The 57,671-nt window shown below is 41.7% G+C and carries 46 protein-coding genes and 1 pseudogene (1 of these 47 running past the window's edge); 28 read left to right on the top strand and 19 right to left on the bottom strand.

The window, feature by feature from the left end; translation table 11 throughout:
• Nucleotides 1–102: 102 nt before the first annotated feature.
• Together N1I87_RS01735 and N1I87_RS01740 are read left to right on the top strand one after the other, a co-directional pair.
• Entirely contained in the window at nt 103–240 is a 138-nt protein-coding gene (locus N1I87_RS01735) for a hypothetical protein (RefSeq protein WP_004439564.1), read from the top strand.
• A 209-nt stretch (nt 241–449) separates the two neighbouring features.
• Entirely contained in the window at nt 450–1,652 is a 1,203-nt protein-coding gene (locus N1I87_RS01740) for a transposase (RefSeq protein ID WP_327825349.1), read from the top strand.
• Nucleotides 1,653–2,005: 353 nt separating this feature from the next.
• Here N1I87_RS01740 and N1I87_RS01745 read toward each other — a convergent pair whose 3' ends face one another.
• Nucleotides 2,006–3,049: an IS30 family transposase gene (locus N1I87_RS01745; RefSeq protein WP_048622401.1), complete on the bottom strand. Its 1,044-nt coding sequence runs from the start codon at nt 3,047–3,049 to the stop codon at nt 2,006–2,008.
• 478 nt (nt 3,050–3,527) lie between these two features.
• Between N1I87_RS01745 and serC the strand changes: the two genes are divergently transcribed.
• Both serC and N1I87_RS01755 read left to right on the top strand, forming a co-directional pair.
• Nucleotides 3,528–4,637, top strand: a complete 1,110-nt coding sequence (gene serC / locus N1I87_RS01750) for a 3-phosphoserine/phosphohydroxythreonine transaminase (protein WP_004439567.1) — start codon at nt 3,528–3,530, stop codon at nt 4,635–4,637.
• Entirely contained in the window at nt 4,624–5,799 is a 1,176-nt protein-coding gene (locus N1I87_RS01755) for a phosphoglycerate dehydrogenase (protein ID WP_270584706.1), read from the top strand. The genes serC and N1I87_RS01755 overlap by 14 nt, the downstream gene beginning before the upstream one ends.
• Nucleotides 5,800–6,024: 225 nt before the next feature.
• On the opposite strand, the gene N1I87_RS01760 is transcribed toward N1I87_RS01755, so the two are convergent.
• The 4 genes and pseudogenes from N1I87_RS01760 to N1I87_RS01780 form a co-directional block, all read right to left on the bottom strand.
• Entirely contained in the window at nt 6,025–6,330 is a 306-nt protein-coding gene (locus N1I87_RS01760) for a PqqD family peptide modification chaperone (protein WP_234395479.1), read from the bottom strand.
• 26 nt (nt 6,331–6,356) lie between these two features.
• A pseudogene (locus N1I87_RS01765) lies at nt 6,357–8,242 on the bottom strand (OPT family oligopeptide transporter).
• A 225-nt stretch (nt 8,243–8,467) separates the two neighbouring features.
• Nucleotides 8,468–9,673, bottom strand: coding sequence for an efflux RND transporter periplasmic adaptor subunit (locus N1I87_RS01775; protein WP_341100394.1), 1,206 nt, complete (start codon nt 9,671–9,673; stop codon nt 8,468–8,470).
• Nucleotides 9,674–9,690: 17 nt separating this feature from the next.
• Complete coding sequence (locus N1I87_RS01780; RefSeq protein ID WP_341100396.1) at nt 9,691–10,350, bottom strand: hypothetical protein; 660 nt, start codon at nt 10,348–10,350, stop codon at nt 9,691–9,693.
• Between the two features lie 252 nt (nt 10,351–10,602).
• Between N1I87_RS01780 and N1I87_RS01785 the strand changes: the two genes are divergently transcribed.
• The 3 genes from N1I87_RS01785 (at nt 10,603) to N1I87_RS01795 (ending at nt 14,569) form a co-directional block, all read left to right on the top strand.
• Nucleotides 10,603–11,166 carry a 3D domain-containing protein gene (locus tag N1I87_RS01785; protein ID WP_341100398.1) on the top strand — a complete coding sequence of 188 codons (564 nt, stop codon included), beginning with the start codon at nt 10,603–10,605 and terminating at the stop codon, nt 11,164–11,166.
• 1,019 nt (nt 11,167–12,185) lie between these two features.
• A complete protein-coding gene (locus N1I87_RS01790) occupies nt 12,186–13,367 on the top strand; it encodes an IS701 family transposase (RefSeq protein WP_040037972.1) in 1,182 nt (393 codons plus the stop codon).
• A gap of 272 nt (nt 13,368–13,639) precedes the next feature.
• On the top strand, nt 13,640–14,569 hold the full coding sequence (locus tag N1I87_RS01795; protein WP_445285705.1) for a LysM peptidoglycan-binding domain-containing protein: 930 nt from the start codon (nt 13,640–13,642) through the stop codon (nt 14,567–14,569).
• Nucleotides 14,570–14,982: 413 nt separating this feature from the next.
• On the opposite strand, the gene N1I87_RS01800 is transcribed toward N1I87_RS01795, so the two are convergent.
• Nucleotides 14,983–16,137, bottom strand: coding sequence for an MFS transporter (locus N1I87_RS01800; protein ID WP_341100401.1), 1,155 nt, complete (start codon nt 16,135–16,137; stop codon nt 14,983–14,985).
• 123 nt (nt 16,138–16,260) lie between these two features.
• Nucleotides 16,261–16,671, bottom strand: a complete 411-nt coding sequence (locus N1I87_RS01805; protein WP_004439606.1) for a helix-turn-helix domain-containing protein — start codon at nt 16,669–16,671, stop codon at nt 16,261–16,263.
• A gap of 221 nt (nt 16,672–16,892) precedes the next feature.
• On the opposite strand from N1I87_RS01805, the gene N1I87_RS01810 reads away from it, so the two are divergent.
• Nucleotides 16,893–17,390, top strand: coding sequence for a hypothetical protein (locus tag N1I87_RS01810; protein WP_341028062.1), 498 nt, complete (start codon nt 16,893–16,895; stop codon nt 17,388–17,390).
• A gap of 330 nt (nt 17,391–17,720) precedes the next feature.
• Complete coding sequence (locus tag N1I87_RS01815; protein ID WP_341100403.1) at nt 17,721–19,745, top strand: penicillin-binding transpeptidase domain-containing protein; 2,025 nt, start codon at nt 17,721–17,723, stop codon at nt 19,743–19,745.
• 67 nt (nt 19,746–19,812) lie between these two features.
• On the opposite strand, the gene N1I87_RS01820 is transcribed toward N1I87_RS01815, so the two are convergent.
• Nucleotides 19,813–20,994: an IS701 family transposase gene (locus N1I87_RS01820; protein ID WP_003353085.1), complete on the bottom strand. Its 1,182-nt coding sequence runs from the start codon at nt 20,992–20,994 to the stop codon at nt 19,813–19,815.
• Between the two features lie 567 nt (nt 20,995–21,561).
• Here N1I87_RS01820 and N1I87_RS01825 point away from each other — a divergent pair.
• From N1I87_RS01825 to N1I87_RS01835, 3 genes are all read left to right on the top strand, one after another.
• The gene (locus N1I87_RS01825; protein WP_063210481.1) at nt 21,562–22,764 is read left to right on the top strand and encodes a transposase; all 1,203 of its coding nucleotides are present in this window, start codon (nt 21,562–21,564) and stop codon (nt 22,762–22,764) included.
• A gap of 144 nt (nt 22,765–22,908) precedes the next feature.
• Complete coding sequence (locus N1I87_RS01830; protein WP_270584763.1) at nt 22,909–24,468, top strand: IS1182 family transposase; 1,560 nt, start codon at nt 22,909–22,911, stop codon at nt 24,466–24,468.
• Nucleotides 24,469–25,078: 610 nt separating this feature from the next.
• Nucleotides 25,079–26,104 carry a C40 family peptidase gene (locus tag N1I87_RS01835; RefSeq protein WP_341100404.1) on the top strand — a complete coding sequence of 342 codons (1,026 nt, stop codon included), beginning with the start codon at nt 25,079–25,081 and terminating at the stop codon, nt 26,102–26,104.
• A gap of 298 nt (nt 26,105–26,402) precedes the next feature.
• Here the strand turns inward: N1I87_RS01835 and tagU are convergent, their stop codons facing one another.
• Entirely contained in the window at nt 26,403–27,341 is a 939-nt protein-coding gene (tagU, locus tag N1I87_RS01840) for a polyisoprenyl-teichoic acid--peptidoglycan teichoic acid transferase TagU (RefSeq protein ID WP_048622545.1), read from the bottom strand.
• Between the two features lie 923 nt (nt 27,342–28,264).
• Between tagU and ltrA the strand changes: the two genes are divergently transcribed.
• On the top strand, nt 28,265–29,530 hold the full coding sequence (gene ltrA, locus N1I87_RS01845) for a group II intron reverse transcriptase/maturase (protein WP_341100406.1): 1,266 nt from the start codon (nt 28,265–28,267) through the stop codon (nt 29,528–29,530).
• A 964-nt stretch (nt 29,531–30,494) separates the two neighbouring features.
• Here ltrA and N1I87_RS01850 read toward each other — a convergent pair.
• Both N1I87_RS01850 and secA2 read right to left on the bottom strand, forming a co-directional pair.
• The gene (locus N1I87_RS01850; protein WP_341100407.1) at nt 30,495–31,397 is read right to left on the bottom strand and encodes an accessory Sec system S-layer assembly protein; all 903 of its coding nucleotides are present in this window, start codon (nt 31,395–31,397) and stop codon (nt 30,495–30,497) included.
• 6 nt (nt 31,398–31,403) lie between these two features.
• Nucleotides 31,404–33,755: an accessory Sec system translocase SecA2 gene (gene secA2, locus N1I87_RS01855; RefSeq protein ID WP_327804168.1), complete on the bottom strand. Its 2,352-nt coding sequence runs from the start codon at nt 33,753–33,755 to the stop codon at nt 31,404–31,406.
• Nucleotides 33,756–34,081: 326 nt separating this feature from the next.
• On the opposite strand from secA2, the gene N1I87_RS01860 reads away from it, so the two are divergent.
• Entirely contained in the window at nt 34,082–35,125 is a 1,044-nt protein-coding gene (locus N1I87_RS01860; RefSeq protein ID WP_004439633.1) for a glycosyltransferase family 4 protein, read from the top strand.
• 454 nt (nt 35,126–35,579) lie between these two features.
• On the opposite strand, the gene N1I87_RS01865 is transcribed toward N1I87_RS01860, so the two are convergent.
• The 3 genes from N1I87_RS01865 to N1I87_RS01875 form a co-directional block, all read right to left on the bottom strand.
• Nucleotides 35,580–36,557, bottom strand: coding sequence for an LCP family protein (locus N1I87_RS01865; RefSeq protein WP_341100408.1), 978 nt, complete (start codon nt 36,555–36,557; stop codon nt 35,580–35,582).
• A gap of 273 nt (nt 36,558–36,830) precedes the next feature.
• Nucleotides 36,831–38,207: an ISLre2 family transposase gene (locus N1I87_RS01870; RefSeq protein ID WP_341100409.1), complete on the bottom strand. Its 1,377-nt coding sequence runs from the start codon at nt 38,205–38,207 to the stop codon at nt 36,831–36,833.
• 484 nt (nt 38,208–38,691) lie between these two features.
• Nucleotides 38,692–39,330 (bottom strand): YigZ family protein, encoded by a 639-nt coding sequence (locus N1I87_RS01875; protein ID WP_341100411.1) that lies wholly within the window; start codon nt 39,328–39,330, stop codon nt 38,692–38,694.
• 302 nt (nt 39,331–39,632) lie between these two features.
• On the opposite strand from N1I87_RS01875, the gene N1I87_RS01880 reads away from it, so the two are divergent.
• On the top strand, nt 39,633–40,799 hold the full coding sequence (locus N1I87_RS01880) for a sensor histidine kinase (RefSeq protein WP_340396755.1): 1,167 nt from the start codon (nt 39,633–39,635) through the stop codon (nt 40,797–40,799).
• A 139-nt stretch (nt 40,800–40,938) separates the two neighbouring features.
• Complete coding sequence (locus N1I87_RS01885) at nt 40,939–41,616, top strand: response regulator (protein ID WP_004439660.1); 678 nt, start codon at nt 40,939–40,941, stop codon at nt 41,614–41,616.
• A gap of 41 nt (nt 41,617–41,657) precedes the next feature.
• Here the strand turns inward: N1I87_RS01885 and treR are convergent, their stop codons facing one another.
• The 3 genes from treR to treP all read right to left on the bottom strand — a co-directional run bounded on the left by treR (nt 41,658) and on the right by treP (nt 46,367).
• Nucleotides 41,658–42,380: a trehalose operon repressor gene (gene treR, locus N1I87_RS01890; protein WP_341100413.1), complete on the bottom strand. Its 723-nt coding sequence runs from the start codon at nt 42,378–42,380 to the stop codon at nt 41,658–41,660.
• A gap of 451 nt (nt 42,381–42,831) precedes the next feature.
• Nucleotides 42,832–44,499, bottom strand: coding sequence for an alpha,alpha-phosphotrehalase (treC, locus tag N1I87_RS01895; RefSeq protein ID WP_341103251.1), 1,668 nt, complete (start codon nt 44,497–44,499; stop codon nt 42,832–42,834).
• Between the two features lie 449 nt (nt 44,500–44,948).
• Nucleotides 44,949–46,367 carry a PTS system trehalose-specific EIIBC component gene (treP, locus tag N1I87_RS01900; protein ID WP_327798031.1) on the bottom strand — a complete coding sequence of 473 codons (1,419 nt, stop codon included), beginning with the start codon at nt 46,365–46,367 and terminating at the stop codon, nt 44,949–44,951.
• A gap of 391 nt (nt 46,368–46,758) precedes the next feature.
• Between treP and N1I87_RS01905 the strand changes: the two genes are divergently transcribed.
• From N1I87_RS01905 to csrA, 11 genes are all read left to right on the top strand, one after another.
• On the top strand, nt 46,759–47,607 hold the full coding sequence (locus N1I87_RS01905; protein WP_341100414.1) for a DegV family protein: 849 nt from the start codon (nt 46,759–46,761) through the stop codon (nt 47,605–47,607).
• 104 nt (nt 47,608–47,711) lie between these two features.
• On the top strand, nt 47,712–49,091 hold the full coding sequence (locus tag N1I87_RS01910; RefSeq protein ID WP_341100415.1) for a DEAD/DEAH box helicase: 1,380 nt from the start codon (nt 47,712–47,714) through the stop codon (nt 49,089–49,091).
• Complete coding sequence (locus tag N1I87_RS01915) at nt 49,088–49,789, top strand: ComF family protein (RefSeq protein ID WP_048622555.1); 702 nt, start codon at nt 49,088–49,090, stop codon at nt 49,787–49,789. Before N1I87_RS01910 ends, N1I87_RS01915 begins: the two co-directional genes overlap by 4 nt.
• A gap of 105 nt (nt 49,790–49,894) precedes the next feature.
• Nucleotides 49,895–50,302, top strand: a complete 408-nt coding sequence (locus N1I87_RS01920) for a TIGR03826 family flagellar region protein (protein ID WP_327798027.1) — start codon at nt 49,895–49,897, stop codon at nt 50,300–50,302.
• Nucleotides 50,303–50,475: 173 nt separating this feature from the next.
• The gene (gene flgM / locus N1I87_RS01925) at nt 50,476–50,739 is read left to right on the top strand and encodes a flagellar biosynthesis anti-sigma factor FlgM (RefSeq protein ID WP_048622557.1); all 264 of its coding nucleotides are present in this window, start codon (nt 50,476–50,478) and stop codon (nt 50,737–50,739) included.
• A gap of 15 nt (nt 50,740–50,754) precedes the next feature.
• Complete coding sequence (locus N1I87_RS01930; RefSeq protein ID WP_341100416.1) at nt 50,755–51,231, top strand: flagellar protein FlgN; 477 nt, start codon at nt 50,755–50,757, stop codon at nt 51,229–51,231.
• Nucleotides 51,232–51,266: 35 nt separating this feature from the next.
• A complete protein-coding gene (gene flgK / locus N1I87_RS01935) occupies nt 51,267–52,973 on the top strand; it encodes a flagellar hook-associated protein FlgK (protein ID WP_341103256.1) in 1,707 nt (568 codons plus the stop codon).
• Nucleotides 52,974–52,988: 15 nt separating this feature from the next.
• Entirely contained in the window at nt 52,989–53,864 is an 876-nt protein-coding gene (gene flgL, locus N1I87_RS01940) for a flagellar hook-associated protein FlgL (protein WP_341100418.1), read from the top strand.
• Nucleotides 53,865–54,067: 203 nt separating this feature from the next.
• Complete coding sequence (locus tag N1I87_RS01945; protein ID WP_341100419.1) at nt 54,068–54,658, top strand: DUF6470 family protein; 591 nt, start codon at nt 54,068–54,070, stop codon at nt 54,656–54,658.
• Between the two features lie 17 nt (nt 54,659–54,675).
• Complete coding sequence (gene fliW / locus N1I87_RS01950) at nt 54,676–55,110, top strand: flagellar assembly protein FliW (RefSeq protein WP_327823889.1); 435 nt, start codon at nt 54,676–54,678, stop codon at nt 55,108–55,110.
• 6 nt (nt 55,111–55,116) lie between these two features.
• Entirely contained in the window at nt 55,117–55,344 is a 228-nt protein-coding gene (gene csrA / locus N1I87_RS01955; protein ID WP_004439695.1) for a carbon storage regulator CsrA, read from the top strand.
• A gap of 724 nt (nt 55,345–56,068) precedes the next feature.
• Here csrA and N1I87_RS01960 read toward each other — a convergent pair.
• A complete protein-coding gene (locus N1I87_RS01960) occupies nt 56,069–56,371 on the bottom strand; it encodes a hypothetical protein (protein WP_341100421.1) in 303 nt (100 codons plus the stop codon).
• Between the two features lie 173 nt (nt 56,372–56,544).
• On the opposite strand from N1I87_RS01960, the gene N1I87_RS01965 reads away from it, so the two are divergent.
• The gene (locus N1I87_RS01965) at nt 56,545–57,420 is read left to right on the top strand and encodes an ADP-ribosylglycohydrolase family protein (RefSeq protein ID WP_341100422.1); all 876 of its coding nucleotides are present in this window, start codon (nt 56,545–56,547) and stop codon (nt 57,418–57,420) included.
• A gap of 166 nt (nt 57,421–57,586) precedes the next feature.
• Here N1I87_RS01965 and N1I87_RS01970 read toward each other — a convergent pair whose 3' ends face one another.
• On the bottom strand, nt 57,587–57,671 hold the 3' end of the coding sequence (locus tag N1I87_RS01970; protein WP_341100423.1) for a hypothetical protein. Its footprint extends 206 nt past the window's final position; 85 of the gene's 291 nt are visible here — the last part of the coding sequence; its start codon lies off the right edge, out of view; its stop codon occupies nt 57,587–57,589.

Below are 57,671 nucleotides of genomic sequence, written 5' to 3' on the forward strand. Positions count from 1 at the left end.
AGTTAAGGTTCATAATGCAGAGAAAATTCTTGTAAATCAGTCAAAAACAAACTATGATAGACACGTATTGACAAACATTTTAAGTTGAAAGGATGGAGGGATATGACAAAAGAACAGCAAATGTTTTTATCGATTTTAAAAGCAGCTTATGAAGAAGGATATAAAAAAGATAGCAATTTGGAAAATATTTTAAACTTGATCAAAACACAGATGGTGAAATTAGAATCGAACAACTCTTAAATGAAACAGGGTATTTACATAGAAAAATAGAGTGCAAAAAAAAGACCGGTTTGGAAGAAAAGGAACCGGTCTCTTTTTAATCTGAGCATTTTGCACATTTTTCAACCCAAGAGCCATAAGGTTTTCTAAAGCATAAAAAAGGACTTCACCCCTTATTTGTAGAATTTTGAAGTGACCAAACCACAAAAATCCACAAGGAGGAAGTCACTTTGTATATTCTACAAGAAAGTCTATTTTCCTTTGAAGAATTGCAAATTTTAGAGTCAAAAGAGAAATTACCGATCTTTTTTAGTGCTCTAGATTTGCGTCCTTATGCTAAACAATTGAAAAGTTCTTCACCCCAAGGGGCTGAAGGACATTCCAAAGAAGGGATATTAAGGGCTCTTATCGCTGCCCCATTAGAAGGTATTGATACTTTTACTTCTCTTCACAATCGATTGAAAAATGACCTGCGTTTTCGTTACCAATGTGGTTTAGATATTAGCAGGCCTGCACCATCCATCTCTACTCTTAGCCGAGTATTTTCTTCACTAACCAAAACTGGACTTGTGAAAAGAATCTTTCAAGATCTCGTCCAGTTAGCTCAAGAGGAAGGAGTAATTGATGGAAAACATCAGGCTATCGACAGTGCCGCCATTGATGCTTACGAAAAGAAGCAGCCTAAGAAGCGAAGTGAACAAACAGGCAACGCCAATTGGGGGGCAAAGTTTGATTCCTTCGGTAATAAAATGACTTGGTTTGGCTATAAGATGCATCTTTCCGTTGACACCAAAAGTGAATTACCAATGGCGATTGAAGTAACCCCTGCTCATATCAACGATGGGGATGTCGCACCACAATTAATTGAACAAGTAAAGAGTTGTACAAACTCTAAAATTGATTTCCTGATAATGGATGGTGGGTACGACCAGCTTAAAAACTACGAATCCGCCAAGAACATTGGGGCTCAAGCTATTATTCCACTCAATTTGCGTAATGAAAAGGAGCCTCCCGAAGGAATTGCCTCCAATGGAACCCCACGCTGTTCGATGGGGTACGAAATGACTTATTGGGGAGCCAATAAGGATCAGCTCAAATTCAGATGTCCACACGCAACCGGAAAAGTGGATTGCCCATTAGGAATGGCAGCCTGTTCATCCTCCAACTATGGAATGGTAGTAAAAATTAACGTGAATAAGGATCTTCGCCGGTACTCTAATCCACACCGCGATTCCAAACGTTGGAAAGAACTTTACAATGAGCGAACCAGTGTAGAACGGTGCAATTCAAGAATGAAAAGTGATCTTACAGCGAACTCCCTGCATGTGTGGGGAATCGATAAAGTAAAAACTCATATTTACTTGAACGCCATCGTATTACTGGTTTCAGCTCTCGCAATGGCAAAAGAGAGTAAAAAGCAACAAACCGCTTAAAAAATTTTTAAAGCGAAAAATTCTGCAAGTACGCCCAAAAAAGGACAAACAGAATATTTGTAAACCAAAGATACAAAATACCCCAATTTATTTGGGTTTCTTTTAAAACTCTTTTTAATAAAAATCTAATTTTCTTAAATTGCAATATTAAATGCAACAAGTATTGAAAGACCAGATAACCCATGATTAAGTAGAATCGGGACACTCTGCGCGACTTGACGTGGAGTGGTGGGCATGGTAGCCTGGTTGGCCCAGCCAGTACCGTATACCTGGCTTCATGGCTGGTAGCCATGCCCGCAGAGGCTCTTTGTCAAGTTGCTAAAAACCAACCCTTTGGGTTAGCTGGCTTAAGGTTAAGAAGCTAAGCCAGCTAACTCTATTTGGAAACACTCCTCAGGTGTACGATAATTGAGGATCTTCCTTGGAAGATGGTTACACCAATTTTCAACATAGGTAATGGTTTCGTCTGCCACAGAGGAAATGGGTCTCCCCTTTGGTATGAAGCGCCTAATAAGGCCATTATGACGCTCGTTGGTTCCTCGTTCACAGGATGTGTAAGGGTGTGTAAAATAAACCTCTGTTAGATCTTTTTCAACACTAAGGCCGAGGTCAGCAAATTCAGAACCGTTATCAGCCGTAATGGTTTTAAACACTTTAGAGAACCGATTACCATAAGACACTTTCAACTGAGATATGACTTCTGAAACGGATAGACTATCCTTGGCTGTCACTCTCAAAATTATTTCTTTACGGGTTTTGCGCTCAGTAAGAGTCAATAAGGCCTGATCTTTAGTCTTCTTGCCTATAACCGTATCAATTTCCCAGTGACCAAACTCTTGGCGTTCATTGACTTCAATTGGTCGCTCATCGATACTGCGTCCTAAGATCTTCTTATTCTTCCGGTTACGTTTTTTCTTGGTGTTCAGGGTAATTTTCATAGGTAGGTCAATGTTTTTAACGCCTATAAGTCCTAGATCAATATAGTTATAAAGGGTCTTGGTGCAAACCATTTTGTCTTTGAATTTCCCATCACGTTTGGCTCTCCCACATACCGCATCAGGAGACCATTTCTTATCAAGGATCTGAGTTTCGGCATACTTAATAAACTCGATGGCATCGTCTAGTTTTAGCTTGCGGCCACAGGCTTTCCTGTTTCTCTCATAGAGAAGTTGACCTGTGTCTGGAAAATAGACATGAACAATTTTCCCGTTGCTTTTTCTTTGTGGCACTGTACCTCTTCTTAACTCACGGGAGATGGTGCTTTTGTGACAACCAACATAATCTGCAATCTCCTGTTGAGTCTTACCAGCAGCGTGTAAGGCCGCAATTTTCCCACGGTCATAAGCCGTTAAGTGTTTGAAATGCCGAGCTCCTATGGTAGAATTAGTAATTGCCATAGATAAATCCTCCGTATCGATATTGTTTTAGTCGACTTAATCATACGTGGTTTATCTATGGTTTTTCATTTTTTATGCTTGTTGCATTTGATTATACAACTAGCCAAAATCTAATTTTGCAAAATGCTCAATCTAAAAAAGTTGGAAAAGATTCCATTCTTTTCAGTTGCGGGAAGAAAGCAGCCGAGCGATCTATTGGCAAGGCAGCAGATGGAACACGATATTTGTCCGTTTTGGATTGCAAAAGTAAGCAGATGGCTTCCGAATCTGGGCATGATGAAAGCCGCCTTTTCGGAAGAAATGGGAGGGAGAAAGTTTCCTATAAAAAAGACATCCGTTTCTGCTGTGAAAGCACAACTAAATGAGTTTTCTTGCAAGTGGATCTTGATAGTTGGAGTGTTTTGGCGTATAATTTTTAAATATTATTATAGTATAAATTTTCAGAATTGAAATCACAAGTAAAACGAGGAGAAGTGGAATGGAGAGAGTCTTTAATTTTTCTGCAGGTCCGTCGATGTTGCCGTTGCCCGTTTTGGAAAAAGTCCAAAAAGAATTGCTCAATTATCGTGGAACTGGGATGTCTGTAATGGAACTCAGTCATCGATCCAGTGCATTTGAAGAAATTATTCAGGAAGCAGAAGTTTTGCTGCGTGAATTAATGAGCATTCCTGACAATTACAAAGTGTTATTTTTGCAAGGGGGCGCTTCTTTGCAGTTTGCGATGATCCCCATGAATTTGCTTGTGAAAAATAAAAAAGCGGATTTTGTACATACAGGTTCATGGTCGAAAAAAGCCATGGCGGAAGCAAAAAAATTCGGCGAAGTTCGTGTTGTCGCCTCTTCAGAAGATAAGAAATTCAGTTATATTCCATCCTTGGATCCGGCTATGTTTTCCGAGGATGCAGATTATGTCCATATTACGACGAATAACACCATTGAAGGAACTTGTTATTTCTCAGTTCCGGATACGGGAAGCATCCCTCTCGTTGCGGATATGTCTTCCAATATTCTTGCACAGGAATATGATGTGTCCAAATTTGGTCTGATCTATGCGGGAGCACAAAAAAACATTGGCCCTGCCGGTTTGACCGTCGTCATAATACGGGAAGATCTCATTGGAAACGCACCTGAGAATTGCCCCGTCATGTTAAACTATCAGACCCACAGTGATAAAGGTTCGTTGTATAATACGCCGCCGACGTTCAGTATTTATGTAGCAAAACTTGTTTTTGAATGGTTGAAAGAACTGGGCGGGGTATCCGTGATGGAAAAAATCAATCGAGAAAAAGCCCAGCTGCTTTACGAATTCTTGGATCAATCTGAGCTATTCCATTCCCCTGTGGAAAAAGAAAGTCGCTCATTAATGAATATTCCTTTTACACTGCCTTCTGAAGAATTGAACACTCAATTTATTAAAGAGGCAAAAGCGCAAGGATTGGAAACATTAAAAGGCCACCGTACCGTCGGAGGAATGCGTGCAAGCATATATAATGCAATGCCGATTGAGGGAGTAAAAAAGCTGGTGGAATTTATGAAAAGCTTTGAGGCAAAAACAGCTAGGAGGAATAGAAGCAATGTACACAATTAAAACTTACAACAGCATTGCCGAAAGTGGTTTAAATATTTTGCGCCAAGAAAATTTTACGATTAACAATGATGATGACCAACCGGACGGCATTATATTGCGTAGCTATAATTTGCATAATGTTGATATTCCGAGGAGTGTAAAAGCCATCGCGCGTGCAGGTGCGGGGGTGAACAACATTCCGGTGCAAGCATGTTCAGAACGAGGAATTGTGGTTTTCAATACGCCTGGAGCCAATGCAAATGCTGTGAAAGAATTGGTATTGGCTGTTTTGCTTGCTTCCTCAAGGAACTTATTTGATGGCGTGGAATGGGCGAAAACGCTTCGGGGGCAAGGTGATCAAGTTCCTTCCTTGGTGGAAGCAGGTAAAAAAGAGTTTGTCGGAACAGAGATTAAAGGGAAAAAATTAGGGATTATTGGCTTGGGTGCCATAGGGGCGCTGGTGGCTAACGATGCCCTCGAACTGGATATGGAAGTCATTGGATTTGATCCATTTATTTCCGTCGATACGGCTTGGAACTTGTCCAGAAACGTCCAAAGGGCTATGAACATTGAACAAATTTTTTCCGCATGTGACTATATTACCGTTCATGTGCCGCTTACGGATCAAACGAGAGAAATGTTCAATCGAGAAGCATTTAGCCAAATGAAGCCAGGGGTACGGATTTTGAATTTTTCTCGTGGAGAACTAGTAAACGAACATGATTTGAATGAGGCGATTGAAAAAGGGATTGTGGCTAAGTATATAACGGATTTTCCAAATGACCGCATATTAGGCATGAAGAACGTCATTGCAGTCCCGCATCTCGGAGCTTCCACGAAAGAATCGGAAGAAAATTGCGCCATCATGGCCGCCAAACAGTTAAAAGATTATTTAGAAACAGGGAATATTAAAAATTCTGTTAATTTCGCCAATGTAGAGCTCCCTTATGTAGGCAGAAAACGGATTACGGTGATCCATCAAAATATTCCAAATATGGTGGGACAGATGACTTCTATTTTAGCAGAAAGCCATCTCAACATTGCCGATATGCTGAATCGAAGCAAAGGCGAGTGGGCTTATACGTTGATTGATATTGACAATAAAGTGAATGGCGATGTTCTGCCAAGTGTAGAAGCAAGAATAAAAGAAATCAAGGGAGTTGTGGCTGTTCGGTCCATTTGATCTGCCAGTTTAAAAGATTTTAGAAAATAGAAAATAACCTAAAGGCGACGTCACGATCGATGGATAGGGAGTTTCAGGCTCAAACTGTTATTCTAGTATTCTTTCTTTTAATCTTTCGAGGTTTATTAGCAAAAAAAGTTCACGGAACATATGGATTCCGTGAACTTTTTTGTATTTACTGATCAAAATAAAGGAGAATGCCTTCGCACTCACATAATATGGATACTATTTTTCTTTCCATTTGAGCCAGTCATATGATTCCAAGATGGACAGGAACGTGACTAAGCGTTCCAGAACGGGGGAGGCTTTGTCCCCCAGCTTTGTTTCTACGACATTCGCAAGCTCTAAAACTGTGCTTTTCCCGTCTATATGTCGGATGACAAAGAACCCTAAGTCATCCAATTGGATTTTTCTTTCTGACGGCTGCTTTAAAAATCGGACGGAAAATCGTTCGATCAGATTAGTACGTGGAACGATTAAACGCTGATTTTCATGGTCGATCTTTAGATTGTCTTTCAGTACCGGCACCATTTCCAAGAGATTTTTCTTCCGCCGGATCATTTTTTAGCCAGCCCTTTTTTGCTGGTAGAAGCCATGTATAACATCACGCATATGATGATAAATAAAAGAAGAGGCAGCCATTGGTTTTCGGTTGCTACATTTTCAGGAACCGGCACCTTCAGCCAAATTAAAATAGCGATGATCACGCCGACGAGAGATTCTCCCGCAATCAGACCGGATGCAAAAAGAACTCCTTTTTCGCTGCTTTTTTCTTTTTCTTCTTTCGATTTTGAAAGTACTTCTACAAGCCAGCGGACGATTCCTCCTGCCATAATCGGAACGCTTGTGTGAACAGGCAAATAAATACCGACGGCGACAACAAGGGAATTCAATCCTAAAAATTCAATCACGATTGAAATAGAAGCACCGATTAATATCAGTTCCCAAGGCAAGTTTCCACCCATAATTCCTTCTACTAATATTTTCATCAACATAGCTTTCGGAGCAGGCAGAGCAGCTGATCCCATCGTATAGGCTTTATGCAGCATCACAAGGATGAAGCCCATTACAAGACCGGAAGCCAAGACACCGATCATCATGGCAACTTGTTGTTTCCACGGTGTTCCTCCGACAAGATAACCGGTTTTTAAATCTTGGGAAATATCACCTGCTACGGCAAGTGCCGTACAAACAATGGCAGCGACAGTAAGGGCTGCAACCATTCCTTCTTTTCCGTGATAACCTGTCAGTTTAAAAATAAGCGTGACGATGAGCAGTGTGGCGATCGTCATTCCAGAAACCGGAGAAGAAGAACTTCCAACGATTCCGACTATTCTGGAAGCGACAGTTACAAATAAGAAGCCAAAAACGGCGATAGCGAGCGCTCCGAGAATTCCTACCTTCACAAACGGGTCAAGAGCAATGATAACGATGAGAACGAGTGCACCTAAAATTACGTATTTCATCCGCATGTCCCGATCGGTTCTGTCTAAGGACACTTGGCCATTCGATCCATTGGAAAGATTTTTAAATGTGGCAGCCGCGGTTTGATATAATGTCGGGATTGATTTGGCCAATGTAATAATCCCGCCGGCTGCAACCGCACCTGCACCAATATAGCGGATGTAGTTGTCCCAAATTCCCCACGCATTCAAATGTTTAATCGGTTCTGTCGATGGGAAAATGGCATGGGTGCCATCTGCACCGAAAAATCCGATGAGAGGAATGATGACAATCCAAGCAAGCAATCCTCCCGCCAACATTTGACCGGATATACGAGGACCAATAATATAGCCAACACCGAGCAGAGCTGGATAAACATCCGCTCCCACTACCGCATTTTTAAATTTATATATGCCGGTTTCAATTTCTGTTTTAAACAGCTTAAAGCCGTCTCCCAAAGCTTTCATCAAACCGCCGATCAAAAGACCGGACGCAACCATGATGGCATTCGATCCGCCTTTTTCACCTGTGATTAACACTTCGGCACAGGCCGTTCCTTCAGGATAAGGCAATGTTTCGTGTTCTTTGACAATTAACATACGGCGCAGTGGAACCATCATAAAAACGCCTAAAAAGCCTCCGGTCAGAACAATGAAAATCAGCATGGACTGACTGATGGGGATATCCCATAAAAGAGTGCCGGAATGGTGAAAACGGCGCCCGCCCCAAGCGCTTCACCGGCAGTTGTCATGGTTTGCACGATATTATTCTCTAAAATAGAATCTTTTCTGAAAATTCCGCGCAAAATTCCCATAGAAATGACAGCTGCAGGGATGGAAGCTGATACTGTCAATCCAACTTTTAAACCTAGATAAGCGTTCGCGGCTCCGAATAAAATGGATAAAACAATTCCTAATATAATCGCTGTGACAGTAAGCTCAGGCAGCGACTTTGACGCCGGAACGTAGGGGACGAATTTTTTTCCGTTTTTTTCAGACATAGACAAAACCCCCTGAATATTAAATTTTGTTAAAAAATTAAAACGGATTTTAACCTAAAACGGATATAATTATACTCTTTTTTCTTCTTTCAATCAAGACAAGCGTCTCGACATGATCATTTCCATTCATAACAGAAAAGGCGGCCGTCAACATGTTATATAGAAAAAATAATTTCTTTCATTCTATATAACATGTTTGAACTTGGCCAACCTTTCATCAACATTTTAGGAAAGTACACCTAACATAAAATACAGGAGCATATCTTTTTTGCGTACGTTCTGAATCGCTTTTTTATCAGCATCAGTGAATTTAAGCGGTGTAATAAAAGGAGAGTTGACTTTCTGAATATCCTTTGGATGTGGAAGGACCGCTTCTCCTTGTTTTACACCTCGAATGATTTCTTGTTTTTGTCCGACATGAATCCCCTTCGTTATTTCACGTTTTTCTACGATTCCTTTTCGGTTGAGAACGAGTACGTAGTTTTTCTTATGATCTTGAAAAACGCTGGATGATGGCACCATTAACGTACTTAAAGATTCTTTCGTTATGATGGTAATGTTTGCTTTTGAACCGGGTAGAAGAGGTTCGTTTGAATCTTTTACATTGAACAATTGGGCTTTAAAAGGATAATAGCTATTTTTATGTACAGAAGGTTCATCTTCCGGATAAGAATCTACTTTTATGATTTTTCCTGTATATTGTTTTTTCTTTGTATCAACAGAAACTTTGACTTTTAATCCTTCTGTTACCTTTTTGCGCTGCTTTTCGTTCAATACCCCTTGAACGGCCGGTTTCAAAGAGCGGATCGTTACGATTGGGTTGTTTAATCGATCGTCGATTTTTTCTACATAGCCTGCATAAGGACTTTTTACAGTAAGTTGTTGTTTTCTTTGATCAAGTTCACGGAGAAGAGTATCATACTTTTTCACTTCTTCTTGTAATTTGCCGATTTCCGCTTGCTGTTCTAATATTTGACTTTTGACTGTCACCTCAGCAGCGCTTGGCGTTTGATCAGAGCTTTTTAGAGAAGATTGTATGTTTTGTAATTTTTGCACTTCCTCCGTGACCAGATCTATTTCTCTTTGTGCCTGCTCTTTTTCTGCCAGCCATTTTGCTCGTTCTTCTTCTATTTCAGCCGGCGAATATTGAAAGAGTTCCGTCCCGGGAGAAACTTTATCCCCTTTTTCTACTAAAAACTTGCTGAATTGCCCCATGGAAGGATCGAAATAGACCGGATATTCCTCTTGTGGTGTAATAACGCCCGATGTATGGAATGTTTCAGCCAGATTGCCGATTTTGACCCTCGCCCATTTGTCTATCCACTGCGTTTTCTCGATTTTGCTATCTTTTTTAAAAATCAAGTAAAGATTGCCTGCTATTAAACAAGCACACAAAACGGCGATGATCATATTTCTCGTTGTTTTTCGCACGATTCTGCCCTCCTATCTTAAATAAGTTTTTCGATATGTATGGAAGTGAAGAAAGCGGTAAAGGCCCAAAAGACAATAGATAATCCTGCGATCACAGCCGCAATATAAAGCGGTTTATGATCCGTCATTCTTTTTAAGAATCGATATTGCAGGATTAATGTCCAAATTTGGAAAAGAGAGATACTTCCAAAAAAGCGAATAAGGATCGAATGATCGGTCAAATAGCGAATCGCCGTTCCTAATGCGAAAGGAGAATAGTACCATTTCAATCCGTATAGAAACTCAAATGGCAAAAGAATAACCCTTTCTCCTATCAGAATGGTTAGAACAAAAAGCTGCAAGACAAGTGCTTTGCGGAAGTCTACTTCCATTAAGCCCCAAAATAACAATGACGGAACGACTAACACTAACAAAACAAAGAGGATGCCCCAAAATACGCTTCCTAAAACAAAAAAGACTTTTCTTGCAGCCAATTCATTTGCGGTCCAATCCGCTAATCGATGCGAAAGGTCTTCACTTCCAATGCCAAGGCAGCTGCTTACAGCCGATAGAATGACGCTAATCACCAGCAAGATGATGATTCGACTGCTTAACCCTCGGATGGTTTCAGCTTGTTCCAGCTCATAAAGCACATTCCGAGTCTTAAAAACTCCCTTCCAAAGCTTTACTTGATACATAGTTGCAACATCCTCCATAACAGGTTATAAATAACAGCAATTATTTATTATATAGAAACGGCAAGACACATACCAGACGAATATACCATAATCTCTGTGTGTGACTGCCTCCTCTTTCTACTATTATAACCAATTATTCTATCATGTTAAGAAAATGAAACATTTACGTAATAAAAAGATAATGAACTGTAAAATCACTAGTAGTTTAGTCATGATAGAATGATACTCGTTAATAGAAAAGGAGGTTATGGTGTGAAGAAAGCAATTGCCGCTCTCTTTACTGCAGTAGTATGTTTCAGCTTTGCTCATTCCTCGAATGCGGCAAGCACGACATATACTGTCAAAAAGGGAGATACATTATGGAAGATTGCCAATACTTATAAAACGACTGTCGACAATATAAAAAAATGGAACCATCTAACATCTAACAACATTACTGCAGGAACGAAATTAATCATTCAATCTAGTTCGACCGCAACAGCCAAGAATACGTCTACAACATCCGCCGTAAACTCTACTGCGGGAAAGAAAGTGATCGTCGTTAAGGCCACTGCTTATACAACATCTTGCAAAGGATGTTCCGGCGTTACAGCGTTGGGAATCAACTTGAAAAAAAATCCGAATGCGAAAGTGATTGCAGTGGATCCTAAAGTTATTCCGCTCGGTTCAAAAGTATATGTGGAAGGATACGGCCAAGCAATCGCAGCTGATAAAGGATCTGCTATTAAAGGAAATAGAATCGACGTGTTTGTTCCATCCCTTCAAAGTGCACGTAATTGGGGCGTAAGGACAACGAAGGTGACGATCTTACAATAAATTTTCTCCGTTTATCTTGATCGTGTTAGCTCATTTCGTGTGAAATCTTGGCTTCTCACGAAATGAGCTAAATTGTTGGGCGAACGCCTGCCCACGGGAGTGAACGCAGCAGAGAAAACCTATTAAAAATCGAATTTCAAACGTCTGGAAGCAACAAAATTCCAGACGTTTTTATGTGCGCCCGGCATGTACATGAACTATAGGGCGTAAGTCCCGAACCCCGAAGACAGAAGTAGAGGTTAGCCAAGAGCAAGGGTGTCCGTGGTGACGCGGAATCTGAAGGAAGCTGGAGGCAAAACACCGGTCCGAGGAACACGAACCTCATATAAGGCTAGGTATGATTGAGTGAGTTTGCATAACAAAACAAAGCTCTTTCTGTCGAAGGTCATATCGAGTAAATGAGGCGGATAGATGGTGTGAAAGTGCATGTACTTACCCGGGGAGGTCTGGCGGATATGTGAAGTACTCTTCATAACCTACTTAGTGATAAGTAGCTGAACCGTCAGAAGTCAGCAGAGGTCATAGTATTAGTTGGTCTAGAACAACTAAGAAGGACCGAACAATTAAGAGAGAATAGCCCTTGGTATTCAGTGAGTCATGATGAACACAGAAAACGTAGTACCTCACTTGAGGGAGGAAGCGGTGAATCCCGTGGGAGACCTCTTGGAGGGTGGAGTGACCACTGGCATAAAGAGAACAGCTATTCACGGAAGTTATAAAGACTTGCGTCAATGATCTTAATTGAACCGCCGTATACGGAACCGTACGTACGGTGGTGTGAGAGGACGGGAGTTAATCGCTCCCTCCTACTCGATTTTTTTATCAAGTAGAAAAGGCATTTCATCTACTAATCTGTTTGGAATGACCATGTATTACCAATTACTTCTTTTTCCATCTAACTATAGATGAGCAAATTCGCTAACATAAATTTACAACCAAACAAAAAAAGAGACATGAACCCGATTCCTTGATTAGAATAGATGTGTCACCAAAACTATTCACAAGGAGGTTCATGTCTCATGAATAGATTAGCACATCATCAAGGAATCCACAAGTTTTTCACGATGTTGGGGTTGGCACTTTATTTTTCAAAACCTGTCATGAAGCATCTCGTTCATATCGTGGATGCGCTGACCACCAAAGGATTTGCGGGAACATTGACCGATCTTCATCATTGGAGCTTTCATCCGAACCACCGCACGACACTCAGCCATTTTTTCACGAAAAGCCCTTGGGATGAAGAGACGCTGCTTCGCAAACTTCAACAGTGGATGCTTCGTCGTGTCGAACGCATCGCCAAACAGGAGAATCAACCCCTTTTTGTTTCGATCGATGATACGATTTGCCAAAAAACCAAGCCTTCGTCACAGGCAACGCACGCCATTCAAGGGTGTGATTGGCACTATTCTCACACAGAGAAAAAGTCGATCTGGGGACATTCTCTCGTTTGGCTCATGGTTCATACGATGACCCAGGCTTTTCCCTTTGCGTTCCGCCTCTACGACAAGGCGGCTGGGAAAAGCAAGGGGGAACTCGCGATCGAGATGCTTTCTTCTTTGGATGTACACCGTCCTGTTTATGTGCTGATGGACTCTTGGTATCCATCGCAAACGCTCGTGGAAGCTTGTCTGAAAAAGGGATTCCACGTAATCGCAATGCTCAAGGCCAATCGGCTTCTTTATCCAAAAGGCATTGCGGTTCAGGTGAGGGAGTTTGCCCGCTACATCGAACCGAAAGACACTCACCTCGTCACGGTGGGAGAAGAGCGTTATCGGGTTTATCGCTACGAAGGCTCTCTCAAAGGTCTCGATGATGCCGTGGTGCTGCTCGCTTGGAAAGCCGATCAGCCGATGACATCGGAACATCTTCACTGCGTCTTGAGCACCGACCGGGATCTAAGCGATGAAGAGATCTTGCGCTACTATGCCCAGCGTTGGTCGATCGAATGTTTTTTCCGTCAAGCGAAAGACCAGCTGAAACTCGATGGATACCGCGTTCGCGGACGTCGGGCGGTGAAACGCTACTGGATCTTGGTGCAGCTTGCTTACGTGTACAGCATGTTCGAGTCGAACAGCGATTTTTCTGATGGGCTCGATCTTCTGCGCAAGAGAAAAGGACATAGCCTCGTGGAGTTCATTTACCGTGCAGCGAAACAAAATATTCCCATTGATACCGTGAAAAAACAGCTCCACGTGGCATAAGGGGTACCCTGTTTGTCTCTTTTACATGGTAATTATTGTAATTAAAATTGCTCAACTACAGCATCTAAGTTATATCAATCCATAATCATTACATGAATGTTACAAAGAAAGGGGAAAAAGGGGAAGTGAAATGATCGCGTAACATAATGGCAAGGAAACGTAATCGGTTTTTAAAATCACAGTGCTGTTTTTCATGTTAAAATGAACCTCGTCAGTGAATAAAGGAGGTTAATTACGTGAAAAAATCTGTAATTGCTCTAGCAGCCGCAACGATGTTATCAGGTGCTTTTGTTGCCGATGCATCTGCTGCTTCGTACAAGGTGGAGCGAGGAGACACATTATGGAAGATTGCACGTGAACATCATACTACTGTAGATAAGTTAAAGGAAATGAATCACCTTTCCTCTGATTTAATCTTCCCAAATCAAGTCCTAACTACTTCGGATATACCTGAGTATTATACAGTTCAAAAAGGAGATACATTAAGCAAAATCGCCAAAGCTTACGGTATGTCTGTCCAAACTTTAAAATCAATCAATCAATTAAACTCTGATCTTATTTTCCCGGGAGATCGCATTGTACTAAACGGTTCAAAAGCAGTTCAGCAGACTGTTGAGAATAAATCGGTACAACAACCTGTTCAAAGTCAGGCTGCACAGCAACCTGTTCAAAATCAACAAGCTAATCAAACCGGTCAAACTGAAACAAAAGCGACAACAGCAGCTGTTCAACAGCAAAATACAACGGCACAACCAAGCCAGTCTGTACAGCAATCTGAACAGCCGGCACAAAATGCTCAACAACCGGTACAAAAATCTCAACAACCGGTACAAAAATCTCAACAACCAGCTCAGCAAGTTCAATCTCAGCCGGCACAGCAGTCTAATACACAACCAGACAATGCTGCTCAAGGAGAAACTTTTACGATGACGGCCACAGCTTATACAGCTAATTGCGGTGGTTGCTCCGGTGTAACAGCAACGGGAATGAACTTAAAAGCCAATCCGAATGCGAAAGTAATTGCGGTTGATCCGAGCGTCATTCCATTAGGAACAAAAGTATATGTTGAAGGATATGGTGAAGCGATTGCCGGGGACACTGGTGGAAGCATTAACGGAAACAGAATCGACGTTTTCGTTCCAAATGAGCAACAAGCTCGTAATTGGGGAGTTAGAACGGTAACAGTAAAAGTACTTAAATAATAAGGAACTTAAATTGGGGGGAGGAACCATGCCCTCCTTCGAAATCATTTGAGATGACACCCTTGATAGATGAATTGATTTTCCTGTTGGCATATGTGTTCTATTGTAGTAAAAGAGTAGATTTTGAAGCAGAATGAAAAAGACCAGTCACGCTGTTTGTATATGGATAAATGAATGAGAATACTCGTCCTTTTTGGATTCTCAATGGATAGCCACAAGGTTTAGGTTGGCTAACTATTGAGAGTGGCGAAAGGACGAGTTTTTTTATGGAATCCTTTTGATCGAAACAGAACCTGTAAAAGCAGCCTTTTAGATGAAAAACGAAACTTCAAATAGGCTGCTTTCAAAATTCCATTGGAAACGTAAAATCGAGCCGGGGGGCTTAATACTTTATTGATTTCACAATTAATGTTTTATTCTTTCACGGGATGCATTTCGAATTTTCGGTTCATCATCAGTGCGATAAAGAGAGAAGGTATGACCGCTGCTGCCATTCCGGCAAACGCCAACCCAGCCGACTTGGAGTAGAGATAGCTTCCCAGAAAAGTGAAGACGCTGATGCTTAGCCCCATAGCTAGAGAGGCATAGATGCCTTGAGCCGCCGGAATGAGTCGATTGTCTAATTCCTCATTAAGAAAGCGTATAAATGCGTAATGGGCAAGTGCAAATGTAAGAGAATGCAGAAACTGGGTGAAAATAAACATCCATACTGTTGGTACAAGATAGACGAGCCCCCAGCGTACGATCGAAGCCGCCGCGGAAATGGCAAACATGCGAGAAGTGGAGACTTTTTGAAAAATGCGATCCGCCGTCATAAAGAACAATGTTTCAGCAAGGACGGCCAAGTTTAAAATCATGCCACTCCAAAAATCTCCGGCATTCAATTTTTGTAAATAAATAAATCCGTAATTATAGTAAGAGGCGTGGGCTCCTTGAATGAGGATACATACTACCATCGCCGCCATAAACCGTTTGGATTGAAACAGAGGACGATAGGAAACCGACTGTTCTTGGTGCTTGGCCATAAGCGATTTCGGCGTTTGGACATGAGCCGCAATGGTCATAAGACAACAACTGGCAAACATGGTCCAAAAAATAGAACTCTCACTGTAAAAAGACAAAATTGCTCCGACGGCTACTAGTGCGGTCGCATAGCCGATGGAGCCGAAAGATCGGCTGATTCCGTATTGAATTTGATCTGTCTTCATCATGATCGATCCTAGGCTTTCGGAAATTGCCAACATCATGGGATAGACAAAACTGAATAAAATCATGGCCGCCAAAATCCATCGGAAAGAGTGGAACGGCAAAAATAATAAAAGGATTAGTGCGGAAAGCAAGGAAATCATTTTCATTTCATGACCGATCGCCATTTTCTTGCTTAAAAATGGGAATACAAAAAATGTACTAAATGCGCGGATCAATAATCCGACCGCAATGATCGTACCGGCGGCTTGAATAGAAAGCCCTTTTTCATTAATCAGCCAAGTATTCCAATAAGGAATAAATACTCCCCAAGTAAAAAAGAACAAGAAAAAATTAATCGACAACCAAGTTTGTGGTTTCAAAAGAATCCAACCTTCCTAGCATACTCTGAAAAAATTATATCGAAAAAGAAAAAGACTGTCATGAAATCGAGAATGTTTCCGAATAGCAAAAAAAGACGGACAAACCGTCTTTTTTAAAGGCTCTTACTTTAAATCTTTAATCGCCTCAAAAATTCTGAAAAGTACTTTAACTTTTTTTCTGGATTCTGCCTTTGGCAAGTAAGAAAGGTTGGTAATCATTTTTTTGATCTCCGGGTATTCTTCTACCATTTTTTCTACGCGCTGAAGTTCTGCTTCTTTTAATTTTTCCCGCAAAACTTCTGGAGTAGTGGAAGAGTATAAGTCTGAGGATTCAAAAAGCATTTCTGCGAAAAGATCAGAAGGGATTTCGTAAGCGGCTTTAAAATCTTTCAGCATGTCCGCGGTAATTTGAGCTCGACCATTTTCATACTTGGACAAAGCGGATTGCGAAAGCTTTAAACGAAAGGCTACTTCCTTTTGGGGAAGTTGTAAAATTTCTTCTCTATATTTCTTTAATTTTTCGTGAAAATGCATAAAGACCCACCTATGAAAGTTTTACCATGATTGATTATTAAGATAGCGATTTTTCTGTAAAAAGAACAAATAGTTTCCGAATTGAAATTATAAAATCCATTCCATTAAAGAATAACGAGCTGCTTCGACATGTTTTTCCTATATGATGGGAATGAAGGAAAATATATCTATTACAAAAGACTTATTTCTCAAATATTTTAAATGGGAGGGGGCGAGATCGAGTGGAAAAGGAGCAATCTTTTCTTATTTTCAATGGAAAAAAGAAAAATAGGGATTGCGTTCAGTTATTGTCTATATGTGGTTTTTACGATGTCATCACCAATATTTACTCTTCTAAGAAATTTTTTTATCGAATCCATAACACGAATTATGTTGAATTGCCTCTTCAAGAAGAGTACGATTCCTTTCTGTTAACAGTGGGATGGGGATTGGATGAGTGGACATTCAAAATGGAGATTTATTTAAATAAAAGGCTCATCAAACTATCAAACTTAAATGAACAGTGGGTCCCGGAAAGAGTAGTAGAAAAGGTATTAACCAGTTTTTTGTTGAAAATTGGAGAAGTTTTCTATTTTATCGCGTATCTTCCTCACCAAAAGCATTGCCTTCAAAGAAAAACCAAATTCCAGCGCCGTGCTTCTCAGAAAGAACCTCACCGTTTATCAAGTTCTATTTATTTATCTTTAAATTTGATAACCCGGAACGATGCAAAAATTTAAAAAGAAACAACAAATTTCTTCAAATGACTTTTCCATTCAGTTCGAAACACAAGCATGGATTTATTCGTCCATCCAATTCTATCATTCCTTTTGGCTGCCAAACAGACAAGACGTTTCGTATGATGTACATAATGGTCACGAAAAGGGATGATTAGTGTTTAAAGCAAAAAATCAATTATTTCTTTAGACGAAAGCAGATATTCACCCGATCATGACACCATTGTCTTTGAACACGAATATTTAAATTTAAAGCGAGGCTGAAAGACGCCTCGCTTTTTTTCCTAGTTCCAGATTTTGATATAATGAAATGGGACGAAGGGGGGGATTAAATTGAAACGCTTTCGAAATCTGACGCCCGTTTTTTTTGTGCTGTTATTCGTTCTTTCCATGGCTGCATGCGAGAAAACACCGAGTCCGGAAGAACGGTTAGCTGATTATGTCAAGCTATGGAATGATCAGAAATTCAGCCAAATGTACCATGATTATTTAACGTCTTCCTCTCAAAAAAAATATAAAATAGTGGATTTCGCAGATCGGTATAAAACGATTTATAGGGATCTAGACGTGAAGCATTTAAAAGTGACTGTGTTATCAGCAAAAGAAAAGGATTGGAAAGATGCTGACCGGGCAGAACTGCCGATTGACGTAAAAATGGATACTGCTGCCGGTCCGATTCATTTTAAAAAGAATGTCCATTTGAAACTGGAAGAAAAAGAAGGAAAAAAGAATTGGTACGTCGATTGGAATACAACCTATATTTTCCCTGAGCTTGGAAGAGGAGACAAAGTCCGGATTGAAACCGTCGAGGGAAAACGCGGCGAAATATTTGACCGAAATGGCAATGCCTTAGCCATTAATTCTAAAGGTTATGAGGTAGGGATTATTCCTAAACAATTTGGTCATGATGCCGGAAAAAAAAGTAAGCTTGCTCATTTGCTTGGGGTTTCTGTCCATTACATCGATCAACAGTTAAGCCAAAGTTGGGTGAAACCCGATTATTTTGTGCCGCTGAAAGATGTTTTATATGATGATGGAAATATCAATCAATTGTTGAGTATTCCGGGCGTGCTGGCTAATGAGAAGCTTATTCGAGAATATCCTTATCATCAAGCTTTGGCCCATTTAACCGGGTATGTTGGCACCATCACAAAGGAGGAATTAGCAAAGCAAAAGAAAATAGGATATAAGGAAGGCGATTGGATAGGAAAGCGTGGCTTGGAGGAGCTGCTTGAAGACAAACTGCGAGCGACAAACGGCCAAAAAATAGTGATTGATAAATCGGATGGCAATCAGGTTGTTCTCGCCGAAACGAAAGCAAAGAACGGCAAATCCGTAAAATTGACGATAGACGCCGAATTGCAAAAAGTCATATACAACCAAATGAACGGACAACCGGGGACCGCTGCGGCTATTGATCCTAAAACCGGGAAGGTTCTTGCCCTTGTAAGTTCGCCGGCCTTTGATCCAAATGACTTTATTACAGGATTGTCTGAGAGCCGTTATCAACAGATGCAAAATGATCCGGCCAAGCCTTTTTTGAATCGGTTTGCAGCTACTTATGCTCCCGGTTCCTCTATCAAGCCGATTACAGCGGCGATTGGGCTGAAAACAGGAAAGCTGGATCCGTTTAAAGCGCGCAATATTAAAGGGCTCAAATGGCAAAAAGATGCTTCATGGGGGAATTATCACGTGACTCGAGTGACAGACCCGGGGAAACCGATCAATTTGGAAAGTGCCCTTGTTTATTCGGATAACATTTATTTCGCCCAAACGGCTTTAGAAATTGGAAAGCAAGATATGGAAAATGGTTTGAAGAATTTTGGATTTGAAACCAGGTTGCCGTTTGCTTTTCCTATCCGCTCTTCGCAGATATCGAACAGTGGCCATTTTGACAAGGAAAGGCTATTAAGCGACTCCGGATACGGTCAAGGTGAATTGTTAGTCAGCATGCTTCATTTGGCTTCCATGTACGGAGGCATTGTCAATCAAGGCACAATGATGAAGCCGATTTTGTATAGCGATGAAAAACCGCAAGTATGGAAAAAGGACTTGATCTCTCAAAAAGATGCAAAAATTCTGCAGAAGGATCTGAGGCTTATCGTAGAAAAAGGAACGGCAAAAAAAGCGAATCATCCGTCTTTAAAACTGGCAGGAAAGACCGGAACGGCTGAATTAAAATCCAATTTTGGACAATCGGGAAAAGAGAATGGTATTTTCGTTGCCTATGACCAAAACAAACCGAATATGGTTCTCGCCATTTTAATGGAAGGAGTCAATTCCAGAGGCGGCAGCAGTTCCGTTGTTCAATTATCCAAAAATATCTTTCTTCAATGGGAGCAAATGAACCCTCTATAAAGAACTGTAGATGAGCATTTTTATTAACAATGATTACCATACGAAAAAGAGACAAACGGGGTACCCCTTATGCCACGTGGAGCTGTTTTTTCACGGCATCAATGGGAATATTTTGTTTTGCTGCACGATAAATGAACTCCACGAGGCTATGTCCTTTTCTCTTGCGCAGGAGATCGAGCCCATCCGAAACATCACTGTTCGACTCGAACATGCTGTACACATACGCAAGTTGCACCAAGATCCAATACCGTTTCACCGCCCGACGCCCGCGAACGCGGTATCCATCGAGTTTCAGCTGGTCTTTCGCTTGACGGAAAAAACATTCGATCGACCAACGCTCGGCATAGTAGCACAAGATGTCTTCATCGCTTAGCTCGCGATCGGTGCTCAAGACGCAATGAAGATGTTTCGGTGTCATCGGCTGATCGGCTTTCCATGCGAGCAGCACCACGGCATCCTTGAGACCGTTCAGAGCACCTTCGTAGCGATACACCCGATAACGCTCTTTTCCCACCGTGACGAGGCGGGTATCCCGTGGCTCCATAGATTTGGCAAATTCCTTTGCTTGAATGGCCGTCCCTTTTGGATAGAGAATCCGATTCGTCTTGAGCATCGCGATGACGTGGAACCCTTTTTTCAAGCAGGCTCCCACGAGGGTTTTCGATGGATACCAAGAGTCCATGAGCACATAAACGGGTCGACTCACATCCAACGAAGAAAGCATCTCGATCGCGAGTTCCCCTTTGCTTTTCCCCGCCGTCTTGTCGTAGAGGCGAAAGGCAAAAGGAAACGCTTGGGTCATCGTATGAACCATGAGCCAAACGAGAGAATGTCCCCAGATCGACTTTTTCTCTGCGTGAGAATAGTGCCAATCACACCCTTGAATGGCGTGTGTTGCCCGTGACGAGGGCTTCGTTTTTTGGCAAATCGTATCATCGATCGAAACAAAAATGGGTTGATTCTCTCGTTTCGAGCTGCGTTCGACACGATGAAGCACCCACTGCTGGAGTTTGCGAAGCAACGTCTCTTCTTCCCATGGGCTTTTCGTGAAAAAATGGCTGAGTGTCGTGCGATGGTTCGGATGAAAACTCCCGTGATGTAGATCGGTCAGTGTTCCCGAAAAGCCCTTTGTAATCATCGCATCCACGATATGAACGAGATGCTTCATGACAGGTTTTGAGAAATAAAGTGCCAACCCCAACATCGTCAAAAACTTGTGGATTCCTAGGTGATGTGCTAATCTATTCATGAGACATGAACCCCCTTGTGAGTAGTTGTGGCACATCTATTCTAACCAAGGAATCGGGTTCATGTCTTCTTTTTTGTTTGGTTGTAAATTTATGTTAGCGAATTTGCTCATCTACAGTAAAGAAGAAAAGAGGGTGTCCCAAAAGTATAGCTTTTAGGGACACCTATTTTTTGTGAATGGTTCTTTGAACCTGGTCTGTTGATTTCCGTTCCAGGCGCTTCGCTTTCCGCGGGCGTGCCGGGGAGCCTCCTCGTCGCTTACGCTCCTGCGGGGTCTCCCCTGTCCCGTACTCCCGCAGGAGTCTTCGCGCCTTCCACTCCAATCAACAGAGTGAAAAATTAATCTTGAAACTCTGTACAAAAAAATAAAGAAAATCGTTCTTTTTTGGCATAATTTAGTCACTACAACCAATCTACCGGAAAGGAACGATTTTCTTATGTGAGCATTTTGCATATTTTTTGACCCAAGAGCCATAAGGATTTCAAAGACACAAAAAAGGACTTCACCCCTAAAATGTAGAATTTTTGAAGTGACGAAACCACAAAAATTCAAAAGGAGGAAGTCACTTTGTATATTCTACAAGAAAGCCTATTTTCCTTTGAAGAACTGCAAAAATTAGAGTCAAAAGAGAAATTACCTATCTTTTTTAGCTCGCTTGATTTACGCCCTTATGCTAAACAGTTGAGAAGTTCTTCACCCCGAGGGGCTGACGGTCATTCCAGAGAAGGGATTCTAAGGGCTCTCATCGCTGCCCCACTCGAAGGCATCGACACCTTTACCGCCCTTCATCATCGATTGGATAAAGACCTTCGTTTCCGTTATCAATGCGGTTTATCGATTGATCGCCCCGCACCGTCTATCTCCACTCTCAGCCGGGTTTTTGCGGCACTTACCAAAAAAAAGCTGGCTGAAAAGATCTTCCTTGACTTGGTACAGTTAGCTCAGGAGGAAGGAATAATTGACGGCAGCCACCAGGCCATCGACAGTGCCGCCATTGATGCCTATGAAAAGAAACAGCCCAAAAAGCGTAGTGAACAAACGGGTAATGCCAATTGGGGCGCAAAATATGATTCCTTCGGCAATAAAATTACCTGGTTTGGCTATAAGATGCATCTTTCAGTCGATACCGCAAGCGAACTGCCAATGGCCATAAAAGTAACCCCTGCCCATGTGAACGATGGAGAAGTCGCACCAGAATTAATAGAGCAAGTGGCAGAGCGTACCAAATCCAAAATTGAATTTCTGATCATGGATGGCGGATATGACCAACTAAAAAACTATGAATCAGCCAAAAACATTGGAGCGCAAGCCATTATCCCGCTCAATTTGCGCAACGAAAAAGAGCCTCCTGAAGGGATTTCTTCCAATGGAACTCCGCGTTGTTCCATGGGTTATGAAATGACTTATTGGGGAGCTGATAAGGACCAGCTCAAGTTCAGATGTCCTCACGCAACCGGCAAAGTGGATTGCCCATTAGGAATGGCAGCCTGTTCATCTTCCAACTATGGAATGGTGGTAAAAGTCGACATCAAAAAGGATGTGCGCCGATATTCCAATCCGCACCGTGATACAAAACGTTGGAAAGAGCTTTACAACGAGAGGACAAGTGTAGAACGCTGTAATTCAAGAATGAAAAGCTACCTTACGGCGAACTCCCTACATGTATGGGGAATTGAAAAAGTAAAGACCCATATTTACCTGAACGCTATTGTATTACTTGTTTCAGCGCTAGCGATGGCAAAGGAAAATAAAGGGAAGAAAGCCGCTTAAAAAAAATTCAATGTGAAAAATTCTGTAGGCATGCCCGAAAACAAGATTATTGTAATATTTTGTAAAATAACAAGCTGGTAGCTATTTGTCGAGTGCTTTATTTTTTATACTTTTATCCAAAAAATCTAATTTTGCAAAATGCTCATGTACATAAATTATACCACGACAGGACAATTAGTTCTACCAATGGATATAGAAGTTCTAATCCCCGAACATCATCTTTGCCGAATTGTGGATTTGGCAGTAGAAAAGATGAATCCAAACATCCTTCTTTCTCTTCATCCTGGTGGCGGCCGCCCGCCTTACCATCCCAAAATGATGTTAAAAATTATCCTTTATGCCTACGTCAATCGAATTTATTCTTCCCGGCAAATTGCTAAACAACTGGGAGAAAACATTTATTTTATGTGGCTTTCGGGAAACCAAAAACCTGATTTTCGTACAATCAATCGATTTCGCTCCAATCGTATGAAGGATGTCATTTATGAAACCTTCTTCGGAATTGTGGATCTTTTATGCCAGGAGGGGTTAGTAAAGCTTGAAGATTATTATTTTGATGGAACGAAAATTGAAGCTAACGCTAATCGATATACTTTTGTTTGGAGGAAGGCGACAGAAAAGTTCGATACAAAGCTGGATGAGAAATACAAACAGATCGTCTTATCGATTGAGGAAGTAATGAAAGAAGATGAGCAAGCTGAAAAAGAAATGGATTTTCAAGAAAAATTGGAGGCAGCTCCTGTTACCTCCGAGAAAATCCAAGAGACCATCAAAAAGGTAGAGAAAAAATTAGAACAGGAACCTACAAATCGAACCCTGAAAAAAGCAAAACGACAATTGGAAAAGGATCTTTTGCCCAGAAAGCAAAAATATGAAGAACAAAAAGCAACATTTGGCGACCGAAACAGCTATTCAAAAACGGATAAAGATGCCACTTTCATGCGCATGAAAGAAGACCACATGAAGAACGGTCAATTAAAGGCTGGTTACAATGTACAAATCGGAACGGAAGGACAATTTATCACAGGGTTCAGTCTACATCAACGTGCCGGAGATCCCGGCTGCCTAATTCCTCACTTTGAATTAATGAAAAAGTATAATCGGCCAAAACCAAAGACACTCATTGCCGATTCTGGTTATGGTAGCGAAGAAAACTATGATTATTGTGAAAAGGAAGAAATGGAAGCACTGGTTAAATACAACACATTCGATAAGGAACAAACAAAAGCTTGGAAAAATCAAATCGGTAAATTGGAGAACATGACTTATGACGAGGAATTAGACGAATGGATCTGTGCAAATAATAAACGACTTACCTTTAGTTACGAAAGAAAACGGAAATCAGAAAATGGGTATGAATCGGTGAAACGAACTTACATGTGCACAGACTGCTATGGATGCCCTTTTCAATCTTCTTGTGCAAAAGGAAAGAACACAAAAAGCATCAGTGTTTCCATGAAGAATCAGAAGCAGCGCCAAGAAGTCCGTGAAAGATTAACCTCGGAGGAAGCGAAAAAGAAGTATAGACAACGAAAAATAGAAGTGGAGCCAGTATTTGCTCAAATTAAGCACAACAGCCACTTCCAACGATTTACATTAAGAGGCCTTTCCAAAACAACGGTGGAATGGGGTCTTATTTGTGTTGCCCACAATTTGAAAAAGTGGGCAACATACACTGAAAAACAACAAAAAGTGAGGGAATAAAACAGGGGAATGATCTTCTGTGCACGAATTACAACCAATAATATCCAATAAATCATTCTAAAGAAAAAGGCTGAGCCCTAAAAAGTCGATTTTATCGACCTTTTGGGTCAGCCTCTTTTTTTAGGAATATCATTTTGCATACCATCCTTTTAAGAAGGAACAACAGTAGATATAAAGTCTTAAAAAGTGTGTTTTACTACATACTATAGACTGATAAAGAGATCCCTTTAGCGACACGAAATTAGCATTACGTGAACGCCATAAGATAACATATTCTCCAATTTATGTTGATCATACAGAAAAAAAGTAATAATAATTACCAATATTATACAAAAATATGATCTATTTTTAGTAGATTTGGATAAATATGTCCTTTTTACCTTTTGATTTTTGTCGCTCTATGATAGTATATTGCTGTGTGTTGTTAAGAATATTCGACGAAATGTATGAAATATCCAAAAGGAAATGACGAAAACATATCGAAACAGAAGTGTAGATCATTTTATTCTACAATTTTACACAGAATTAAAAAATTTTCAACTATTAATCTGTTAATATGACACTGAAAAAACCGATATTAAACGTGAATATTCAATTAGGGAGGCTCAAAATGAGAAAAGCATTATTTACTTTGTCCACAGCAGCGATTATCTCAGCAGGATTTGCTTCAAAGAGTGAAGCAGCTATTATCAATTATCAAGTTCGATCCGGAGATACATTATACAGCATTTCAAAAAAATATAATACAACGATTGATTCTATTAAAAACTTAAACCATTTGTCTACAAATACGATTTACGTTTCTCAAGTTTTAAAAATTGATGACGGGAAGGGTTCAACGCAATCTGTCAGCACCAGCTCGTCCAGCACATCCTCTGGCACCGCTACATACACCGTGAAATCTGGAGATACACTTTCCAAAATTGCAAGAGCTTATGGGACTACCGTCCAAAATTTGAAAAGCTGGAACGGTTTGAGTTCTGATACCATTTATCCAGGACAGGTTTTAAAAGTGAAAGCTTCTGCTGCAGCTAGTTCAAGCTCGGGAGCTCAATCTTCCGGAACAACCAACTCCAATTCCTCTTCAGGTTCTAAAACCTATACCGTTGTTAAAGGCGACACACTAACCAAAATAGCTTCTAAATATGGTACAAGCGTTTCAGCAATAAAATCAGCCAATCACCTTTCTTCTGACACCATTTACGTTGGCCAAAAACTGATCATTCCTAGCGGCGCGGCAAATAGCAGTTCCATAGAGCAAACTGGAAGCAACGTCAATACCGCAGTGGTTGCGGAAGCAAAAAAATATATTGGCGTCCCGTATGTTTTCGGAAGTTCTTCTCCATCGGTAGGATTTGATTGCAGCGGGTTTGTCTACTATGTATTTAACAAAGTCGGAAAAAGCATCCCACGAACCAGTGCGGAAGGATACTACAGCCGTTCCTACTATGTCTCCAATCCACAACCTGGTGATCTTGTCTTTTTCGATAATACATACAAACAAGGCGTCTCTCATATGGGGATCTACATTGGAAACAATCAATTTATTCATGCCGGAGGAGATCAAGTTCAAATCAGCAGCTTGAGCAATTCCTATTATCAAAGCCACTTCGACAGCTTCAAGAGATTTTATTAATTAGGAATAAGCCTGACCCTTTAAAACCTTGTGTAGAAGGGAGTTCCATGAATGGGATCCTGCCCTTTAGGTGAATGGGTCAGGCTTTTTAATGAAGTCGCGATTCAGGACTATGGAAAAATGTATGGACAAAATGATCTATAAAAGAAAATGGTCCAAATAAAGGAAGTTTTGAACCTATGATTGTGTAGAGTACGAGAGACCCCTAACAGGAAATGTTGTGCATCGGACGGATGTTTCCTGCTAGGGGTCTTTAATAGTGAGTGGTTCTTTGATGGGAATGATGGATTCCAATCCATTAATTTAGGTTTAATTGGTCTTTAAATATTTGGGAAAGGCGCTGTTTTTCTGAATCGGAAACGATATAGTAGTATACACCGTTTATTTTGGTACCTTCTCCTTTTATTTCGTTTTGCTGAATATGATTTCGGGCTGCTTTGTAATTTTTTTGGATTTTCATCATATCATCCATTGTTAAATTGGTTTTTACATTTTTTTGTAAAGCGTTTAAAATATCACCATATTTCCATAAGGAAGAGAAATCAATCCCTTTTGCGAGAATTCCTTCAAGGATTTGTCTTTGACGAAGCTGCCTTCCAAAGTCTCCGCGAGGATCATCATAACGCATGCGAGAATATTTTAAAGCTTGTTCGCCGTTTAAATGCAATGTACCTTTCGGAAAATGTTCTCCTTCATAAGTAAAATCCAAATCGTTTTGTACCGTTACTCCGTCCACTGCATCGACAATATCTTTAAATCCTTCCATATTGACTTTAATGTAATAGTCGATCGGAATATCCAAAAATTTTTCCACTGTTGCAATCGACATCGGTACACCGCCAAAAGCATAGGCATGATTGATTTTATCTTCCGTTCCTTTTCCGACAATTTCTGTTCGCGTGTCTCGTGGAATGCTTAAAAGTTGAACAGACTGCTTTTTCGGATTGACGGCGGCTAAAATCATCGTATCGGAACGCCCTGTATCGTTTTGCCGCTCGTCTACACCTAATAACAGGACGCTAAACGGATCTTTGTTATCCAGCGACACCGGATGTGTACGTTTATTAGCTTGATCATGAGCAATCGGTGCATGCATGCTTTCTACCGCTTTGTTCACAGAATGGTAGATGGAGTACGCGTACACACCGGCACCCGCTAAAAGAATGGCTAAAACGGTAAGTAAAATTTTTAAACCGCGTCTTTTCTTTTTTTTATGTTTATGTCTATCGCTTCTCATATTCTCTTAAATCCCTTTCCTTCTAGTTTCTTCTCTATCTACAAGAATATCAAATATTACTGAAAGAACAATAGAAATGGTCATGATTTTTACTTTTTAGAGCATGGACTGGTTCAAAAATTCAAGTGATTTTGAAGGGGCTGCGAATACTGTGAAAAGAATGTGCCATGGCGGAAAAAACAAATGAAATGTTATTCTATTGAGGTAAATTGAGGTATTAGATGAAAATATTTCTTGTCAAAGTAAAAGGATGTGGTACAATAAAAGAGTAATGTTTTCCGTTTTGTAATGTTCGAGAGAGAATGAGGCGACGGTTGGTGATGGCCGAAAAGGCACCTGCATGTATACACATGCAGGTGCCTTTTTCTTGTGCGCCCGGCATGGGTGTAATCTCTAGGGTGAAAGTCCCGAACCGCGAAGGCAGAAGTAGCGGCTAGCCTAACGCAAGGGTGTCCGCGGTGACGCGGAATCTGAAGGAAGCGAGCGGCAAACTTAGGGTCTCTCGGAACACGAACTTCATATAAGGCTAAGTATCATTGGGTGAGTTTGCAAGACAAAACAAAGCCCTTTCTGCCGAAGGTGATACAGAGTAAATGAAGCAGATGGATGGAAGGAAAGATTGCACCCTTACCCGGGGAGGTCTGACTGATACGCCAACTAAGTTGGCAACCAATTTAGCGATAGATTGCTGAACCGTCAGAAGTCAGCAGAAGTCATAGTACAAATAAGGTCGCTCCTTATTTGGAAGGACGGAACAATCAAAGAGGGTTTTCTACTCGGATATTCTAATGAAGCAATGACACAGACAATCCGAAACGGACTTGCTTGAAGAGGGCAGTGGTGAATCCCACGAGGGGCTTCAAGAGGGTGGAGCTTATAGGTCTATGGAAGAGAATAGAAAACACACGCAAGGAGTCCTATTTATGAGAATGGAACAGGTACTATCACGTGAAAACTTATTAGAGGCACTTCACCGAGTGGAACGAAATAAAGGAAGTCATGGTGTGGATGGAATGAGTGTATCCGAATTACGACCGTACATGATGGAACACTGGCATGAAATCTGCACGTCTCTATTAGAGGGAACCTATAAACCACAACCAGTCCGACGAATCGAAATCCCGAAGCCGAACGGCGGTAAACGGAAACTAGGGATTCCTACGGTGATAGACCGTTTCATTCAACAGGCATTAAACCAAGCGCTAACACCCATATTTGACCCGGGATTTTCAGAGAATAGCTTTGGTTTTAGACCAAACAAGCAAGCACATCAAGCTGTGCGAAAAGCGAAATCCTACATCAAAGAAGGCTACCGCTGGGTCATTGATATGGACTTAGAAAAGTTCTTCGATCATGTGAATCATGATAAGCTAATGCATTTAATTGGCAAGAAAATAAGAGATGGAAGAATCCTTCATCTAATCCGAGAATTCTTGAAGGCAGGCATTATGGAAAACGGGCTAGTCACTTCAAACCTTGAAGGGACCCCCCAAGGGGGGCCATTAAGTCCGCTTTTATCCAATATAATGTTGGATCCATTAGACAAAGAACTCGAAAGAAGAAATCTTCGATTTGTAAGATACGCAGATGATTGTAATATCTTTGTCAAGAGTAGAAAAGCCGGAAAGAGAGTCATGGAGAACATGACAAACTTCATAGAGAAAGAGCTATCACTCAAGGTGAACAGGGAAAAGACTGCATTAGACCGCCCATGGAAACGGGATTATCTAGGGTTTAGCTTTACGTATCATAAAGAACCAAAGATAAGAATCGCTCGGAAGAGCATTCAAAAGATGAAACAAAGAATCAGGGAACTCACCAGCCGCTCCCATTCGATCTCAATGGAAGAAAGAATCAAAAGACTAAATCAGTACCTAATGGGTTGGTGCGGATACTTTTCACTAGCTGACACTCCTACTATCTTTAAGAACCTTGATAAATGGATAAGAAGAAGGCTCCGAATGATGATCTGGAAACAGTGGAAGAAACCGAAAACGAAAGTGAAGAAACTCATTCAACTCGGAGTTCAACCATATAAAGCATATGAATGGGGGAATTCGAGGAAATCATATTGGAGAATCTCTAAAAGTCCCATATTACACCAAACCCTTGGCAACTCTTATTGGAGTAGCCAAGTGCTGAAAAGCCTGTATAGAAAATATGGTGAAAAGCGTCATTTATTTGATTGAACCGCCGTATACCGAACGGTACGTACGGTGGTGTGAGAGGACGGAGGTTCACACCTCCTCCTACTCGATTCCCTTAAAAAAGTCTGTAATCGGATTTATCTGGATTATGGATCCATAAGGAAAATGACCGTACCCGTTGAGGTTGAATAGGATGTTTGAGAACAGAGAATAAGAGAAGGGAAACGGGGAAAGTCAATGACTCCCAAAAAGGATTTTTCGTTTTAACGAAATGAACTGGAAATGGTGATGCAGTCGGACAGATTTGTTTCCTGATAAAAAGGAAAGTCTTAGGTTCATTCAGCTATAAAAGAGGAGATAAGTCCAAACTTGAGATTATGGCTTAAAGCTGGGGGAGGAAAGAATCCCCTCTAATGGAAGTTTCACAGTATCCCGCATTAAGGGGCAGTAAATCCCTTTCTTAGGATTGGCGGGGAAGAAGAACCCTTGGGGACTAACTGCCCCTAAAGGCCCGATTGGTTCAACTAACCATCAGAAGGGGAAAAACCCCCTTCTGATGGAAGTTTCACTGTATCCCGCATTAAGGGGCAGTAAATCCCTTTCTTAGGATTGGCGGGGAAGAAGAACCCTTGGGGACTAACTGCCCCTAAAGGCCCGATTGGTTCAACTAACCATCAGAAGGGGAAAAACCCCCTTCTGATGGAAGTTTCACTGTATCCCGCATTAAGGGGCAGTAAATCCCTTTCTTAGGATTGGCGGGGAAGAAGAACCCTTGGGGACTAACTGCCCCTAAAGGCCCGATTGGTTCAACTAACCATCAGAAGGGGAAAAACCCCCTTCTGATGGAAGTTTCACTGTATCCCGCATTAAGGGGCAGTAAATCCCTTTCTTAGGATTGGCGGGGAAGAAGAACCCTTGGGGACTAACTGCCCCTAAAGGTCCGATTGGTTCAACTAACCATCAGAAGGGGAAAAACCCCCTTCTGATGGAAGTTTCACAATATCGGCTAGTCCTGTTTTTGGATTACATCAGCCTTCCAAGAAGACAAGTCAGGAGCAGATTTTTTTATATTATTTTTCGGGAAAATAAAGGTCCACGGTTTTGTTGTATTTGGCTTGATTTCCAATTGACCGATATTGAATTGCCCTTCAGCCGAGATGGCATCGTTCGCATCGATAATTCTCAGCGGAAGTTGTTGTATTTGAATCGCTTTTTCGTAGCCGTTTCGGATCAAGAGAGTCACGGCCAAATCTCCCGATTGCAGCATTTTGGCTTCTAATCCCATAAAATTGAGTTCATTTTTCTTTGGAGGCTCCAATTGGCTAACGAGCTGTTGGAGCTTTTTCTTTTCTTCGTCAGGCAAACTTTGTTCCCAAGAAGGTTCTAAATCGAGTTGATGTTGTTTTGTGCTTAAATCGAAGGCGAGTGTCCAGCCTTCTTTTTGCAGATGATCTTTCAACAAAGACTCTTTAGGGAAAACAAAAGTCCACGGTCGGCTGCTTTCGGCCGGGATTTCTCCTGCATCATGAAGGTTAAAGGTGTGTTTAGCCATAACTTCCCGATTTTCATCTAATAGAATAAGGGGAACTTCTTCCAATTGGATCGGCTTTTTTAATGAATTACGAATAAAGGCGGTCACTGAAAGCCCTTCGGATGTTTCTTCCCATTGAATGCCGGACAGAGAAAGTTGATTGGGCTTCAGTGTTGGCAGCTCATTATTTAAAAAACGAAATACATAGTATTGTTCTTTTGAAACATTCCATAACGGGTGGATGGAAAGTTCGGTTTTCACTTCTGAATCTTGATCTCCTTGTTGTGGAGAGTCGACTAATTCAGCGGAGTCGATGGTATTAGTCAAGCCTTCTAATTGGATATCTTCTTTCTTTTTTTTTCGAAATAATGGAAACATGATCAGCTACTCCTTTGTTTGCATCTCTTTTAAAAAAGCGGCGATTCTGACAGAGATCTCTTTTTCGATTTCATGGTACGTTTCTAAAAAGATTTCATATCCTTCTTTTTGGTAAAGCCTCATAGGATCTTCTTGTTGATACGATCTTAATCCGATTCCCTCTTTCAGACGCGTCATGCTTTCCATATGTTCGATCCAATGTCGGTCAATGACAGAAAGCATAATTTCTTTTATATAACTGGCCCATTCTGCAAAATTTAATTGTTCAATTCGTTTTTTGTAAGAAGCAACGGCAGGGAAGACGGCTTCTTCCACATCCTTCAGATCTTCCAATCCTTCCGGCAAGTTGACAGTCTCACCGGGAATGAACGATTGAATCGTCGAAAGCAATTGATTCAGACGCCAATTATCCGGTGTTTCTGTCTCCGGACAAAGTCGTTGTATTTGTTCTTTTACAGCCGAATCAATCATTTCAAAATATAGTTTCAACAGATCGCTTTCATCAATAATTTTATTTCTTAGTCCGTAAATGACATTTCGCTGCATGTTAATGACATCGTCCAGTTTTAAATTGTATTCACGCACAGAAAAGTTTGAGCCTTCCACTATTCGCTGAATTTTGTTGACAAACTCGTCCATTTTTTTATTTAGCACTAAGCCGGTAGAATCGGTTTCGATTTTTTTAGATAATTTTTCCATTTCTTTGGAGGCGAAGCGCTGGAACATGTCATCTTCTAATGAAATAAAAAACTGGGTGGAACCGGGATCACCTTGGCGGCCGGCGCGTCCTTTTAGCTGATTATCAATTCTTCTGCTTTCATGCCGCTCTGTTCCGATGACATGAAGGCCCCCAAGCTGGGCGACTCCCTCTTCCAAAATAATATCTGTCCCGCGTCCAGCCATATTGGTGGCGATCGTAATCTGTCCTCGTTGTCCGGCTTTGGCAATCAGCGCTGCCTCTTGATCGGCGCTTTTAGCGTTCAACAGTTCATAGTCTAAATGCTCTTGGTCTAAATACTTCGCCAGTTTTTCCGACTGAAGAATGGAAGTAGTCCCGATTAAAACCGGCTGCCCTTTTTCATGGCGCTTTTTTACTTCTTTCGCTACAGCGGTGTATTTATCGTGTATCGTTTTATAAATCCGGTCCGGCAAATCGATGCGTTGTTTTGGTTTGTTAGTGGGAATTTGAATGACTTCCATATTGTACACTCGAAGGAATTCTTGTTCTTCCGTTTTTGCCGTTCCGGTCATCCCCGATAAATACGGGTACATACGAAAATAGTTTTGGATGGTAATGGACGCTTGAGTTTTGTTTTCTTCTGTAATTTCCAGTCCTTCCTTAGCCTCGATAGCTTGATGAAGTCCGTCGCTCAGCGTTCTTCCTTCCATGATGCGGCCTGTAAAACTATCCACGAGAAAAATTTTGCCGTCTTTCACAATGTAATCTACGTCGCGTTTAAACATGACATGGGCACGTACGGCTTGGATGACATAATGGTACAGTATTTGATGTTCCAAGTCGTATAAATTATCGATACCGAAGGCATTTTCCACTTTCTCAATTCCTTGATCGGTTAAGCTGACCGCCTTTGTTTCCATATCGAAGGAATAATCCTCTTCGTTTTTGAATTTTTTTGCCAATTGAGCTGCAATATAATGCAATTCAGAACTTGCCCTTACTTTACCGGCGATAATGAGCGGTGTTTTTGCTTCGTCGATTAATATACTGTCCACTTCGTCGATAATGGCAAAATGATAAGGGCGTTGGACTCGATCTTCAGCCCGGGTAGCCATATTGTCACGCAGATAGTCAAAACCAAATTCTGTTCCGACGCCGTAAGTGATATCGGCAAGATAGGCCTGTTTTTTTTCGCTTTGCTCCATAAGCGGTAAATTTAATCCCACTGTTAATCCAAGGAATTCATGGATAGGGCCAATGATTTCGCGATCGCGCTTTGCTAAATATTCATTGACGGTAATGACATGGACACCTTTTCCTTCCAAAGCTCGTAAATAGCTGGGAAGGGAGGCTACCAATGTTTTTCCTTCACCGGTAGCCATTTCAGCAATATTGCCTTCGGTCAATACAAGGCCGCCGATCAACTGGACATCGTAATGGCGCATGCCAAGAATCCTTTTGGCTGCTTCTCTGACTGTCGCAAAGGCTTCGACTTTAATATCATCAATCGTTTTTCCGTTTTGCAGCTGTTGTTTAAACCAAATGGTTTTTTGCTGTAATTCTTGGTCTGAAAGTTTTTCAAACTCTGGTTCTATCTCATTGATTTTCTCAACTAATTTATAATATTTTTTCAATCTTCTTTCGTTAGCATCGACCATATTTTTGATAAGTGAGATCATATTAGGTACGCTCCTTGAAGAAAAATCCTAATCTTCTATTATATTTATATCTTACCAGAACCAATGCTTTTTTACTATAAACAGTACAAGATGTAAAATAAAGGTCGAGAATAAAAGAAAAATAGCATGAAATGAATTTTTAAAGAATTTGATATAGATATTATGACCAATCCGTTTTATAATATTGAAATTGAAGTGGTGGAAATTCTTTGCAGAAGAAATTTTCCAAATGAGAGATAGAATACCGATTTTTTTGAATGCAATAACAAATTTTGCAATGAACTTTAGTTGCTTTTTTGGGCATGCTAAGAAAGAGGAGGTACGGCATGGTTTACCTTACCTTTGTACTATGTTTTATCGCTTCGCTTCTGCTGACTCCTTTGGCGAAGAAGCTGGCGATCGCTATCGGAGCTGTTGACAAGCCTAATTACAGAAAAGTGCATCAGAAAATAATGCCCCGTATGGGTGGTTTGGCGATTTTTTTAAGTTTTCTTATTGGACTTTTGGTTTTACGTCCGCAAGATCCTTATAACTGGCCGATTATAATTGGCAGCTTTATTATTGTCCTTACAGGATTACTGGATGACAAGTTTGAGCTTTCGCCAAAACTTAAACTAGCTGGTCAGCTGCTGGCAGCCATTGTCGTGGTCGTGATCGGCGGGGTGCATGTGGAATTTATTAATTTGCCTTTCGGAGGCCAATTGGAATTTGGATTGTTAAGCGTTCCGCTAACCATTTTATGGATCGTCGGTGTGACCAATGCCATTAATTTAATCGACGGATTAGATGGACTGGCTGCCGGGGTTTCTTCGATCGCTTTAATTACCATTAGCTTTATGGCTTTTCTTAAAGGCGACGCATATGTCATGAGTATTGCACTCATTTTGCTTGGCAGTACATTAGGTTTTCTGATTTACAATTTTCATCCTGCCAAGATTTTTATGGGAGATACAGGAGCTCTCTTTTTAGGATATATGATGTCAGTTGTGTCGCTGCTTGGATTTAAGAATGTAACAGTTCTTTCATTTGTCATCCCTGTTATTATTCTCGGGGTGCCAATTTCCGATACGTTTTTTGCGATTATTCGCCGTTTTATCCATAAGAAGCCACTCTCAGCGCCTGATAAATCTCATTTGCATCATTGTTTGTTGCGAATGGGATACACCCACAAACAAACGGTGCTGATCATCTATGCCATTTCAGCCATGTTTGGACTGGCAGCCATTATTTTTTCAATGGCTACCATATGGGGGGCTCTTCTGTTTGGCGCTATTTTGATTATAGGAATTGAACTTTTCGTCGAAAGTGTTGGCTTAGTCGGATCCGATTACCAGCCGTTGTTGAGATTAGTCATGAGAAAAAGCAGATAATCCAATTACGCTTAGACGTGGAAAAAGAAAAGGGTGTCCTGAAAGCAAGCTTTTGGGGCACCTTTTTTTATCAATAAATGGGTTAGAAATACTCTTGATATCGGTGTAATCAAGTAGCTTGGCTTTGGCTTTGCGAAGTATAAATAGCGCGGCAGAGCGTGAGCGTGGTCGCGGTGAATTTTACCGATATCATACGTTGTTTTTGTACGATTTTGTATGAGATGCATAAAACGAGTCGTAAGCTGATCTTCCCATAAAGGGGATTGATCAACCTTAGGAAAAAGGAGAAGGAACGGTGGCTGCTTTTTTTATAAAGGAAATTCCGTTGTTCTTTCTAACGGTCATTGGCAATGTTCAGTTAATGACTGGAAATGGGATTGGAAAATTGAAAAGGAAAAGCAGATAAAAAACTGTCGCAAAAAGGCTCCATTGAGGGCCTTCACGACAGTCTTTTTTAGTTAATACCTAATTGACGTTTTAAAATTCGTTTTGTCACTTCCAGTTCAACATCATCTAGCTTATAAATATAAGCACCGTTATTCGGATCATGACCGTCCGTTCCCTTTAAGGTTAAATGGTCTATTTTTAAGTCGCCGGATGTACCGAAGCTAACGAGCGACTTCATCTGAGAGAACGAAAGGTTTGTTTTCATATTTTGTCCGACTGCTTCAATTACGTCCGGATACTTAGTGACTGCATTGACGGATTTGGCTTTTTTGACAATCGCCTCTAAAATCATCTGCTGACGTTCGCCGCGCATAACATCGTTGTCATGTTTTCTTGTTCGGGCCAACGCCAAGGCTTCTTCTCCGCTGAGATTATGAACTCCGGGCGTTAAATGGACGGGTTCTGAGTCGGTTGAATTTTTTTCAGTGAATTCATACGGTACTTTTACTTTCACTCCGCCTAGAGCATTTACCACATCCACAAAACCTTTGAAATTCATTTTGACATAAAAGTCTACCGGAACATCAAGCAAGTGTTCTACTGTATCGATAGTTGCCTGAGTTCCTCCATAGGCATGAGCATGGGTAATTTTTTGCTTTTCTCCAATAATGGGAATATACACATAAGAATCACGAGGGATGCTTAACAGTTTTACACTATGATTCTTTCTATTTAGTGTTGCGAGAATCAGAGCATCTGATCTTGTCTTTTGTTTGAAATCGGGACTTCTGTCATCCACTCCTATAAATAAAATGCTGATATTGTCCTTGCTAGGATCCACAGCTTTATCTCTCAAATCAGATTTTTCAACAGCTGGGTCATAAGAATCGGTAAAAACCGTTTCTGCTTTTTTATATAAATAGGCTCCATAACCTGCTGCTGTAGATGCCACTAGAATGAAGGGGAGTAGTAGAAAGAACATGATTCTTCTTCGTCGTTTTCTCCGTTTTCTCCGTTCTCTGATCTGCTGTCTCTGTTCAGCCATACCATTGCTCCTTTTGCGAATAATGAAATAAAGCGAAATCAACAAATTTTTTCAAATTTCAACAAGTCTTCTAAACTCCATTTTACTATGAAGAAGCATTGTTCGTAAAGATTTTATGGAAATCGGAGTCAGTCAAGACTTTGTGGGAACTTTTTTGGTTCGCTAAAAAACAGGTGTAAGTCATAGGTTAGCGAACCATTTTTTTAAATATCATCCGTAAGCGCTTTCGGACTCTCATCCCTTGCCATGACAGACCGATATGTATACCTTTTTTTACCATCCCTTGAGTTCAGACAGGGCATGATAGATCGGTGTCCCGGACGATTGCTGTAAATATGGCACGTTATTCCGCGTGATCTCCGGCCAAAGACGGCGGACGCGTTGTTTCGCCTTGTTCACGATCGTCTGTTTGGTGGATGCCGTCGACACCGTTTCCTCCGCCGGATGCGACGATTCTTCTCCTAAACGATGTCCGAAAAGACGAATCCCATCCATCCGGGCAATCATTGCCTTGAAAAACGCCCTAAGTCCCTTGTCTGTCCAACTGCGGCGGTATTTCACCCGATACGCCAACTGGCTCATCACGCTTTCAGCCCTCCCCATCGGATACATGCCCGTTGTGTCCACTCCTTGCTCCTTCAGCCATTCCCGGTAATCACGGATGCATCCCGGCATCGATTCGATCCGGTGGATCAAGGCAGCCAGCTGTTGTTCTTTCGCTTCGTCCCCCAGCGTGCCGAGGGCGCTGTTCAGTTCCACAAGCAGCTTCTCTTCATCCTGCTTCGCCAGCTTTTGCCGAATCGCCTGCCACCGTGGATGGCCCGAGAGGCATTGGCGCAACTCACGCGCCACGTGGAATCGATCCAATTGGAAGCAGACCCGTCCTTTGAAATACTCCCGGCACGCGGTAATCCATGGAGCGCCGTCCCCGTTGATGACAAGAAGATCCCGACACGGATCATAGGCATATTCGTTCATCAAAAATTCCTCGAAGCCTTCCCACACCTCCCCCTTGCCCTCATGGACGTAATGGCGCTGATTGACAAATTCGATCCGTGAGCCGTTGCGCTTCCACCCTTCGTGAACGGTTAGGATCTTGTCTTCCTTGGCCCGTTTTCCCTTCCCTTGGCGAGAAACAAACAGTCCATCGGCCTCCACAAACAGCACCCGTCCATATCGCTGGTTGACCGGGCAGTGCAGCGGAGCTTCAGCTTCGAGCACCAACTGGCGGATCGCCTCATGGCTCATCACCGGATACCCGACCATCTGGGCAAGCGTACGAGCCGCTTTGCGATAAGAAGAGCACTCCACCGCCAATCCCACCGCTGTTTCTTCTAGACAAGGGCTGATTGACTGCGATCCATCAAACGCTAAAAAGGAATCAAGCAAAAACGTGTAACGGTTTTGTTCCCGGTCTAAATAGTAGTTCCGCTCAAAGGTAACTTCGCCAAACAGGGTTTGAATCGTGATGCGTCGTTTGTCTTTCAAGTGGTACCGGCGCTTGTCCCGGGTTTCCGCCAATTGTCGGTCGATGTCCTCCAACAAAGCCGTAAACAGTTCGGCGAAGGCGTTTTGCAAGGCTCGAAACAAATCAAGTTCGATCTCTTTCCATGACAACGAATTTGTGGTAAGATGTTGTTGAATATTCATGGGACTCTCTCCTCCTGTTTGATGGTTTGGCAATGATCATCTTACCAGGGAGAGAGTCCTTTTTTCATGTTTCCTGCTTGGGATCCTACCGCGCTTCGCTTGGTGGCCCCGATGAGGGGGATTGCGAACCTACGTTCCCAACCCCCTCATCGGGGAATTCTAAGAATTTCTCCCACAAACATTTTACTCACACTGGAAATCGCTTAATAGACTTTGTTTATTTTCAAAAATTCTGCAGAAAAAATAGGTCTCCTTTTTGAAGGAAACCTCTCCATACAGATCGGAAAAACAAGCGGCATGGTCGGAAGCTCATAAATAAGATTAAATGAAATAGGACTTTTACCGGTGTTAAAAAAGGAAACAGGGATTTTCTTTGATGAAGATTTTGACGTACAGACCGGGCACCTGGAAGTTCATGATTGGCATGTTTAAGCTGAGTTTCCGGAGAAAGTTTTTAAACTGAATGTAAAGAGCTTCAGCTTTGTTACAGTTCGATATCCTTTTCTAAATAAAGCATATCGCCTTCCGTAATGGCTGCCTGTCCATTCGTCAACTCAGTCATCCACTTTTTGAACGTTTCTTTATCTCCTTCTTCGACAAATGTTTCAATGGTGACTCGGTCCAAGTAATGAATATCTTTTATATCATAAACTGAAGACCTTAACTCATTTTCTACTTTTCCGAGAAGATGGTAATCCAATGTAGTATGCATGACCCTCGTCAATCTTCGTTCGACAATACCGGTATGGTTAAGCCCCTCGGAGACCGATTTGCTGTAGGCGCGAATTAATCCACCGGCCCCTAGCTTGATTCCTCCGAAGTATCTGGTAACCACTACGACTGTATCTTTTAAATTTCGTTTTTTAAGCACTTCCAGCATCGGAACACCTGCGGTACCACTCGGCTCACCGTCATCATTTGCTTTTTGAATCTGATCATGCTCGCCGATCATGTAGCAAGAGCAATTGTGAGTGGCGTTCCAATGCTTTTTTTTGATTTCCGCGATAAAATTTATTGCCTCTTCTTCTGTTTCCGCTCGATTGACGTGGGCGATAAACCGTGACTTTTGTATAACAATTTCGTGTTCTCCATATCCTTTTACTGTATAGTAATTAGGAAGCAAAGCTCTCACTCCATCATGTTTCATTTTCAAAATAAACGGGTATAGACATCCTTATGATATAGAAAAATCTTCTTTGTGCAAACGAAAAGCCTCTGAAATATAAATATAGAAAAAAATATTTAATCTATTGGTAACCAAACTTTAATCCTATGCAAAATATGACATGATATAATGGAATTGTCTGTAAAAGTGATTGTATTTTTACCAGGAGATTTTGCTTACTTTTATTCAGCAGTTCAAAGGTTGCAGATGAACAAATATCATTTGTTTTAAAATCAGTAACCACGAGGAAGGTCTTCTCTATGTCATTAAGAGGTATCAAAACGGAAAAGCTAGATGAGATATTAGATAAAATGATTTCTACAGTCAATCAAAGTAAAGATGAAATCTTTGAAATCGGCGAACGATGCCGGCAAGATTTAGAATCGGGATTGATGGAACTAAAAGCGATCAAAGATGAAGTAAAGCAAGCTCTTCAACAAGAAGAAGAACTTGATTATCAAACTAAACAAGCGAGAAGAAGGCTTTCGGAAGTAAGCAAATTTTTTCATACATATTCTGAAAAAGATATCCGAAAAGCTTATCAGTATGCCCATGATTTACAGACGAAATTAATCCTGACGAAACAAAAGGCAAAACAGCTGATGGAGCGTCGCGATGATTTGGAACGGCGTCTTAAAAATTTGAAAAATACGATTGAGAGAGCGGACAATCTTGTGGCTCAAATATCAGTTGTTTTGAAATATCTGACCAGCGACATGAAGCAAATTGGCCAAGCGCTTGAAGATGCGAAGTTGAAGCAGGAGTTTGGCCTTAGGATATTAGAGGCTCAAGAGGAAGAAAAAAAGCGGCTTTCACGCGAAATCCATGATGGTCCGGCCCAGATGATGGCCAATGTCTTGATGCGCTCGGATTTGATCGAGAAAGTGTACAAAGAAAGAGGAGTGGAAGAAGCTCTTGTAGAAATCCGCAACTTAAAGAACATGGTTCGCAGTGCGCTATATGAAGTCCGACGCATTATATACGATTTGCGGCCAATGGCGCTTGATGATCTGGGCCTGGTCCCGGCTCTGAATAAATTTTTAAGCACTCTTGAGGAGTATAATCGATCCATTCAAAGAAATACGACTATTCGCTTTCGAAACATTGGGCTGGAAGTACGGCTCCCTTCAAAGTTGGAAATTGCTCTTTTTCGCCTGATTCAAGAATCCGTTCAAAATGCGTTAAAGCATTCAAATGCCAGCGAAATTGTTGTGAAACTGGAAATTGGGAAAGAGAAGGTATTGGCGGTCATTAAAGACAATGGCCAAGGGTTTGACATTCATAAACGCAAATCAAATTCGTTTGGGATTCTTGGCATGAAAGAGAGAATGGAACTTTTGGAAGGTGAGTTGAACATTGATTCGAAACCAGGAAAGGGGACCGTTGTAAGGTTAAGCGTCCCGATTCATGTTCATGGAAAGGATTAAGCTATACTTTAAGTAAAACATTTGAGAAGAATTTATAAAAATAAATGATGAAAAGGTAATATGAACAAGGAAATAATTGGTCCAAATAGAAATTATATTAAGAAGCAGAAAGTGCTGACATAATAAGGGAGGAGAAACAATGGCAACGAAGATTGTCATAATCGATGACCATCAATTATTCCGTGAAGGAGTAAAACGAATATTAGAGTTTGAAAAATCTTTTAAGATCGTTGCTGAAGGAGACGACGGATCAGATGTGCTTGAGCTTGTCGAAAGACACAGACCCGATGTGGTCTTAATGGATATTAATATGCCTGGCGTAAACGGTGTAGAGGCAACGAAACAATTGGTGGATGCCTATCCGAAAACGAAAGTGATCATTTTATCCATTCATGATGATGAAAATTATGTGGCGCACGCTTTAACATCAGGAGCGCGCGGCTATCTTTTGAAAGAAATGGATGCGGATGCTCTGATTGAAGCCGTCAAAGTCGTGGCAGAGGGTGGATCGTACTTGCATCCAAAAGTTACTCATAATTTGATCGCCGACTATCGTCGACTCACTTCCAGCGATCGAAAAAAAGGCTTTCAGCAAGGCGAAGTGCGGCGCCCCTATCATTTATTAACGAAACGCGAATGTGAAGTTCTCCAGCTGCTGGCGGACGGAAAAAGCAACAGGGCAATAGGCGAAGCGCTGTATATCAGCGAAAAAACAGTAAAAAACCATGTAAGTAATATTTTGCAAAAAATGAATGTGAACGACCGCACACAAGCAGTCGTAACCGCCATTAAAAGAGGTTGGGTAGAAGTACGCTAGGGGGGTCTGACCCCTTTAGCATTTTAAAGCGGTGCAATGATTCATCCATGCTTGTTTCGGCGGGCGAAATCGACGAAACGAAATTTGTCTAATCGGTGACGCGATTCGGTATATTGGAAGAGAGTCGCATCTTCCAAATAGACATAGTTTTTCACCACCACAATGTGATTGTAATCTTTTATATCCAAAAAGCGGATATCTTCCTCTGTGCACGGCTCTACCACAATTTCTTTTTTGGCAAAACTAATGGCCAACCCCAATTCATTTTCTAAATATTCGTATATGGAGTGTTCACAAATTTCTTTCGTAAGCAGCGGGACATATTGTTTGATGAAAAAGTCGCGATCCAATATCACCCGTTCGCCTTTAATTTCACGAGCTCGAATGACTTTCCATACTTCTGTTTTTTCGGAAACATTCAATTGTCTTGAAAGCCATGGATCTGGATGAATAAGTCCGAGATCGTACACAATCGTTCGGGAGTTCCCCCAAAGAGAATCTTGAAGTTCTTTGAAGCTCACTAGGCCGGAAATCGGGAAGCTCATTTTTGGTGTATCCAACACAATGGATCCTTTGCCGCGGATTTTTTGGATTAATCCGTTCTGTGCCAACAAATTGAGGGCTTTTCGAATGGTTTCTCTCGAAGTGTCGTACAATTCGCAAAGTTCGTTTTCCGATGGCAACGTTTCCATTGGTTTATAAACCCCGTTTTGAATTTTATCTTCCAATTCTTGATAAATTTGCCTATATTTATTATATCTCATAGTATCACCTGATGATCATTGTACCATATCAGGACCAGTGTGATCATCCTCTGAAAAGGATGGAACAACCAAAAAACGCCCACGGATCAAAGCGGAACTTTTAAAAAGAAAAATAAAATGGAGTTCAAAAAAGCTTTTCATCATTTAGCGAATGAAGAAAAGGAAAAAGCGATTCGTTTGGCCATTCTATTCTGCCAATCTTCCAAAAGGCGGAAAGACATCTTTGCAGTTACAATATTTCATCGAAATACATGCATGCAATCGAGTAAGAATTGACAGCCCTTTCTTTTTTTATCATAAAAGATCTAAGCTCTCTGTTCCTTTTGGATCCAAGAGGTTTTCTATTTTACAAGAAGAAGAATCAGCGGCTGTCTTGCATCAGTTTGAGCATGGTGTTGTGAATGAAATGCTGCCGGAAAGCTCCGGCAGCAAATGGAAGAAACACGATGTTTTAGCGGATATAGTATACGACAGACTCGTACGGACGCAGGACGAGCCGGCGGAAATGCTCCGGTGTGTCTTTATAGTTAGAAATCAGTACTTTACCGGAGTCTTCCTCCAGAAATTCCGGTTTTTCAAATGTCGTTTCCTCTGCAAAAAAGTTGTTCACCACAAGCAGCTTCTCTCCACTTTTTCTTGTCCGCAGATAAGCGAAAATTTGAGGGTGATCTTTTAAGATCAGCCGGTAATCCCCTTCTGTTACGATATCATATTCTTTTCGAAGCTTAATTAATTTTTGATAGTGATAGAAAATAGAATCGGGGTCTTTAAGCGCCTTTTCTACATTAATTTCTTTATAGTTTTTAGCCAGTCCGATCCAAGGAGTTCCGGTTGTAAACCCGGCGTTTTCCTTATCGTTCCATTGAACAGGCGTCCGGGAGTTATCACGTGACTTTTGCATGAGAATGTCCATTACTTCGGCTTCGCTTTTTCCTTGTTCAAGCAAAATTTTGTGCATATTCAGCGATTCCACATCCCGATATTCTTCAATAGAGGAGAAATAAGGATTGGTCATCCCGATTTCTTCTCCTTGATAAATATAAGGAGTTCCTTGCATCATATGGATCGTGGTAGCAAGCATTTTGGCCGATTCCACCCGATAGCGTCCGTCGTCTCCATAGCGGGAGACAATTCTGGGCTGGTCGTGATTGCACCAAAAGAGAGCATTCCATCCTCCGCCTTCCTGCATTTTCGTTTGCCAGGTAGACAGAATCGATTTTAATTGTGGAAAATCAAACTCTGCTTTTGTCCACTTTTCGCCGTTTGGATAATCCACTTTCAAATGATGAAAATTGAACGTCATATTTAATTCCCGGCGATCTGGACGTGTATAAAGAATGCAATTTTCTATCGTGGTGGAGGACATTTCACCCACTGTCATGATGTCGTATTGGGAAAACACTTCACGGTTCATTTCTTGCAAATATTCATGAATGCGAGGTCCGTCGGTATAAAATTTTCGACCGTCTCCTTCTGGATCGTCCGGAAAGCGCCGGTCTTTGGAAATCAAGTTAATGACATCGAGACGGAAGCCATCGACTCCTTTTTGGAGCCAAAAATGCATCATTTTGTACAGTTTTTTGCGCAATGTTTCGTTTTCCCAGTTTAAGTCCGCTTGTGTCACGTCAAATAGATGCAAATAATATTGACCTGTCTCATCGTCATATTGCCAAGCGGATCCTCCGAATTTAGACTCCCAATTGGTAGGGGGCTCTCCAGTTTCTTTTCCGTCTTTCCAAATATAAAAATCACGGTACGGACTTTCTTTCGATTTTCGAGCTTCAATAAACCATGAATGTTTTGTAGAAGTATGGTTTACAACTATATCCATGATCACCTTAATGCCCCGTTTATGGGCTTCATTTAAAAGCTCGTCAAAGTCATCCATCGTTCCGTACGTTTCATCGATGGAATAATAATCGCTTATGTCATAGCCATTATCCCTTTGGGGGGATTGATAAATAGGCGTAATCCAAATACAGTCGATCCCCAGAGTTTTTAAATAGTCGAGTTTGGTCGTGATTCCTTTAATATCGCCAATTCCGTCACCGGAAGCGTCATAAAAGCTTTTTGGATAAATTTGATATACTACGGCTTTTTTCCACCATGGCTGTTTCATCTTCGTTGCACAGGAAACATTTTTCGAAAATAGACGCAGGATACGGTCCGCATCTGTCAAAATTGCTTCCTGTGTTTCCTCCTTTCTTGGTGTAATGGAATTGATAATAATCAGCATGATTAAGAATGCTCTTAAGCTAGTAACCATTTTGCTGCATCAAGTGAAAAAATCCATGCAGCAAAATATTAGCTAAAACAGGCATCTATACCATTGAGTTCATTGCAGTAAGATTATCCATATCTCCCAAAAATCAAGTGAAGGGAGAGGGGGAGCGTGGCAGCCGAAATTGAATGCCTGTTGAAGCAGAGCGGCCCCTTATGATGTTCGCTTATGCTGTCACCATAAGGGAAGTTGCTGAAGACATATTTCCATTTGATTAACTAGTCCATTTTCAGTGCTGAAAACAGAGAGGGGTCAAGGCTAAAAGCTTCTGACCCCTAATGTTTCCATTAAATTTCTTCTTTAGAAAATTTACTGAAAATGACGGTGAGAATAAATGGAACTACAAGCACGATTCCGATTCCAAGGAAAAATGTCCCCCAATATTCATGTTTAATGGAAAGGAACCCCGGTAAACCGCCAACTCCGACGGAAAAAGCATTCACTTTGCCGATGGAGAGAATCATACCCGCAATAGCTGATCCAATCAAGGCGCTAATAAATGGATAGCGATACCGCAAGTTCACACCAAACATCGCTGGTTCAGTAATTCCTAAATAAGCGGATAGCGCTGCGGTTCCGGAAAGACCGCGCAGTTTTTGGCTTTTCTTAGCCAGAAACATCATCGCCAACGCAGCTGATCCTTGGGAAATATTGGAAAGGGCGAGGATTGGCCAGAGGAAAGTTCCTCCGGTAGTTCCGATCAACTGCAAGTCAACGGCTAAGAAGGTGTGATGCATTCCCGTTATGACTAGCACTGCGTATAATCCTCCGTAAATCAGTCCGCCTAGCCATGCAAAGTGGTCAAAGATCCATACAATCCCTGACGTAATTTCATTACCAAGCCAGAAGGTGGTTGGACCGATGATGATAAATGAGGCGAACCCGGTAATCAGCAAAGCGACCGGTGCCACAACCAGCAACTTTATGGAATCATGAACACGCTTGTTTAAAAATACTTCGATTTTTGCCAGTAAGTAGGAAGCAAATAAAATCGGCAATACTTGTCCTTGATAACCGACTTGCTGAACTTTCAATCCGAATAAATCCCAATACTTGATGGCTCCTTTAGCTTTCGCTTCAGCATAGCCCCAGGCATTAAGCAAATCCGGGTGAACAAGCATTAAACCTAGTACGATCCCGAGCAAAGGGCTGCCTCCAAACCGCTTTACGGCTGACCAACCGATTAATGCAGGCAAGAATGTAAATGCCGTATTGGCAATCAGGTTAATCATGCTGGCGATATCGGCCCAATTTTGGTGAACCTCTATAAAGGATTTCCCTTTGTAAAAAATATCTTGTCCTGTTAAAATATTGTTAATCCCCATCAAGAGACCGGCCGTAACGATCGCTGGAAGGATCGGTATAAAAATATCCGCCAATACTTTAATCGCACGTTGAAGCGGATTCATTTTTTGGGCTGCCGCATTTTTTACCTCTTCTTTAGTGGCAGTTCCGATGCCGGTTTCTTGAACGAATACATCGAATACTTTATCTACAATTCCTTGACCAATTACCACTTGAAATTGGCCGTTTGCCGAAAATGAACCTTTTACAAGATCAATATTTTCCAACTTTTTTTTGTCGACTTTCTCTTCATCATTTAAAACGAGACGAAGACGAGTAACGCAGTGAGTGGCAGTGTTGATATTTTCTTTGCCGCCGACCGCTTCGATGATTTGCCGGACCGAGTCGCGATATTCACTCATTTCTTTCCCCTCCGTAATCGCTTACAATAGTGGTCAAAATAATAAATTGAAAGAAAGAAAACTGAAAATCTTATGAAATGATTGCTTCACCGGGTGAAGAATTTTAATTTGTATATACAAGATTTACTTTTATTGTATTCATGTATATACAAGGTGTCAAGAAAAAATATAAAACGTTTTCATGAACGTTTATTGAAAAAAAGATGAAAACTTTTGGCTTTCTGGTAAAATAAAAACCATATTTTACAGTAGTAGAGGGAATGAGTAGGTCAACTGCGGTTCAACTGATAAAACGACAGTCGGAAACGATGGTTTCTAAAAGTAATTTGTCTGATGACATCACAGGATGAAGTTCGTCCGTTCAGCACACAAACTAATAGGAGGTGTTCGAATGAAAATTGCGATTATAACAGATAGTACATCGTATATTCCGGAAACGCTGCGAAAAGAATGGAACATTTATATGATTCCTTTAAATGTGGTGATCGGCGGAGAGTCTTTTAAAGAAGAAATGGACATCACGGCGGAACAGTTTTATGAAGAAGTCCAGAATGAACAGAAGCTTCCCACAACTTCTCAGCCCTCCATCGGTCAGTTTGTAGAGTTGTTTGAAGGTTTATCAAAAGAGTATGATGCGGCTATTTGCATCCTTCTTTCCAGCGGGATAAGCGGTACTTATCAAACTTCAGTTGCTGCGGGTAAAATGATCGACGGACTCGAAGTTTTTTCTTATGATTCCGAAATCAGCTGTGCTGCTCAAGGATTTTATGTAATGGCTGCCAGCCGAATGGCAAGGGAAGGAATGGAGCCCCAAAACATACTGAAGAAGCTCGATGAATTGAAAGCTACTCTCCGCGCTTATTTTATGGTCGACGACCTTGACCATTTAAAACGAGGCGGGAGATTGTCGGGTGCTCAAGCGTTTGTGGGAAATTTGCTGCAAGTAAAACCTCTTCTCCACTTTGAAAACAAAGTGATTGTTCCTTTTGAAAAAATCCGTACGAAAAAAAGAGCTTTAAAACGGATCGAACAATTATTTTCCGAAGACTATCAGAAAGGAATTCCGCTTCAAGCTGCTATAATCCATGCCAATCGCCCTCAGGAAGCTTCTGACTGGATGGAAGAATTAAAGAATCAATATCCTGAAACAGAATTCCAGATCAGTTATTTCGGTCCTGTCATCGGCACGCATCTTGGCGAAGGGGCTTTAGGAATGACTTGGGCGAAAAAACTATTCTAGCAAAGCACCATTTTCTATTCGGCCAAAATTGACGGGGGCTGCTGTCTATCTTAGCCCCTTAAGCCGTAAAACGATCTCTTTATACATTTGAATAGAGGTGAAATATGAACCGCTTTTCCTCTTCTGTCCAATCTTTTACATCCGGCCGCCATTTGCTGCTTTCAGAACTTCCCTTTCCTCAAGATTTGATTCAACACCATTTAAACAACGGATATTTGCAATTGGAAGACGGTATTCGCAAAGAAGGCCGATATTATGTTTGCGCCCGCTGCGGAAATCGAGATCCCCAAATGTTTGCCTCATTTCCTTGCGCCCGTTGCCGGAAGTTTTGCCTTTATTGCCGCTGTTGTATAATGATGGGCCGTGTATCAGAATGCACTCCTTTAGTTTCATGGAAAGGACCGCCACCTCGTTCCGTTACCAGTCACGATTTGCTTCAGTGGGACGGCCGATTATCCAAGGGACAATTAACGGCAGCTAGGGCTGTTCAAAACGCGGTAGAAGAGAAGGGAGACTTATTAGTCTGGGCTGTTTGCGGAGCAGGGAAAACGGAAATTCTTTTTGACGGTATAAATGCCGCGCTTCAGAAAGGAGACCGTGTCTGCATCGCTGCTCCGCGGACAGATGTTGTTCTTGAACTGTCGCCAAGACTGAAAAAAGTTTTTCCCACGGTCCCTGTTACAGCGTTGTACGGAGGAAGCCCGCAGCGAAATGAATACGGCACTCTTGTCATATCCACAACTCATCAATTGTATCGATACAAAGAAGCGTTTGACGTTGTAATCGTAGATGAAGTCGATGCCTTCCCTTATTCCTATGATCCCACGTTGCAATATGCGGTGGGAAAATCGCGTAAGCCTTCCTCGGCCATGATCTATTTAACGGCCACTCCAAATGAAATATGGCAGCGGCAATGCCGGCAAGGAAAAAGAAAATTTGTCTCCATACCCGCCCGTTATCATCGACATCCTCTCCCCGTTCCGAAAATACGCTGGATAGGAAATTGGAAAAAATCCTTTAAAAAAGGTTGTATTCCGAAAGAACTGAAAGATTGGACACAAAAACGTTTGACAAAAAACAAGCAAGCCCTTCTTTTCTTCCCCAGCGTTCGTATGATGAACGATGCTCTCCCCTTATTTAAAAGGCTTCATTCTCGAATTGAAGCTGTCCACGCTGAAGACCCCGCCCGCATCGAAAAGGTGGAAGGCATGCGCCGCAAAGAGATCCCTGTTATGTTGACGACCACTATTTTAGAACGAGGGGTTACGTTTCCGAATCTTGATGTAGCTGTAATAGGAGCAGAAGAGATGATTTTTGATGAAAGCGCACTTGTGCAAATTTCCGGCCGGGTGGGTCGGAGCGCCGATTATCCCGATGGGGAAATCATGTTTTTTCATTACGGGCTTACGAGAGAGATCATCAAAGCTATCCGACATATTGAACGGATGAACCTGGAAGCGAAGAAAAGGGGGTTGATTGATTGAACTGTCTATATTGCGGGAAAGAACAATCTTCTCGATATTCTTGGCTGACGGTGTTCCGATTAAAAGAAGAACCTGCGCTTTGTCTGGATTGCCAAGAACGATTTCAGCGAATCAGTGGGGATTGCTGCTCTATTTGCGGGCGGCCGCTTTCAGAATGGCCTGCTGAATGGCCCCGTTCGCATTGCTGCTTGGATTGCGTTCGCTGGGAGGAAGATGAGAACTGGCGGAGCGTTTTAACAAAAAATGTATCGCTGTTTTATTATAATAAAGGTATGAAAGAGTGGCTGGCTCGTTTTAAATATCGGGGGGATTATCATTTAGCGCGCTGTTTTGCTTCAGAAATACGGAATGAGATCCGGCGGATGGCTCCCGACAAAATCGTTCCCATTCCTTTGAGTGAGGAACGTCTGCAGGAGCGGGGGTTTAACCAAGCAAAAGCACTTGTTGAAGAAGCAGGATTTCATGCGGAAGAGCTATTAGGCCGCTTCCATACGGAAAAACAATCGAAAAAGTCACGGATTGAAAGAATTCATTTGCCGGAAGTATTTTATATGATACACCCGGCATCACTTGCCAACGAGACGGTTTTACTCGTGGACGATATTTATACGACTGGCTCTACTTTACGCCATGCGGCCAAAGTGCTGAAAAAACATGGTGCACAAACTGTGCTCGCCTTGACATTGGCAAGAGGATAGGTCCGAATGGACGATAGAAAAATCATTTTGACGGCAAAAAATCTTCATGAGCGGAAATGAAAGACGATATTAAGAAAAAGGAGATTTAACGGGAGGAAAGAAATAATGGGAGAGATTTCAAACTGCCCCCGCTGCGGGTCGCTGTTTATGAAAACAAGTTTTCGCGACGTTTGTGAAAATTGCTATAAAGAAGAGGAAAATCTTTATGACAAAGTATATAAATTTCTGAGAAAAAGAGAAAATCGGGCCGCCACCATCTCGAGGGTAGTGGAAGCGACGGGAGTGGACGAAGAATTGATTTATAAATGGGTGAGGAAGGGAAGGCTGCAGCCGGCTGTTTTTCCGAACATGGGATATCCGTGCGACAATTGCGGGAAAATTATTACAAAAGGAAAATTATGTTCCGATTGTGCCGATCAATTGCGCCACGATTTAGAGACGTTTGAAAAAGAACAGGAAAGAAAAAAGGAAAGAAATATTACGTACTACTCTTTGAAGGACGATATGAAATAACGGGTATGGAAAACATTCAAGGGTCTGTTTAGAGGGCGGAAAAGAAAAGGATCCTTTGGATAAAAAGATAATGGAAAAAAGGAAAAAGGAACTATGAACGGTTGCTAAACTTTTTCTTAATCAAACCGATATAATGAACATAGGAACAACGGAAAAGAAAAGAGGGATATGGGATGAAGATCCAACCTATCGGCTTATCCGGCGTGAATCTTTATAAAAAGGCTATGAGCAAGTTTGATGAGTCCAAGCAACCGGAACATACCCAGAAGGATAAAGTCGAAATTTCCGCTGCAGCTAAAGAAATGCAGGAAGCCTCCCAGCTGACAGCAGATCGGCAAAAAAAAGTAAATGAGCTTAAGCAAAAGATTGAAAGCGGCGAGTATAAGCCTCATCCGGAAGAGATTGCCAAAGGTATACTTCGTTTTTACCGCAGATAGAAGGATGGGATGAAAATGTCTGCTGCTCAAGTTATCACGATAATGGAAAAATTGTGTGCCCTTCATGAGATCCTGTATGAATTGGAGCAGGAAAAAGAAAAGATTGTAAAAGAGAACGATGTAGACGGGCTAAACAATCTGCTTGCGAAGGAACAGAAATATATTGCCGCCATACAGACAATGGAAAAAGAACGGAAAAAAGAGGTGGCAAACTGGCTGGGACGGGAGAATGCAACCATTTCTGACTGCATAGAGAAAGCCGTGGATGAAGAGAAAGAAAAGCTGGTATATCTTCGAGAAAAGCTTATGGACATCGTGGAATTGTTAAAACAACAAAATAAATTGAACCAGCAATTAATCTATCAATCGCTTCAATTTATCACATTCAGTTTAAACTTGCTTCATCCTCAGCCAAAGGATGCAACGTATTCCCATCCTAATCAAAAAATAAAATATAGGCAAGGGCGCTCTCTTTTCGATTCAAAAGCTTAATGGAAGCAAGGATGAAAGAAACGGAGGAATATTTTATGACTTCCACTTTTCATGGTTTAGAAGTCGCCAAGCGGGGGATGATGGCTCAACAGACAGCTTTATATACAACGAGCCAAAATATCGCCAATGCCAATACCCCGGGCTATTCCCGCCAGCGCGTCAATTTTGTTCAAACAGAGCCTTACCCGGCTGCTTCAATGAACAGACCTCAAATTCCGGGGCAAATGGGGACAGGAGTAGAGGCTGGTTCGATTGAACGCGTTCGCGAACAGTTTTTAGATGTACAATACCGCAGCGAAAATAACAAACTGGGGTATTGGGATTCACGATCGACAGCTTTGAGCCGGTTGGAAGACGTGTTTGCCGAGCCAAGCGATACGGATGGTTTGTCTGCTGTGATGAATGAGTTTTGGCAATCTTTGCAAGATTTGAGCGTCAATCCGGAAAACGAAGGAGCACGTTCTGTCGTCCTTCAACGGGCACAAGGAGTTGTCGATACGTTTCATTATTTATCCAACTCCATAAGCGACATTCAAGGAGACTTAGGCAACCAAATCAGCGTCGGCATTAAAGATGTCAATTCGATCTTGAAGCAAATTGCCGAACTGAACCAACAGATCGGAGAAGTAGAACCAAGCGGCTATTTGCCGAACGACTTGTACGATGAGCGTGACCGTCTTGTCGATCAACTGTCAAGCTATTTGAATGTGAAAGTGGAAAAAATGCCGTCCGGAGGCAATGCTCTGAATATTGCCGAAGGACAGTATAAAATTACGCTTTTGGATGCGAACGGAAACCCTGTTAAAGATTCCGGTGGAAATGATGTAACGCTTGTTAATGGCAATCAATTCAATCAGCTGGGATTTTCGTCCAATCAACCAAATCAATTTACAAGCACGGTGACAGGTCCTATAGACAATTTAGTGGTTTATCAACCGGATGATCCGTCTCGAATGGATAATGATATCGTGTCCGGACAGTCAGTGGCTTCGATTTCTTTTTATCAAAATGGCAATGTAACTTTTTCTCAAGGAAAGTTGCGAGGATTAATTGAATCATACGGTTATAAAGTCGGTGTAGATACGAATGGAGATCCGATAACAGCGGGCATTTATCCGGACATGGAAGCTAAATTGGATAAGCTTGCTTATACGTTTGGAACTTTGTTTAATACTGTTCATCATTATGGTTATGATCTAAACCAAAATCAAGGTACCGATGCCTTTTTTACTGGTTTACAAAGTATTAGTGATGCGGCTAAAAATATTCAATTAAACTCAAATATAGGAACAAAAGATATCGCAGCTTCTTCCAATAAATTATCAGGAGACGGAAAAAATGCGATTAATTTAGGAAATATTTTTTCGATGGATTTATCACAGCCTTATACGCTTGAAGGTGTAAAAGACAGCACCGGCAATCCGGTTACCTTGACTTTTGGAAGCGGTGCGGAACAAGTGAATGTTCCGATTACGACAAGTACAATTAACTCTTTTTACGAAGGAATCATCGGTGGTCTTGGTGTCGCCTCTCAACAGGCGCAGCGGCTATCCAATAACAGCAATTCGCTGGTTCAGTCAGCCGATGAAAGAAGACAATCTGTCAGCTCCGTGTCATTGGATGAAGAAATGACGAATCTCATAAAATTTCAGCATGCCTATAATGCTGCTGCCCGCAATATTACGGTTATGGATGAAATGCTTGATAAAGTCATCAACGGAATGGGCGTTGTAGGACGGTAGGGAAGGTGAAAAAATATGCGTGTAACTCAATCTATGCTTTCCAATAATATGCTTCGCAATCTAAGCTCCAGCTATGAGCGGCTGTCGAAATATCAGGATCAAATTTTCACCGGTAAAAAAGTCAATCGTCCGTCCGATGACCCGGTGGTGGTCATGAAAGGGATTTCTTATCGCACGGACCTTTCAGAAGTGCAGCAATATAAACGGAATTTTTCCGAAGCGTACAATTGGATAGAAAACTCGGATGCGGCTTTAGACAATGCGGGACAAGCCTTGCAAAGAATCCGCGAACTTGTAGTTGAAGCCAGCAATGATACGTATGATGCTTCTCAAAGACAGGCCATTTCAGCGGAAATTAAACAACTTCGCGACCATTTGGCGGAGGTTGCAAATACGAAATTTGGAGATAAATATTTGTTTAACGGGGCGAATACGACCAAAAAGCCGGTAGATCTGCAGAATGGAAATTATCCGAGTGAGTCCCAGCCGACCGAGCCGGTTGAAATCGAACTTTCGAAAGGGATTTATTTGCCGGTAAACGTACCGGGAGAAAAAGTATTTGGGGAACAGTTGTTTTCGGATTTAAAGGCGCTTACTGATGATTTGGATCAAGGAAAGAACCCTGCTAGTTATTTGGATCAAATCGACCAACATATTGATGCGATCAATAATGCCCGCGCGGACCTCGGGGCTCGGCAAAACCGACTCGAAATGATGGAATCGCGTGTAGATAACCAAGAGGTCATTGCCACAAAAGTTCTTTCAGACAATGAGGATGTGGACTACGAGAAAGCCATTACGGATTTAACGGCTCAGGAAAGCGTTCACCGCGCGGCATTAGCTGTAGGTGCTAGAGTTCTTCAGCCAACTTTAATGGACTTTTTGACGTAAACGGCTGGGTGTTGGGTCTGACTCCTATTCGAGTTAGACCTTTTTTGTAAAAAATTTGATTGACTATCATCCATATGCCTGGATATAGATTTGCAAAACGTTAAATTGCTAATCCGGTTCTTCTTTTTACAAGAGGCAGGAAGAACGGCGAGAGGATCACCCCTTTGAAAAAGCCTAACGGGTTCATCGCGAGGTGAAATGAAGTGGAATTTCCCCAAATTCGAATTCAGTCGCAAAAAGCACAAATTGCAATTGCCACGACTCCTCCTAAACAAACGATTGAACAGCCTCCTGCTCAGCTGAATCTGAAGCAGGCGAAAGCTGAACTTCACATTGAACGGATAAGAGGTGGTTTAACCATTGATCAAACGAAGGCATGGGAATCGATGGATTTGAAGCCCATTTCAAAACGAATTGAGGAAGCTGCCGAAATCGGGTACCAAGATTGGCTTGAAGGGATTGCAAGACGTGCGGAAGATGGACGTGAACTGATGGAAATTGAACATAAAGGCAATCCGCTGGCCGAACAAGCGAAGCGCAACAGTGAGCCCCCTGAGCACCAATTTAACATCGGTTTTATTCCGCCTTATTTCAGTGTAAAACTTCATTATGAACCTGATCGATTAAAAATCGATTGGGATTTGCATAAGGCAGAAAATCATACAAAAGCGCAAAAACCGATCATAGATTATCGACCTGGAAATGTTTCCGTCCAGATGGCCCAGTATCCGGCGCTGAAAATTGATTTTGTCCATTTAAAATACAAAGGAATCCACTATGAACAAGAAATTTAGTATAAAGGAAGAGGGCAATGATTATTGAAACGAAGTATCATGGCAAAATGGAAGTGCAAAAAGCCGATATTTGGCGATTTGACAAAGGAATTCCGGGCTTTTTGGAGGAAAAGGAATTCGTCTTGCTGCCGCTTCCAGACAATGAAGTATATTGGATTCTTCAATCGGTTCAAACGCCTGAGCTAGCGTTTGTAGTTTCCGATCCATTTGTCTTTTTTAGCGATTATCAATTTGCACTTGATGATTTGACGTTGGATCAATTGGATCTCAAAAAGAAAGAAGAAGTCCTGGTGCTGGTCATTTTAACGGTGAAAGAGCCGTTTCAAAACACGACGGCTAATCTTCAAGCTCCTCTTGTTTTGAATAAGACGAACCGAAAGGGAAAACAAGTCATTTTAAATGACGGAAAATACAATGTGCGAACCCCCCTATTTGCGCTCCAGAGAGGTTGAATCAAGATGCTGGTACTGACAAGAAAAAAGGGCGAGACGATCCAAATTGGTGATGATATAGAAATCACGGTCTTGGCCGTCAAAGGAGATCAAGTGAAAATCGGAATCCAAGCGCCGAAACATGTCGATATCCACAGAAAAGAAGTCTATTTGGAAATTCAAGCGGAAAACGCCAAAGCTTCGCAAGGCCTTGCCGATCTATTTTCCATCATTACCCCGCCGAAAAACGAATAAATCAAAATAGTGTATTTTTCTTTTATGCTTTTCTGGTTTTCCAGGAGGAGCAAATGCAGATTTGCGCTGGCAGCGACCTTTGCAAAAACGGAAATACATTTATTGGCTATAAACCCGAGTGTTTTGACGCAGAAACGAATTTGTTTTTCTTCAAAAGACTCTTTAACTTAAAACAAAACCAACCATTTCTCTGAGTAAACCGAAATGAATGGGAGCATCTTCACAGTATTCTGGGTAGATATATGTAATGATTCACATTTAACATTATTTCTGAAAGAAGTCTCCCACTTCAAGCGTGTGAAGGGCGATAGCCCAACGATAAGTGGGGAGATGAATTTCGGTTGGCGATAGCCAACTAATAGGATAGAATATAGCTAGAACGGACACCTTCGGAACGAAGGGAAGCGTAAAGGGTTCTTGTGTGTGGCTTACCGTTCAGCGAACACGCACAAGTCGCTTGAAGCCCCCGCCTCTAAGCGAAGCGTAGGTGGTGGGTAGTTCACAAGTAGACGGTTCATGGGCAAATTTGGATTGCCGTTATCACGTTTTTTGAAGAAAAAGATAGTCTCTCGATCCGTTTTTAACCTTGTTTCTCTTAATAAAAGGAGTAAGATAGCGGATCAGGCTTTCGAGGGTTACTCGACGACCTGATCGCGCAAAATGGATGCCATCCAATTATTAAACGATGGTTGAAACGTTTTGGTTGAAATCTTTCATTCTACTGCTACCATCCGCCTCCGCCATGTCCTCCGTATCCGCCATATCCACCATATCCGCCATGTCCTCCGTACCATCCGCCTCCGTAATGATGGTGCGGATGATAATGATGATAAGGGTAATGATGTCCATATCCGTGAGGGTATCCGTAATGTCCATAGTGACCATGTCCAGGATAATATCCGCCGTGTCCGTATCCATGACCATAAGGATACCCTACTCCGGGATAGCCGCCATAGGGATCTACTCGTTCTTCCTCATAAGGATTTTCGGCCAAGTAACCATTCATTTCATTGTTGATAAAAGACATACCTTTTCCTCCTTAGAATTTTGTTATAATTTTGTAAGCTCAATCAATCATATGCAAATGCGGATAGAAATGCTGGGCGATTATCTTGCAAACAAAAGAAATAGGCATTTTACCTACTTAAAAATAAAGGGAATTTTATTGGATAGACGGCATGTTGCATGGGGGGATTAACAGTGCTTGACCAAATTCGAGGAGGATTGTTTGGAGCGGCAGTTGGCGATGCGCTCGGAGCGACTACCGAATGTATGAATAAAGAAGAAATTCAAGAAAAGTACGGGAAAATCAAAACGATTATCGGAGGCGGCTGGCTGACACTAGATCCGGGGGAGGTAACGGATGATACGGACATGATGATCGCCGTCGCCAACGGGATCGTCCAAAATCCGGAAAACCCGATTTCGGCTATTGGAGAGGAGTTTTTAAAATGGCATCGTCGGAATCCACGGGGAGTTGGCCGAACGATAAGCCTTGTTCTTTCTCAGTATCAGGGGGATTGGTTTCAAACGGCGTTTCGTGTTCATTGTGCGCAGCAAGGAAAAAGCAGCGGCAACGGATCTTTAATGAGATGCCTCCCGGTGGCGCTTGCTTATTCCGATCAAGAGATGATGGAGAAGATTACCTTTCTGCAGTCAAAGATGACCCATTACGCCGATGAAGCGGCAGAAGCTTGCTTGATCTATAACAGAATAGCGTTTCGTTTGTTAAAGGGAGAAAATCTTAAAACGTCCCTGAAAGAAGAAATAATGAATACATCCTATTCTTCTGTTTGCTTTCGTAAAGAGCCGGATTGTCCTCCCGACGGCTATGTTGTCCATACGTTGATGTGGGTCATTTATTGGCTTTGGAATTGCCATACGTTTGAAGAAGTAGTGATCGAAGCGGCTAACAGGGGCGGGGACAGCGATACCATTGCTTCCATTGCCGGTGGACTGAAAGGGCTGGAAGCAGGGTTTCATCGTTTACCTCGCAGGTTTACAGAGATATTGCGGGTCAAGCAAGAATTAGAATTATTATCAGAAAAACTGTACGCTGTTAGACAGCAGATATAGGTCTTTTTTAGAGATCTCAATCTGTACTGTTTTATTTTTGAGAGGGCAAAATTCCAGTATGATTGTGATTCTTTTAAAAGATATGGTTCCATAAATAAAAAGAGCCAAGGTCGCACGACTCAAAATGGTCGAAAAGCCGATGGCCTTTTTTATACATCGTCTGTGATTACCAGCCAAAGCCGCCCCCAAACGGGTAACCGAATCCTCCGAATCCGTAGGGGTACCCATAACCAAAGCCTGGACCGTATAAG

Source organism: Bacillus sp. FSL W8-0102 (genome assembly GCF_038007225.1).
Lineage (GTDB): Bacteria > Bacillota > Bacilli > Bacillales > DSM-4216 > Bacillus_O > Bacillus_O smithii.

Excerpts from the sequence above, each read along its gene's own strand:
- N1I87_RS01865 (WP_341100408.1), bottom strand. The coding sequence starts at position 36,557 with ATGGCTGAACAGAGACAGCAGATCAGAGAACGGAGAAAACGGAGAAAA.
- N1I87_RS01745 (WP_048622401.1), bottom strand. The coding sequence starts at position 3,049 with ATGGCAATTACTAATTCTACCATAGGAGCTCGGCATTTCAAACACTTA.
- N1I87_RS01905 (WP_341100414.1), top strand. The coding sequence starts at position 46,759 with ATGAAAATTGCGATTATAACAGATAGTACATCGTATATTCCGGAAACG.
- N1I87_RS01860 (WP_004439633.1), top strand. The coding sequence starts at position 34,082 with ATGGTTTACCTTACCTTTGTACTATGTTTTATCGCTTCGCTTCTGCTG.
- flgM (WP_048622557.1), top strand. The coding sequence starts at position 50,476 with ATGAAGATCCAACCTATCGGCTTATCCGGCGTGAATCTTTATAAAAAG.
- N1I87_RS01910 (WP_341100415.1), top strand. The coding sequence starts at position 47,712 with ATGAACCGCTTTTCCTCTTCTGTCCAATCTTTTACATCCGGCCGCCAT.
- ltrA (WP_341100406.1), top strand. The coding sequence starts at position 28,265 with ATGAGAATGGAACAGGTACTATCACGTGAAAACTTATTAGAGGCACTT.
- N1I87_RS01795 (WP_445285705.1), top strand. The coding sequence starts at position 13,640 with ATGTTATCAGGTGCTTTTGTTGCCGATGCATCTGCTGCTTCGTACAAG.
- secA2 (WP_327804168.1), bottom strand. The coding sequence starts at position 33,755 with ATGATCTCACTTATCAAAAATATGGTCGATGCTAACGAAAGAAGATTG.
- treP (WP_327798031.1), bottom strand. The coding sequence starts at position 46,367 with ATGAGTGAATATCGCGACTCGGTCCGGCAAATCATCGAAGCGGTCGGC.
- flgK (WP_341103256.1), top strand. The coding sequence starts at position 51,267 with ATGACTTCCACTTTTCATGGTTTAGAAGTCGCCAAGCGGGGGATGATG.
- treR (WP_341100413.1), bottom strand. The coding sequence starts at position 42,380 with ATGAGATATAATAAATATAGGCAAATTTATCAAGAATTGGAAGATAAA.
- N1I87_RS01790 (WP_040037972.1), top strand. The coding sequence starts at position 12,186 with ATGAATAGATTAGCACATCATCAAGGAATCCACAAGTTTTTCACGATG.
- N1I87_RS01760 (WP_234395479.1), bottom strand. The coding sequence starts at position 6,330 with ATGGTGCCGGTACTGAAAGACAATCTAAAGATCGACCATGAAAATCAG.
- N1I87_RS01755 (WP_270584706.1), top strand. The coding sequence starts at position 4,624 with ATGTACACAATTAAAACTTACAACAGCATTGCCGAAAGTGGTTTAAAT.
- N1I87_RS01830 (WP_270584763.1), top strand. The coding sequence starts at position 22,909 with ATGTACATAAATTATACCACGACAGGACAATTAGTTCTACCAATGGAT.
- N1I87_RS01820 (WP_003353085.1), bottom strand. The coding sequence starts at position 20,994 with ATGAATAGATTAGCACATCACCTAGGAATCCACAAGTTTTTGACGATG.
- csrA (WP_004439695.1), top strand. The coding sequence starts at position 55,117 with ATGCTGGTACTGACAAGAAAAAAGGGCGAGACGATCCAAATTGGTGAT.
- flgL (WP_341100418.1), top strand. The coding sequence starts at position 52,989 with ATGCGTGTAACTCAATCTATGCTTTCCAATAATATGCTTCGCAATCTA.
- N1I87_RS01870 (WP_341100409.1), bottom strand. The coding sequence starts at position 38,207 with ATGAATATTCAACAACATCTTACCACAAATTCGTTGTCATGGAAAGAG.
- N1I87_RS01960 (WP_341100421.1), bottom strand. The coding sequence starts at position 56,371 with ATGTCTTTTATCAACAATGAAATGAATGGTTACTTGGCCGAAAATCCT.
- N1I87_RS01930 (WP_341100416.1), top strand. The coding sequence starts at position 50,755 with ATGTCTGCTGCTCAAGTTATCACGATAATGGAAAAATTGTGTGCCCTT.
- tagU (WP_048622545.1), bottom strand. The coding sequence starts at position 27,341 with ATGAGAAGCGATAGACATAAACATAAAAAAAAGAAAAGACGCGGTTTA.
- serC (WP_004439567.1), top strand. The coding sequence starts at position 3,528 with ATGGAGAGAGTCTTTAATTTTTCTGCAGGTCCGTCGATGTTGCCGTTG.
- fliW (WP_327823889.1), top strand. The coding sequence starts at position 54,676 with ATGATTATTGAAACGAAGTATCATGGCAAAATGGAAGTGCAAAAAGCC.
- N1I87_RS01835 (WP_341100404.1), top strand. The coding sequence starts at position 25,079 with ATGAGAAAAGCATTATTTACTTTGTCCACAGCAGCGATTATCTCAGCA.
- N1I87_RS01805 (WP_004439606.1), bottom strand. The coding sequence starts at position 16,671 with ATGCATTTTCACGAAAAATTAAAGAAATATAGAGAAGAAATTTTACAA.
- N1I87_RS01850 (WP_341100407.1), bottom strand. The coding sequence starts at position 31,397 with ATGTTTCCATTATTTCGAAAAAAAAAGAAAGAAGATATCCAATTAGAA.
- N1I87_RS01920 (WP_327798027.1), top strand. The coding sequence starts at position 49,895 with ATGGGAGAGATTTCAAACTGCCCCCGCTGCGGGTCGCTGTTTATGAAA.
- treC (WP_341103251.1), bottom strand. The coding sequence starts at position 44,499 with ATGAAACAGCCATGGTGGAAAAAAGCCGTAGTATATCAAATTTATCCA.
- N1I87_RS01735 (WP_004439564.1), top strand. The coding sequence starts at position 103 with ATGACAAAAGAACAGCAAATGTTTTTATCGATTTTAAAAGCAGCTTAT.
- N1I87_RS01885 (WP_004439660.1), top strand. The coding sequence starts at position 40,939 with ATGGCAACGAAGATTGTCATAATCGATGACCATCAATTATTCCGTGAA.
- N1I87_RS01780 (WP_341100396.1), bottom strand. The coding sequence starts at position 10,350 with ATGTATCAAGTAAAGCTTTGGAAGGGAGTTTTTAAGACTCGGAATGTG.
- N1I87_RS01880 (WP_340396755.1), top strand. The coding sequence starts at position 39,633 with ATGTCATTAAGAGGTATCAAAACGGAAAAGCTAGATGAGATATTAGAT.